The sequence below is a fragment of the Streptococcus infantis genome (assembly GCF_047464415.1).
In the GTDB taxonomy this organism is placed as follows: Bacteria; Bacillota; Bacilli; order Lactobacillales; family Streptococcaceae; genus Streptococcus; species Streptococcus infantis_AE.
Genome location: NZ_JASHBX010000001.1, coordinates 230,685 through 282,768, shown reverse-complemented (window position 1 = coordinate 282,768; position 52,084 = coordinate 230,685). Strand labels below are relative to the sequence as shown.

The 52,084-nt window shown below is 39.4% G+C and carries 39 protein-coding genes, 2 pseudogenes and 1 riboswitch (1 of these 42 running past the window's edge); of the genes and pseudogenes, 2 read left to right on the top strand and 39 right to left on the bottom strand.

Annotated features, from left to right (window positions below):
- The 11 genes and pseudogenes from QM460_RS01375 to eno all read right to left on the bottom strand — a co-directional run.
- A pseudogene (locus tag QM460_RS01375) lies at positions 1–4,438 on the bottom strand (hypothetical protein); the annotation flags it as partial.
- Between the two features lie 709 nt (positions 4,439–5,147).
- Entirely contained in the window at positions 5,148–5,756 is a 609-nt protein-coding gene (locus QM460_RS01370) for a hypothetical protein (RefSeq protein WP_414288937.1), read from the bottom strand.
- A 125-nt stretch (positions 5,757–5,881) separates the two neighbouring features.
- A complete protein-coding gene (lepA, locus tag QM460_RS01365) occupies positions 5,882–7,705 on the bottom strand; it encodes a translation elongation factor 4 (protein WP_049510208.1) in 1,824 nt (607 codons plus the stop codon).
- A 78-nt stretch (positions 7,706–7,783) separates the two neighbouring features.
- The gene (locus QM460_RS01360) at positions 7,784–8,512 is read right to left on the bottom strand and encodes a metallophosphoesterase family protein (protein ID WP_414288935.1); all 729 of its coding nucleotides are present in this window, start codon (positions 8,510–8,512) and stop codon (positions 7,784–7,786) included.
- A complete protein-coding gene (gene recN / locus QM460_RS01355; protein WP_414288933.1) occupies positions 8,513–10,180 on the bottom strand; it encodes a DNA repair protein RecN in 1,668 nt (555 codons plus the stop codon).
- A gap of 6 nt (positions 10,181–10,186) precedes the next feature.
- Positions 10,187–10,618, bottom strand: a complete 432-nt coding sequence (locus QM460_RS01350; RefSeq protein WP_049526273.1) for an arginine repressor — start codon at positions 10,616–10,618, stop codon at positions 10,187–10,189.
- The gene (locus tag QM460_RS01345) at positions 10,611–11,426 is read right to left on the bottom strand and encodes a TlyA family RNA methyltransferase (RefSeq protein WP_311522734.1); all 816 of its coding nucleotides are present in this window, start codon (positions 11,424–11,426) and stop codon (positions 10,611–10,613) included. The genes QM460_RS01350 and QM460_RS01345 overlap by 8 nt, the downstream gene beginning before the upstream one ends.
- Positions 11,419–12,294, bottom strand: a complete 876-nt coding sequence (locus QM460_RS01340) for a polyprenyl synthetase family protein (RefSeq protein WP_414288931.1) — start codon at positions 12,292–12,294, stop codon at positions 11,419–11,421. Before QM460_RS01340 ends, QM460_RS01345 begins: the two co-directional genes overlap by 8 nt.
- Positions 12,291–12,503: an exodeoxyribonuclease VII small subunit gene (locus QM460_RS01335; RefSeq protein WP_000043228.1), complete on the bottom strand. Its 213-nt coding sequence runs from the start codon at positions 12,501–12,503 to the stop codon at positions 12,291–12,293. The genes QM460_RS01340 and QM460_RS01335 overlap by 4 nt, the downstream gene beginning before the upstream one ends.
- Positions 12,481–13,821, bottom strand: coding sequence for an exodeoxyribonuclease VII large subunit (gene xseA, locus QM460_RS01330; protein WP_414288930.1), 1,341 nt, complete (start codon positions 13,819–13,821; stop codon positions 12,481–12,483). Before xseA ends, QM460_RS01335 begins: the two co-directional genes overlap by 23 nt.
- Before the next feature lie 248 nt (positions 13,822–14,069).
- Positions 14,070–15,374 (bottom strand): surface-displayed alpha-enolase, encoded by a 1,305-nt coding sequence (eno, locus tag QM460_RS01325; protein WP_155173017.1) that lies wholly within the window; start codon positions 15,372–15,374, stop codon positions 14,070–14,072.
- A 163-nt stretch (positions 15,375–15,537) separates the two neighbouring features.
- Between eno and QM460_RS01320 the strand changes: the two genes are divergently transcribed.
- Positions 15,538–15,981 carry a DUF1694 domain-containing protein gene (locus tag QM460_RS01320; protein WP_414288928.1) on the top strand — a complete coding sequence of 148 codons (444 nt, stop codon included), beginning with the start codon at positions 15,538–15,540 and terminating at the stop codon, positions 15,979–15,981.
- Here the strand turns inward: QM460_RS01320 and QM460_RS01315 are convergent.
- The 13 genes and pseudogenes from QM460_RS01315 to QM460_RS01255 form a co-directional block, all read right to left on the bottom strand.
- Positions 15,950–17,092, bottom strand: a complete 1,143-nt coding sequence (locus QM460_RS01315; protein WP_414288926.1) for a glycerate kinase — start codon at positions 17,090–17,092, stop codon at positions 15,950–15,952. The genes QM460_RS01320 and QM460_RS01315 overlap by 32 nt on opposite strands.
- A 16-nt stretch (positions 17,093–17,108) precedes the next feature.
- Positions 17,109–17,750, bottom strand: a complete 642-nt coding sequence (gene serB, locus QM460_RS01310; protein WP_045763410.1) for a phosphoserine phosphatase SerB — start codon at positions 17,748–17,750, stop codon at positions 17,109–17,111.
- 62 nt (positions 17,751–17,812) lie between these two features.
- Positions 17,813–19,246 carry a glycogen synthase GlgA gene (gene glgA / locus QM460_RS01305; protein WP_414288924.1) on the bottom strand — a complete coding sequence of 478 codons (1,434 nt, stop codon included), beginning with the start codon at positions 19,244–19,246 and terminating at the stop codon, positions 17,813–17,815.
- Positions 19,243–20,382: a glucose-1-phosphate adenylyltransferase subunit GlgD gene (gene glgD / locus QM460_RS01300; RefSeq protein WP_414288922.1), complete on the bottom strand. Its 1,140-nt coding sequence runs from the start codon at positions 20,380–20,382 to the stop codon at positions 19,243–19,245. Before glgD ends, glgA begins: the two co-directional genes overlap by 4 nt.
- Positions 20,372–21,514, bottom strand: a complete 1,143-nt coding sequence (locus tag QM460_RS01295) for a glucose-1-phosphate adenylyltransferase (protein ID WP_070461087.1) — start codon at positions 21,512–21,514, stop codon at positions 20,372–20,374. Before QM460_RS01295 ends, glgD begins: the two co-directional genes overlap by 11 nt.
- Positions 21,504–23,432, bottom strand: a complete 1,929-nt coding sequence (glgB, locus tag QM460_RS01290) for a 1,4-alpha-glucan branching protein GlgB (RefSeq protein WP_414288921.1) — start codon at positions 23,430–23,432, stop codon at positions 21,504–21,506. Before glgB ends, QM460_RS01295 begins: the two co-directional genes overlap by 11 nt.
- 397 nt (positions 23,433–23,829) lie before the next feature.
- The gene (pulA, locus tag QM460_RS01285) at positions 23,830–26,112 is read right to left on the bottom strand and encodes a type I pullulanase (RefSeq protein WP_414288919.1); all 2,283 of its coding nucleotides are present in this window, start codon (positions 26,110–26,112) and stop codon (positions 23,830–23,832) included.
- 30 nt (positions 26,113–26,142) lie between these two features.
- Complete coding sequence (locus tag QM460_RS01280; protein ID WP_414288917.1) at positions 26,143–27,093, bottom strand: diacylglycerol kinase family lipid kinase; 951 nt, start codon at positions 27,091–27,093, stop codon at positions 26,143–26,145.
- A gap of 3 nt (positions 27,094–27,096) precedes the next feature.
- Positions 27,097–29,055 carry an NAD-dependent DNA ligase LigA gene (gene ligA, locus QM460_RS01275; RefSeq protein ID WP_414288915.1) on the bottom strand — a complete coding sequence of 653 codons (1,959 nt, stop codon included), beginning with the start codon at positions 29,053–29,055 and terminating at the stop codon, positions 27,097–27,099.
- Positions 29,056–29,148: 93 nt separating this feature from the next.
- Positions 29,149–30,408, bottom strand: a complete 1,260-nt coding sequence (locus QM460_RS01270; RefSeq protein ID WP_414288914.1) for a nucleobase:cation symporter-2 family protein — start codon at positions 30,406–30,408, stop codon at positions 29,149–29,151.
- Positions 30,408–30,989 carry a xanthine phosphoribosyltransferase gene (locus QM460_RS01265; protein WP_414288913.1) on the bottom strand — a complete coding sequence of 194 codons (582 nt, stop codon included), beginning with the start codon at positions 30,987–30,989 and terminating at the stop codon, positions 30,408–30,410. Before QM460_RS01265 ends, QM460_RS01270 begins: the two co-directional genes overlap by 1 nt.
- A gap of 76 nt (positions 30,990–31,065) precedes the next feature.
- Positions 31,066–31,162, bottom strand: a riboswitch (purine riboswitch).
- Positions 31,155–32,138: a GMP reductase gene (gene guaC / locus QM460_RS01260; RefSeq protein ID WP_000931194.1), complete on the bottom strand. Its 984-nt coding sequence runs from the start codon at positions 32,136–32,138 to the stop codon at positions 31,155–31,157. (Overlaps the previous riboswitch by 8 nt.)
- Positions 32,139–32,308: 170 nt before the next feature.
- A pseudogene (locus tag QM460_RS01255) lies at positions 32,309–33,091 on the bottom strand (5-methylcytosine restriction system specificity protein McrC); the annotation flags it as partial.
- 193 nt (positions 33,092–33,284) lie between these two features.
- Between QM460_RS01255 and QM460_RS01250 the strand changes: the two are divergent.
- Entirely contained in the window at positions 33,285–34,988 is a 1,704-nt protein-coding gene (locus QM460_RS01250; RefSeq protein WP_414288912.1) for a thiol-activated cytolysin family protein, read from the top strand.
- 868 nt (positions 34,989–35,856) lie between these two features.
- Here the strand turns inward: QM460_RS01250 and QM460_RS01245 are convergent.
- From QM460_RS01245 to gyrA, 15 genes are all read right to left on the bottom strand, one after another.
- On the bottom strand, positions 35,857–36,636 hold the full coding sequence (locus tag QM460_RS01245; protein WP_414288910.1) for an L-threonylcarbamoyladenylate synthase: 780 nt from the start codon (positions 36,634–36,636) through the stop codon (positions 35,857–35,859).
- Between the two features lie 25 nt (positions 36,637–36,661).
- A complete protein-coding gene (leuD, locus tag QM460_RS01240; RefSeq protein WP_414288908.1) occupies positions 36,662–37,255 on the bottom strand; it encodes a 3-isopropylmalate dehydratase small subunit in 594 nt (197 codons plus the stop codon).
- A gap of 9 nt (positions 37,256–37,264) precedes the next feature.
- The gene (leuC, locus tag QM460_RS01235; protein ID WP_414288907.1) at positions 37,265–38,647 is read right to left on the bottom strand and encodes a 3-isopropylmalate dehydratase large subunit; all 1,383 of its coding nucleotides are present in this window, start codon (positions 38,645–38,647) and stop codon (positions 37,265–37,267) included.
- A 3-nt stretch (positions 38,648–38,650) separates the two neighbouring features.
- Positions 38,651–38,920, bottom strand: a complete 270-nt coding sequence (locus QM460_RS01230) for a DUF1294 domain-containing protein (protein ID WP_101784767.1) — start codon at positions 38,918–38,920, stop codon at positions 38,651–38,653.
- A complete protein-coding gene (gene leuB, locus QM460_RS01225) occupies positions 38,917–39,954 on the bottom strand; it encodes a 3-isopropylmalate dehydrogenase (protein ID WP_414288906.1) in 1,038 nt (345 codons plus the stop codon). The genes QM460_RS01230 and leuB overlap by 4 nt, the downstream gene beginning before the upstream one ends.
- Before the next feature lie 11 nt (positions 39,955–39,965).
- Positions 39,966–41,528 carry a 2-isopropylmalate synthase gene (locus QM460_RS01220; protein ID WP_414288905.1) on the bottom strand — a complete coding sequence of 521 codons (1,563 nt, stop codon included), beginning with the start codon at positions 41,526–41,528 and terminating at the stop codon, positions 39,966–39,968.
- A 309-nt stretch (positions 41,529–41,837) separates the two neighbouring features.
- The gene (locus QM460_RS01215; protein ID WP_414288904.1) at positions 41,838–42,494 is read right to left on the bottom strand and encodes an MmcQ/YjbR family DNA-binding protein; all 657 of its coding nucleotides are present in this window, start codon (positions 42,492–42,494) and stop codon (positions 41,838–41,840) included.
- A gap of 43 nt (positions 42,495–42,537) precedes the next feature.
- Entirely contained in the window at positions 42,538–43,170 is a 633-nt protein-coding gene (locus QM460_RS01210) for a copper homeostasis protein CutC (RefSeq protein ID WP_414288903.1), read from the bottom strand.
- A gap of 93 nt (positions 43,171–43,263) precedes the next feature.
- Entirely contained in the window at positions 43,264–43,623 is a 360-nt protein-coding gene (locus tag QM460_RS01205) for a YbaN family protein (RefSeq protein WP_045763427.1), read from the bottom strand.
- Positions 43,624–43,880: 257 nt separating this feature from the next.
- On the bottom strand, positions 43,881–45,968 hold the full coding sequence (topA, locus tag QM460_RS01200) for a type I DNA topoisomerase (protein ID WP_414288902.1): 2,088 nt from the start codon (positions 45,966–45,968) through the stop codon (positions 43,881–43,883).
- 118 nt (positions 45,969–46,086) lie between these two features.
- Positions 46,087–46,944, bottom strand: a complete 858-nt coding sequence (dprA, locus tag QM460_RS01195) for a DNA-processing protein DprA (protein WP_414288945.1) — start codon at positions 46,942–46,944, stop codon at positions 46,087–46,089.
- A 109-nt stretch (positions 46,945–47,053) separates the two neighbouring features.
- Positions 47,054–47,989 (bottom strand): 4-hydroxy-tetrahydrodipicolinate synthase, encoded by a 936-nt coding sequence (gene dapA / locus QM460_RS01190; RefSeq protein ID WP_414288900.1) that lies wholly within the window; start codon positions 47,987–47,989, stop codon positions 47,054–47,056.
- 50 nt (positions 47,990–48,039) lie between these two features.
- Positions 48,040–49,116, bottom strand: coding sequence for an aspartate-semialdehyde dehydrogenase (locus QM460_RS01185; protein WP_000542499.1), 1,077 nt, complete (start codon positions 49,114–49,116; stop codon positions 48,040–48,042).
- A 288-nt stretch (positions 49,117–49,404) separates the two neighbouring features.
- Positions 49,405–50,154, bottom strand: a complete 750-nt coding sequence (locus QM460_RS01180; protein WP_414273975.1) for a class A sortase — start codon at positions 50,152–50,154, stop codon at positions 49,405–49,407.
- A protein-coding gene (gene gyrA / locus QM460_RS01175) for a DNA gyrase subunit A (protein WP_223141089.1) crosses the window boundary here: on the bottom strand, positions 50,154–52,084 show its 3' portion. The gene runs 538 nt beyond the window's last position; only the last 1,931 of its 2,469 coding nucleotides appear in the window; its start codon lies off the right edge, out of view; its stop codon occupies positions 50,154–50,156. Before gyrA ends, QM460_RS01180 begins: the two co-directional genes overlap by 1 nt.

The following is a 52,084-nucleotide window of genomic DNA, read 5'->3' as shown; positions in this document are numbered from 1 at the left end:
CTGTCACATTACCTTCTGGAATATCTACAGTTGGTGTGATTTTAGCTTTACCATTTTCATCAGCTACGCCTTCACCAATCTTGTTACCATCTTTGTCGAACAATTCTACCTTAGTGCCTGGTTCTGCGCTCACTTCAACTGGTGTCTTAGTTCCTGCTTTACCTGTAAGATCTGTATCGACAACTGGTTTGCTTGGTTTCGCTGGAGTTGCTGCTGTGGCTTGAACTGGATCACTTGCGTCTGATGTTTGACCATCTTTCGTTGCTTTAACAGTTACTGGGCCTGCTGGAATATCAACTGTTGGTGTAATAGTTGCTTTACCAGTGTTATCAGCTGTAGCTTCACCAATCTTGTTGCCATCTTTATCGTAGAGGGCTACTGTAGATCCTGGTTCTGCTGTCACTTCAACTGGGGTCTTAGTGCCGGCTTTACCTGTGAGATCTGTATCGACAACTGGTTTAGATGGCGCTGTTGGAGCTTTAGTGACAAATTCTGATAATGGTTTTTTATCTGTAGAACCATCTGTGTATGTTACGACAAGATTTCCATCCGCATCTTTTGTGACTGATTTAATCTTACCATCTTTATCAACTGGAGTATCTTTTGCGATATTCGCATCGTCATTGTTCTTGTTGTACTCAAGTTGTAATTTTTCTTTAATTTTATCTAACTCAGCGTCTGTTACCTTAGTTGGATCTGCTACTTCAACTTTGTCAGTTGGAGCTGGAGTTGCAATATCGTACTTATCTGTTTGAGATTTAACGATGAATTGAACATATCCTGGAGTCTGAGTTGCATTTGGATTTTTATCTAATGCATTAAAATCTGTATTTGATGGTGCATTATCATTGTCATTAGCAACAACAAAGCTTGTCCATCTGTTTGGAGCTTTAAGTGTTGTAACACCTGTCATCTTGATAGTAGCTGTAGAACCTGATACAGTACCATCACCATGAGTGACTGCTGAATTCTCGATTTTTCCAGTTGTAAAGCCGTAATTTGCCGTATTATCTGTTCCAATACCACCAGGACCACGTACATACATATCTTTAACAGCAGTATTGTCTGATGCTTTAAATGTTAGATCAGTGTTTTCACCTGTATAAACATAGATTTGTTTATTAGCTTGATTTGAGTATGGAAGTTCAACTGTTGGTGCTACGTTTACAAATTCTGACAATGGTTTCTTATCTTGAGAACCATCTGCATATGTTACTACAAGATTTCCATTGTCATCTTTTGTGACTGATTGAATCTTATTAGTTTTATCAGCTGGTGTACCTTTTTTGTCTGCTAAGTTCGCATCATCGTTGTTTTGAGAGTACTCAAGTTGTACTTTCTCTTTGATTTTAGCTAGCTCAGCTTCGGTTACGTTAGCTGGATCTGCTACGGTAACTTTTTCGGTTGGAGTAGCAATATCATATTTTTGATTTTGTGGCTTAAGCACGACACGGAATGCACCTGGGTCAGTTGCAGTTGAGCCACCTGTGGCTTTATTTTCAATAAGGGCACCATCAGTATCAGTCGCAGTGGCATAACGCCAGCCTAAAACCAAACCAGCTGGATTTTCTCCCTTAGTTGCTGCAGTTAGTCTATCTTGTGTCAAACCATCTGTCGCTGCTGGTGTACCTCTATAAGTAATGACTGCTGGTGCATCTGCTGTTGCTGGTGTTTCACTAGAGATAACATTTGCTTTAAATCCATATTGAGTGTTGATGGTATCTGCTTCGCCAGCAACAGAACCAAAGTCTTTGTTACCGCCTTGTTTTACAGTAGCACTTGCAATTTTTCCGCTATCATCTTTGAATTTGATATCGAATGAGTTTTCTTCTCCACCGTATACATAAACTTCTTTAGTATCTTTATTAGAGTAAGGAATCTCTACTGTTGGAGCTACATTTACAAATTCTGATAATGGTTTTTTATCTATTGAGCCATCTGTATAAGTTACTACAAGATTTCCATTGTCATCTTTTGTGACTGATTGAATCTTATTAGTTTTATCAGCTGGTGTACCTTTTTTGTCTGCTAAGTTCGCATCATCGTTGTTTTGAGAGTACTCAAGTTGTACTTTCTCTTTGATTTTAGCTAGCTCAGCTTCGGTTACGTTAGCTGGATCTGCTACAGTAACTTTTTCGGTCGGAGTTGCAATATCATATTTTTGATTTTGTGGCTTAAGCACGACACGGAATGCACCTGGGTCAGTTGCAGTTGTGCCACCTGTGGCTTTATTCTCAATCAGTGCACCGTCTGTATCAGTTGCAGTGGCATAACGCCAGCCTAAAACCAAACCAGCTGGATTTTCTCCCTTAGTTGCTGCAGTTAGTCTATCTTGTGTCAAACCATCTGTCGCTGCTGGTGTACCTCTATAAGTAATGACTGCTGGTGCATCTGCTGTTGCTGGTGTTTCAGTGGAGATAACATTTGCTTTAAATCCATATTGAGTATTGATGGTATCTGCTTCGCCAGCAACAGAACCAAAGTCTTTGTTACCGCCTTGTTTTACAGTAGCACTTGCAATCTTTCCGCTATCATCTTTGAATTTGATATCGAATGAGTTTTCTTCTCCACCATATACATAAACTTCTTTAGTATCTTTATCTGAGTAAGGAATCTCTACTGTTGGTGCTACTACTGGAGCTGCTGGAGTTGTAGCTGTAACTGGATCACTTGCTACTGATGTTTGACCATCTTTAGTAGCTTTAGCTGTTACATTACCTGCTGGAATGTCAACTGTTGGTGTGATTGTTGCTTTACCATTGTTATCAGCTGTTGCTTCACCAATCTTGTTGTTGTCTTTATCGAACAACTCAACTGTAGTTCCTGGATCAGCTGTAACTTCAACTGATGTCTTAGTACCTGCTTTACCTGTTAGATCTGTGTTCACAACTGGTTTGGCTGGGGTAACTGGTTTTGGTGTTTCCCCTTCAACTTCAAATGTAATCGTAACTTCTTGTGGAGCTTGTTTGTAGTGAGCTGGATAGGTTACAACTACTGTTTTTGTATAAGTACCTGGAGTTGTAGCAGTTGGTGCTTGACCGTCTTTCCACGCAAATGTTGTTGCACCACGGTAGTTATTTGGGAATTCTGGTGTTCCAGCTTTATTGGTTACATAAGTAGCTGGATCTGCAGCAAAACTTCCACCAACTTTGGCAGTGTACTTTTCTTTAACTGCAACTGCTTGGAATTTTGAACTTGCTTCATCGATATAGTTATCTGTGAAACCAGTCATGATGTTTGTTCTTCCACCAACAAGCCCTGTTCCTTGCATACCTGCAACATAGTCAAGCGGCTTAGACATATCCAAGATTGGTGTGTCATAGGTAATAGTCCACATAACATTACGAATTGCGTTATTATCAGCAGTCATCGTATAGAGTGCTTGTGAACGTGCAGCGGTTTGAGCTGCAACTGCAGCTTCATTGCCCTTAATTGCTGGATTTTTAGTATCTTTATAAAGAGTCGTCAAACGTTTGATCATTTCATCGCCAGTATAGGTATTCATGCGACCTTTCTGACCCATCAAGTAAGATCCATCATTATTTTTCCAGTAATCACGACTATTAACTACTTTTCCGTTTTTATCTGTTTGAACAACTTTCCAGTTTGTTGGTTCACCTACAGAATCTTTCGGAATCGTAAAGTAAACATAACCACTGGCTGCATTTCCTTTACGGCCTGGGTTATCAAGAACTGTCCAATGGATAACATTATTAGCCTTGTCTACTTCGTAGCTAATTTTAACATAACCTTCGACATCTTCTTTATTGGTATAGTCAAGGTTTTCAGCACCTTCTGATGCTCGTGGTGCTGTTGAACGCGTTGCTGTAGCGCGCGCCGCACGTGCATTACGTGGTTTAGCTACTTGAGAACCATCCTTGATAGTTTGAGCCGCTGACAAGTTTGTACTTGATCCATCTGCAAAAGTCACAACTACTGAACCGTCTGCTTGGACTTGAACATCAGTTGCTGTAGGGTTTGCTGCCTTAACAGCTGCTACAACTTTTGCTTTTTCTTCATCAGTAAGTGCTGATGGATCGTATACAACAGTCAATTCTGGAGCTTGGATGCTGTCTGCTTCCTTAGCTTTTTCAGTTTTCTCAGTTGCTGCTACTGCTTCTTCTTTAGAATTTTCAGTAGTTGTTGCTGGTTTTTCAGCTTTTTCCTCAGCCACTACTGTAGCTGAAGCCACTGGTGTTGATGGAGCTACTTCTACAGCTGGCGCTGCATAAGTTGGGTTTTCTTCAGTTATAACTGGCTTAACCCCCTCTGTTGTAGAGCTAGTATCTGGCTTAGCTTCTACCGTATCTGCTTTGACTGATGGAGCCACCAAAGTTGCCCCAACCGCAAAAACAAGCGAACAACCGAAAAGGAAATGTTTTCCTTTTTTGATCATACGCCAATTCTTTTGAGCTGCATTTTTACGATTAAAATACATGACATATCTCCTTTTTATAAATAAAAGCATGTTTTTTACATACAATTATATTATATAATGTCTTTGACAAATAGTCAAATAAAGCTCTTAATTTTTTTTAAGATTTTTTTGGTATATTATTTTCGTATTTCTTCTATATTCTTATTAATCTTTCGATTATTCTTCTTGATATTATACTAAGCTGGCTAATCGTTTCAACTGTATAAAAACGAATTTTGTAAATCTTGAAGCAGGGTCCCACTAGTATGGTCTTCAATCGGCATTGATGTAAAGACGATATTTTTTTATAGTAGTTTTTTAAGATGCAAGGATAATTTGTTCCTAAGCAATAATTTTTATGAATATTTTAAAGGAACATATCACATCAAATCTTAAAAGCAAATCCAAATGCAGTATTGTTTCTCTACATTGATAGTAGATAGTAATCTGTCTATAAATTCTTAGATCAAAATATCATAGTGCTTAGTCTATGTTACAAGACTTACATACCGCTAATCATATTGCAACTTAGGAACTCTTTCGAGTACTTTAAAACTACCTACTACGATTTTCAGAAGTTTAAAATTTAGGAGAAAGTTTTCATTGATAATATGGCAAATAGTTACAATAGCAAAATTATAGCCCTGCCCCTTTTGAAAATAAGGAACAAGGCCGTGGCTTAATCTTTTATGATCTACTTTTTAAAGGAAGGACTCCTGTTTTCACGATGTTAACTCTTTTTATTGGTCCAACTTTCTTCCACCATTGGAAGGAGATTTTTTAATACCTCTGGAACACCTTCCAGAGAAACATATCTAAACTTACCATCATCGGATTTAAATACCCAGATAATTAAATATTTGCCATTCTTAGCAATACAGTTTACTACATAGGCCTCATAGCCACCGATAGTTGATTTTGACCCCCATACCTTAGAAAAGTCTTGACTTTTCTGTTTAGATTCATAAATGCTAGTTGAAATTTGAACAGTTTCAAGCGCGGCATATTCACTTTCACTAATACCAAACTGCTCAGGTTTAAAGGTATTGAGAGTTACAATATTGACATCCGTTCCATCACAGTACTGAATGTCATCTCCACCTTCAATTTCTTTGAAATGAACCCATGATTTAGGAACTTTCACATAGCCATAATCATCTGAACCCACTACTTGCGTCTCTTCTGTCTGTTTTTGCGATGAACTAGACTCTTGACTTGAAGCTTCCTGAACACTTGAAGAGGCTTCTGTCTTTACCTCATTTATCTTCTCTGATTTGCTACAAGCAATTAGACTAAGACTACAAAGTAAAAGTGTAGATAAAGTTATTAGTTTTTTCATGATAACTCTCCTTTCACTTCTATTTTAAAGTATGAAGGGAAAAGTGTCAAAAAAATACTGTATTTTGAAAGTTTACAAAATACAGTAATTGATTTCTTATACTAGATGCCATTCTAACCTAGCAACTATTCTTCATCCATACTCAAGACGCTGAGGAAAGCTTCTTGTGGTACTTCTACGGATCCGATGGCTTTCATGCGTTTCTTACCAGCTTTTTGTTTTTCGAGAAGTTTACGTTTACGAGAAACGTCACCACCATAACACTTGGCAAGAACGTTCTTACGAAGGGCTTTAATATCTGTACGCGCGACAATCTTATGTCCAATAGCTGCCTGGATCGGCACTTCAAACTGTTGACGAGGAATGATTTTCTTAAGCTTATCAACGATGAGTTTCCCACGTTCGTAGGCAAAGTCCTTGTGAACGATAAAGCTGAGAGCATCCACCTTATCACCATTAAGAAGGATATCCATTTTCACCAGCTTAGATGGACGATACTCTGACAACTCGTAGTCAAAACTTGCATAACCGCGTGTCGAAGATTTTAGTTTATCGAAGAAGTCAAAGACAATCTCAGCTAGTGGGATTTGATAGATAACATTAACACGATTGTCATCGATATAATCCATGGTCACAAAGTCACCACGTTTGCGCTGAGCGAGTTCCATCACTGCTCCGACGAATTCTTGCGGTACCATGATTTGTGCCTTAACATAAGGTTCTTCGATAGTTGCAATCTTTGTAGGATCAGGAAACTCGGATGGATTAGACACATCCATAGACTCACCATCAGTTTGATTGACTTTGTAAATAACAGACGGAGCTGTCATGATGAGGTCGATGTTAAACTCACGTTCCAAACGTTCCTGAATAACATCCATATGAAGAAGTCCAAGGAAACCACAACGGAAACCAAATCCGAGTGCTTGAGAAGTTTCAGGTTCAAACTGAAGACTAGCATCATTCAATTGCAATTTTTCAAGAGCTTCACGAAGGTCATTGTATTTATTTGACTCGATTGGATAGAGACCTGCGAAAACCATCGGATTCATCTGCTTGTATCCTGAAAGTGGTTCGGTCGCTGGATTTGTCGCCAAGGTTACTGTATCACCGACACGTGTGTCCTGAACAGTCTTGATAGAAGCCGCGATATAACCAACGTCACCCGTTGCTAGGAAATCACGCCCAACTGCTTTAGGTGTGAAAATTCCGACTTCAGTTACATCGAAGGTTTTACCATTGCTCATGAGCTGAATCTTATCACCAGGTTTGACTACTCCATCCATGACACGAACTTGGAGGATAACTCCACGATAGGCATCATAAACTGAGTCGAAAATCAAGGCTTTCAATGGTGCTGACACGTCACCAGTTGGGGCTGGTACTTTTTCGACAATTTGTTCGAGAATTTCTTCGATACCGATACCCGCCTTGGCTGAAGCCAATACTGCTTCGCTAGCATCTAGACCAATGACATCTTCGATTTCTGTACGCACGCGCTCTGGATCTGCTGCTGGTAGGTCAATCTTATTGATAACTGGAAGGATTTCCAAATCATTATCCAAAGCAAGATAAACGTTTGCTAGAGTTTGAGCCTCAATCCCTTGGGCAGCATCAACGACCAAAATAGCACCTTCACAGGCAGCTAGGGAACGTGAAACCTCATAGGTAAAGTCCACGTGTCCAGGTGTGTCAATCAAGTGGAAGATATAAGTCTCACCATCTTTAGCCGTATAATTAAGCTCGATAGCATTAAGCTTGATAGTAATTCCACGCTCACGCTCTAAATCCATACTATCAAGAAGTTGGGCCTGCATTTCACGACTGGAAACTGTCTCTGTCTTTTCCAAAATACGGTCTGCTAGTGTTGACTTTCCATGGTCAATATGGGCGATAATAGAGAAGTTACGAATCTTCTCCTGTCGTTTTTTCAATTCTTCTAAGTTCATCATTCTCTTCCTTTCAGGGTATCTATTAATTATAAATTGTTTTTAACATTTTGACAAGACCATACCCTGCTAGGAGTACTAATCTTCAGCAACAAAGCCGTCATTTTCAATGAAGTAATGTTCTGTCATACCTTGGTTGGTAAAGACAATACCGTGAAGGACACCACCGTAAACAGCTCCTCCATCCATTCCAATCTTACCGTCTTCTGTAATCCAAAGTTCAGATGTACCAGGTTTTTGATCCAACAAACCATAGACTGGTGTATGTCCAAAGACAATGGTTTTTCCAGTATGATTAGCTGCTTCGTGGAATGGTTTTCTGAGCCATACCTTCTTATAATCGGTAGTATCATGCCAATCATCCAAAGTCAAATCAATACCGGCATGAACAAAGATATACTTATCTGTTTCAATGACAAAAGGCATCTGACGAATAAATTCCACTAAGTCTGCTGCTTCTGTTTCAACACGCTTTGCATCTGCTACTCCATCTACTGGTGCATCTAGTGGACGGCCTAAAATGGAATTAATGGTTGTATCCCCACCATTACGACGATAGTGGTCATAGCTTTCTTCAGGATTATCCAACCAAGTTAAAAACATATACTCGTGGTTCCCTGATAAGCAGATAGCTCCTTGGTTATCTACTAAATCCTTGACCATTTCAAGAACACGGCGGCTATCTTCTCCTCTATCAATCAAATCTCCAAGAAAAAGTAATTGAGTCTTGCCATCCCATGTTTTAAGTAAATCTTCTAACATTCCAGCTTTTCCGTGGACATCACCAATTACATAATAGTCTGTCATTTATTTCTCCTTACTTTGTAATAATTCTCTCGCTTGAGTCAATGCTGCTTCTGTCACATTCTCCCCAGCCAACATCTTAGCGACTTCTTCAATCCTTTCCTCAACTGTCAACAAGCGAACTGTTGAAACGGTCGAATGTTCATTGCTAATCTTTTCGATGAAGAACTGATAATCTGCAATCGCAATAACTTGAGGAAGGTGAGAAATAGCTAATACTTGACCGTGTTGCCCAATTTTATGAATTTTTTGCGCAATAGCTTGAGCTACACGACCTGAAACTCCCGTGTCCACCTCATCAAAGACGATACTGGTCTTACCTTCCTTACGGGAAAAGGCAGACTTGATAGCTAACATCAAACGAGACAACTCTCCACCAGAAGCTACTTTTACCAATGGTTTAAAATCTTCTCCAGGGTTGGTTGAAATGTAAAATTCAACACTCTCATTACCTTCGCGACTGAATTTTCCTTGACTAAAACGAACTTGAAATTGTGCTTTCTCCATGTATAGGTCTTGCAATTCTTGCTTGATTTCAGCTTCTAAGTCCTGCGCTATTTTATGGCGAGCTTGAGCAACTTGACCTGCTAGATCCACAAGATTTTTTTCAAGTTTCTTGAGTTCGATTTCCATATCTTCAGAAGATAGATTATTTCCGGTTAGAAGATTGTATTCGTCTGTAATCTTGGCAAAGTATTCAAGGACATTATCTACACTACCACCATACTTACGGGTAATGGTGTGAATCAAATCTAGTCGGCTTTCAACCTGCATCAGACGATTACCATCAAAATCTAAATCATCAATAATGGATTCCAAGCGCTTGGTGATATCTTCTAGAACATAATAGGATTCAGAAAGGGAGTTTGAAATCTCACGATACTCTGGATCGAACTCTTCAAGACTTTCCATATCATTCATGGCCGAACGAACATTTGCAAGGCTTGAAAATTCTTCATTATCAAGCATACTATAAGCATTTGTTAAAGTATCGGCGATATGTTTATGGTTAAGAAGTTTGTCTCTTTCTTGATTAAGGGCAATATCTTCACCCGCTTTCAAATTAGCTGCTTCAATCTCAGCCATCTGAAATTCCAACATTTCAATTCGAGCCTTGTGTTCCTGCTGATTTTTTTTGATGTCAAGTACTTGCTTGCGCATACGGCGGTAGTTATCGAAGCTCGTCTGATAGGCTTCTTTTAATTCAAAGAAAGAAGCATCCCCAAACTCATCCAACATCTGGATATGTCGATGTGGGCGCATTAACTCCTCTTGGTCATGTTGACCATGGATATCAACTAGCTGTTGACCAATCGTCCTTAATACTGAAAGATTAACCATCTGTCCATTGACACGACTGATGCTCCGACCGTTTTGTAAAATTTCGCGACGAATAATGATTTCATCACTCAATTCTAATCCTTGTTCATCAAAAATTTCTTCTAGCGCGCGGTTACTTTCAATTGAAAAAAGACCTTCAATTTCCGCTTTTGGAGCCCCATGACGAATAACTTCTGTTGTAGCTCGAGCTCCTAACATCATATTCATAGCGTCAATAATGATTGATTTACCCGCACCTGTTTCACCAGTTAAAACTGTCATCCCTTGTTCAAAGTTCAAAGAAATTGATTCGATGATAGCAAAATTTTTAATCGAAATTTCCAGTAACATATAATCCTACCAATTTTTAACTTGCTCAAAAATATCCTTGGCTGTTTCTTCACTTCTCAATACCATCAAGATGGAATTATCATCAGCAATACAGCTAAAAATTTGGTCAGAAAAAACAGTCATCAACTGACTCTTGACGAAAATAGTATTTCCTGGAATGACTTGCAAATTGATCATATGCCCCATGCGTTCAGCATGAATAATATTGTTTTCTGCCAACTGCAAGCTTCTAACGATTGATTTTGGTAATTCATAGATGTAAGTATTGTCCTTCAATGGAATTTTTACAATACCTAATTCTTTAATATCTCGGGAGACTGTTGCTTGAGTAGCAGAGATACCCGCTTCTCTCAAGTGTTCAACGATTTCTTCCTGGGTACCGATTTGATAATCTGTAACAAATCTTCTAATCTTCTCAAGTCTCTCTTTTTTATTCATCTTTAAATTCTCTATGTGCTTTCTCCACTATTTTTTCTATTTCAGAAGTAACCTGATTGATTGCGTGATCTTCTTTTCGCAAATAGGCTAAAAACTCGATATTCCCATGACCACCTTGAATAGGAGAATAGTCCAATCCTAAGACTGAAAATCCTTCATCAACTGCCATTTTAGTAACTGATTCTAAAACATTTTGGTGAACTTTGGCATCTCTGATAATTCCATTTTTACCAATCTGTTCTCGACCAGCCTCAAATTGAGGCTTAACTAGAGCAACAACCTGCCCTTGATCAGCTAAAACTCGGTGCAAAGCTGGCAGAATAAGGCCTAAGGAAATAAAACTGACATCGATACTGGCAAAACTTGGTTCCTGATTAAAGTCGGTCTTTTCAGCATAACGGAAATTAAACTGCTCCATACTGACAACACGAGGGTCTTGACGTAATTTCCATGCCAGTTGATTAGTACCAACATCAACTGCAAAAACTTGTTTAGCGCCATTTTGCAACATGACATCCGTAAAACCCCCAGTTGAAGCCCCGATATCAATGGTCGTTTGTCCCTCAACTGATAGATCAAAAATATCTAGTGCCTTCTCAAGTTTCAAGCCACCACGACTAACATACTTTAGTTTCTCGCCCTTGAGTTTCAACTCTGTATCGTCAGGAATTTTTTCTCCTGGTTTATCAAATCGTTCGCCATTTAAAACAGCGACTACCAAACCTGCCATAACACCTCGTTTGGCTTGTTCTCTCGTTTCAAATAAACCTTGTTTGTAAGCTAATACATCTACTCTTTCCTTAGCCATTGATTCTCAAACTTTCTACTATTTTCACAATTGGTTCCTTATCAAAGCTCACGACTTGGCTAATCTCTTCAAGTTTCGCATTAGCTTGATCCAAGGTTTGATTGCAAAATGCTATCGCCTGATCTAATCCCAACAAAGCAGGATAGGTTGACTTCTCGGCCTGCAAGTCTTTCTGGGGTGTCTTGCCAATTTCCTCAAAACTTGCTGTAACATCAAGCACATCATCTCTCACTTGGAAAGCAAGACCAATCAACTCGCCAACTGTTTTAAGCTGTTTTTGAAGATTTTCATCCAATCCAGCAATGATAGCAGCAGCTTGGAAAGGAAAGGCTAAAAGTTTACCGGTTTTATTAGCATGAATGGTCTGAAGTTCTTCTAGACTTAACTGTTGACCTTCACCTTCCATATCTAAAACTTGTCCAGCTACCATCCCCATGCTTCCAGAAGCAAGGGATAAATTAGCTATTAAATCAACCTTTGTTTGACTGGGTAAATCAGCTTGAGCAATTAAAGCATAGGGATCCAAAAAAAGCGCATCCCCTGCTAAAATAGCTAGAGCTTCACCATACACCTTATGGTTGGTCAAACGCCCTCGACGAAAATCATCATTATCCATAGCAGGAAGATCATCATGGATCAAACTTCCTGTATGAATCATTTCTAGTGCCGCTGCAACTTGAGCATGTTCCTGAGTGATAGGCACTTGCAAGGAGTCCAAAACTTCTAAAAGTAAATATGGACGAATCCGTTTACCACCAGCATGGACGGAATAGAGAACAGCCTCTCTTAAACTGGATGCAAATTGTTGGTCGCCATAAAAGCCTTCAAGAGCTGATTCGACCAAAGCTAGTTTTTCCTGCTTGTTCATACCAGTTCACTTTCTGTTCCATCTTCTTGCATCACCTTGACCAAGGTCTTTTCAGCCTTATCAAGTGTTGCCTGCAATTCTTTGGATAAGAGCATTCCTTTTTGAAATGCAGAAATAGCATCTTCCAAAGCAATTTCACCATTTTCTAAGCTTTGAACAATCGTTTCAAGTTCTGCTAGATTTTCCTCAAATTTCTTTTGTTTTGACATCTCTTACCTCTAATTCTACTTGACCGTCTCGCATCAACAGTGATACTTGGTCATTTTCTTTCAAATCTTTCGCAGAAGCGACTACGACTTCTCCTTTTTTGACAATTGCATAACCTCTGGCTACAATTCGACAAGTATCTAGCATAAGGAGAGCTTCTGATAGGCGTTTTACTTCTGCTACTTTTGCATCATAGGTCACAGCCATCTGGCTTCGCAGCAGTTTCTTTAATTGCTGGATATGATCCTGATAACGCTGGATTTTGATGATTGGTGATAATTGTTCCAAACGGTGGACTTGTTCTTGCACCTTTTGTTGATTACGAACCAATTCAGCATTCAATCCTTGCTTCAGTCGTAGCTGTAATTGATCTAAGCGTTGTAGATAACCGTCATATAAACGCTCTGGTTGTCTGAAGATGACTGATTGACTGAGGATTCTCAAAGCTTCTTTTTTCTTTGACAAGGTATGCTTAACCGCTGTAGTCATGCGTTTTTCTTGATTCTGAAGATAGGTCAAAAGATCTAACTTAGTTACTGGTGTAGCGAGTTCAGCAGCAGCTGTCGGCGTTGCCGCTCTCTTATCAGCAACAAAATCAGCCAAGGTGACATCTGTTTCATGACCTACACTCGAAATAATCGGTAAACGAGATTCAAAAATTGCTCGAACTACAATTTCTTCGTTAAAGGCCCAAAGATCTTCAATGGAACCTCCCCCACGGCCAATAATCAGTACATCTAAGTCATCTCGTTCATTGGCTCGAGTTATATTACGAGCAATTTCCTCTGCAGCACCCTCACCTTGAACTTTAGTAGGATATAAGACAATTTCTACACCAGGGAATCGTCTACTGACTGTAGTAATGATATCTTGAATCACAGCACCACTTCGACTGGTCACCACACCTATTTTTTTTGAAAATTGTGGTAAAGATTGTTTAAATCGCTCTTGAAACAAACCTTCTTCTGCCAGTTTCTTCTTAAGTTGTTCAAATTGGATAGCCAAGGCACCAACACCATCTGGTTCAGCTTTTTCAATGATAATCGAATAACTTCCGCTTGGCTCATAGACCTGGACACGACCAACCACATTGATCTTCATACCTTCTTCCAAATCAAAACCTAGTTTCTGATAAATACCTGACCAAATGGTTGCCTGAATAACTGCACGATCATCCTTAAGAGAAAAATACTGATGCGTTGGACGCTTGCGGAAGTTAGAGACTTGACCAGTTAAATAGACCCGTTCCAAGTAGGGGTCTTTATCGAATTTCATTTTTAAATACTTGGTCAAAGTTGTAACCGATAAATACTTTTCCATCTCTACCTCCTTCTTTTCTCTAGTTTTTCCTGGGTATTATTATACCAAAAATATGCTTAAAAATCTTTAATTTCCACCTAGAATAGTGAAAATACAGGGAATTTATGTGCGAAATTATTTCTTACTATTTTTGCCCCTTGAACAGAAAAAAGCCCTTCGGATAAAATCCGAGGGGCTTAAAACTTGTTTAATTAAGAGCCGAACTTTTGAGTTTCAAGGTTCGGGATAAAATAGTTCACTGAACTATTTTATTTCTTAAGGTTGTAGAATGATTTCAATCCACGGTATTCAGCTACTTCACCAAGTTGATCTTCGATACGAAGCAATTGGTTGTATTTAGCGATACGGTCTGTACGTGAAAGTGAACCAGTCTTGATTTGTCCTGCGTTTGTTGCAACTGCGATATCAGCGATTGTTGAATCTTCAGTTTCACCTGAACGGTGTGATACAACGGCAGTGTAACCAGCTTCTTTCGCCATTTCGATAGCGTCGAATGTTTCAGTAAGAGTACCGATTTGGTTAACTTTGATAAGGATTGAGTTAGCAGCACCTTCTTCGATACCACGTGAAAGGTAATCAGTGTTTGTTACGAAGAGGTCGTCACCAATCAATTGAACTTTACCACCAAGACGTTCAGTAAGAGCTTTCCAACCTTCCCAGTCGTTTTCATCCATACCATCTTCGATAAGTATGATAGGGTATTTGTCAACCAATCCTTCAAGGTAAGCGATTTGTTCTTCAGCAGTACGAACAGCAGCGCCTTCACCTTCGAATTTAGTGTAATCGTAAACTTTGCGTTCTTTATCGTAGAATTCTGATGATGCACAGTCAAATCCGATAAATACGTCTTTACCTGGAACATAACCAGCAGCTTCGATAGCAGCGATGATAGTTTCTACACCATCTTCAGTTCCGTCGAAACGAGGAGCAAATCCACCTTCGTCACCAACGGCTGTTTCAAGACCACGACCTTTAAGGATTTTCTTAAGAGCGTGGAAGATTTCAGCACCCCAACGAAGAGCTTCTTTGAATGTAGGTGCACCAGCAGGTACGATCATGAATTCTTGGAAAGCGATTGGAGCATCTGAGTGAGATCCACCATTGATGATGTTCATCATTGGAGTTGGAAGAACTTTAGTGTTGAATCCACCAAGGTAGCTGTAAAGTGGGATTTCAAGGTAGTCAGCAGCAGCACGAGCTACAGCGATAGACACACCAAGGATTGCGTTTGCTCCCAATTTACCTTTGTTAGGAGTACCGTCAAGAGCGATCATAGCACGGTCGATAGCTTGTTGATCACGTACATCATAGCCGATGATTGCTTCAGCAATAATGTTGTTTACGTTGTCAACAGCTTTTTGAGTACCAAGACCACCGTAACGAGATTTGTCACCGTCACGAAGTTCAACTGCTTCGTGTTCACCAGTAGAAGCTCCTGATGGAACCATACCACGTCCATGAGCACCTGATTCAGTATATACTTCTACTTCAAGTGTTGGGTTACCGCGTGAGTCTAGGACTTCGCGAGCGTAAACATCAGTAATAATTGACATTTTTTACTCTCCTTTGAGTTAAATTATTTTACACCTCTATGATACATCAAAAAGATACCTTTTTCAAGAAAAAACGTTATTTTTGTGCAAATTTTCCTTAACTTTGTTAAGTAATCGCTTTCTTTTCCGCCTTATCTATAGACTTTTATGATATACTATATTTATGACTGATATATCTAAACAAATATTAGAAAAAGCCAATGGTGGACTTAAGTTAAATCCAGACGAACAAAGACGTTTTCTTGGTACCTTTGAAGAACGTGTTCTTGGCTACGCTGAACTCGCTACTGCGAATGATGTCAAATTTCAAAAGGCATTTTTAACAATTTTAGAGACTTTTAAAAAAGAAACCGAACCTCTTTTTGTCAAAATTTCTCCTCAAGTAGTATTTGACAAACAGGTCTATTATTTAAAACAAGCCAAAGATGCTGACTGCCAAGCAACCATCGTTTCTGAAGAACATAACTCTTCTCCTTTTGGTCTAGTTATCCATAGCGATGCTCCTGTTCAAACAAATGAAAAAGACCTCAGAAAGGCCTTTTCAGACTTATGGTTGGAAAAAGAGAGTAAAGCTCCTACTTCTCTCTGGAAAAAATGGTTTGGTTAATTTTTTTCAAAGCTAAGACTTGACCGATGTTTGCAGCTGTATTTTCTAAGTAGACAGCTGCTTTTTTTAAACTCTCTTCCAATGGTTCGCTTTTTTCTAGTATGGAAAAAGCAGCGACGATATTCTCAAATGGTAAGGGAGGTAAATCATCTGCCAAACTACCACAAATAGCAAGAACTGGAACACCCCTAGGTGTTCTTTTTGCTACACCGATGGGAGCTTTACCGGCTAAACTTTGTGAATCCAGTCTACCTTCGCCGACAATCACTAGGTCTGCATTAGTCACTTTTTGATCGAAGTTTATCAAATTTAAACAAGTTTGAATACCAGATACAATCTCTGCTCCAGCAAAGGCACACAAGCCAGCTGCAATCCCACCGCCTGCTCCTGCACCATCCAATTGTAAAATTTCAGGTGCAACTTTACCATAAAAGTTTTTAATTGCAACATCAACTTCTTGAAATTTAGATGGATCCAATCCCTTTTGTTTCCCAAATGTAAAGGTAGCACCATGAGGTCCACAGAGAGGATTGGTCACATCGGCCAGTATTTTTATATTTACATCAGAGGGAATTTGAAGTACTCTTTCCTTCGAAATCTTTCTGATTTCAAACAAAGATTGGCCACAAGCCTTAAGTTCCATTCCATTTTTATCATAAAACTGATAACCAAGACCTGATGCAATCCCAAGTCCGCCATCGTTACTAGCTGTACCACCAACACCAACGTAGATATCTTTAATCCCTTGGTCTATTAAATGCAGAATCAGTTGAGCAATTCCCTCTGTTTGAATTGCTATAGGATTTCGTTTTTCAATAGGAATTTTAGCAAGACCTACTAAATCTGCAACTTCAAAAAGAGCTAGTTTTCCTTTTTGAAAGTAAGGCATTTGAACCTCATCACCAAAAGGACCAGTAACCTGTACTGTTTTCTCTTCCAAACCTAGAGAACTTTTAATGGCGTCTACTGTTCCTTCACCTCCATCACCAACGGGTAAAAGTAAACACTCCACGTTAGGTATGGCCCTTTCGAATCCTCTTTTTATAGCTTCTGCTACTTGTTTTGCAGGTAGACTCTCCTTAAAAGAGTCAGGTGCTATAACAATTTTCATACACTCATCTTTCTAATCAAAGGAAATCTATCAGATTCAATACTTTTGTTAAATCTCTATCTTCAATTTGAAGGGGAATTTCCTCTTTCACGATTTCTTTGGCACAGAAGCCAATGCCGATTCCAGCTCTCTTCAACATCGCTAAATCATTAGCACCATCTCCAATAGCAATTGTTCTATCAATTGGTACCTCTAATTCATCAGCCCATCTTACTAGGGTTTCTTTTTTAACTTCTCTGCTGATAATAGGACCAACAAGATTTCCAGTTAAATGGCCATCTCTGATTTCCAGTTGATTAGCAGCAAATAATGAAATCCCTAAATCTTTTGCTATTCTTTCAACAACAGGTGTAAATCCACCCGAAACTAAACCCACTTCTATCTGATTTTTTTTTAGAGTGTTAATAAATATCATAGCATTTTTACTAAGATGTAGTTCATGATAAATCTTATCAAAAGTATCTACAGATAATCCTTTTAATAAAGAAGCTCGTTTTCTCAAGCTTTCTTCAAAATCTAGTTCTCCCCTCATAGCTTGAGCTGTTAGAAGGGCTACTTCTTCTTCACAATCTGCCTCTTTCCCTAATAAATCAATAACCTCTTCTTCTATCAGTGTCCCATCTACATCCAGTACACAGAGTCCTTTAATTTTTTTCATATAATTGCCTTACTTTCAGAATCTCAAAAAATCGTATGAAGGTATCATACGATTTTAACTATTTAGTTTGCTAAACTGTGATACAAATCAAGATATGACTTGCAGGCTGTATCCCAAGAGAAATCACATTCCATAGCTTGAACTTGCATATTTTTCCAAACATCAGGATGGTTGTGATAAACATCCAAAGCTGTTTGCAATGCCCAGTTGAGCCAGTATGGAGTTAGGTTGTTAAAGCTAAAGCCTGTACCTGTTCCTTCAATTGGATTAAAGGCTTGAACAGTATCTCTAAGTCCACCCACCTCGTTTACTAAAGGAAGTGTACCATATCTCATGGCCATCATTTGTGAAAGTCCACACGGTTCAAAACGACTTGGCATGAGGAAAATATCACATGCTGCATAAATCTCTTGAGCTAATTTCACATCGAAAGTAATATTGGCAGAAAGTTTTTCTGGGAATACTTGACTAAACCAAGAGAAAGCTTGTTCAAATCCTGGATCTCCAGTTCCCAAGAGAACAATTTGAATATCCTCTTGAAGCATACGATGCAGGCTTTCAACTACCACATCAAAACCTTTTTGACGAGTTAAGCGAGATACAATACCAATCATTGGTACATCAGAACGTACTGGAAGACCAACTTTTTCTTGAAGTTTTGCTTTATTTTGAGCCTTTCCTGACAGATCATTTTTATTAAAATGATAGTCAAGTAAAGCATCCGTCTCTGGGTTGTACAAATCTGTATCTATACCATTAACAATACCTGAAACCTTACCAGATTCCATACGAAGAATTTGATCAATACCGCAACCAAACTCTGTAGTCATGATCTCATAAGCATAACTCGGTGACACGGTTGATACACGGTCTGCATAGAGAATCCCTGCCTTCATCCAGTTAAGGCAATCATTCCAACGAACTGTTCCATCAGCATAACGTTCGAAACCAACTCTAAACAAGTCCCAAAGCATGCTTTCAGAGAATTGACCTTGAAATTCCAAGTTATGAATGGTCAAAACAGTCTTGATTCCTTGGTAGGCTTGAATCCATCTGTATTTTTCTTTTAACAAGAACGGAATCATTGCTGTATGATAATCATGGGCATGAAGAACATCAGGGATAAATCCAATACGCTCCATAGCTTCTAGGGCTGCAAGTTGGAAGAAGGCAAAGCGTTCACCATCATCAAAATCTCCATACACATGTCCGCGGAAGAAATAATATTGATTGTCAATAAAGTAGAAAGTAACACCGTTTAAAACAGTTTTCTTAATTCCACAAAATTGTCTGCGCCAACCAACATAGACTTCGAATTGAAGGACATCTTCGATCTGATCACCAAACTTGGCTTCAACCATGTCATAGTATGGCAGGATAACAGCAACTTCATGCCCAGCTTTTACTAATGATTTTGGAAGTGCTCCGATAACGTCTCCCAATCCACCTGTTTTTGAAAAGGGAGCACCCTCTGCTGCTACAAATAAAATTTTCATGAAAGGACATCCTCTGTTACTTTTTCGCCTTTTTTGATGATAACAGGATTTTCTGCTGTACCTCGAATAACAACTCCCTCAGCTATTTCAGCACCCTTATCTACAATTGCATACTCAACTTGTGCACCTTTACCAACGATAACGCGAGGGAAAATAAGAGACTCTTTAACCAAGCTATCTTTATTGATTCGAACATTACGCGAAATAATAGATTTATCCACTTCACCTTCAATGATACTACCAGAAGCAAATTGAGATGTGTTCACTTTTGAACCTGATGCATAGTAGGTAGGTTCTTCGTTTTTAACTTTAGTATGAATTTTTTGATTTGGTGAGAACAAAGAGTAGAATTTATGCTGATCAAGCATATCTAGATTCGCTTGATAGTATGTTTCTACTGAATGAATATTTGCTAGGTAACCTGTATATTCATATGCAAAAGCACCTTCTTTTGCTGCCAAATCACGAAGAACATAGCGTAATTTTTCTGGATATTCTTTTTGAGCTTCTTCTTCTAAACGTTTAATCAACCATTGAGTGTCTACTACAAAGATATCTGTCGACATGTTGTAGTATTCTTGGTCTGATTTTTTATCAAAGAGTTTGTGAGAAAGCACATGGTCAGTTTCATCAATATCAAGGATTGCATTTACTTCAGAAATGTCCTTCTTAGGTAGTTTCTTATAAACTACTGTAATCGGTGATTTTGTTGTATTATGCAAATGGAAAACTTGATTGAGATCGATATTCACTAAAACATCACAGTTCAAGGAAACGGTTTGGTCTGAACCTGAACGTTTTAGGTAAGTTAAAAGTTGTTGATAGTACTCTTTACCAACAGTGCTACTTTCTACACGAGTATTGTAGATTCCAAGATAGTAGTGGCTAAGAAGGGTATTTAAGCCCCACTCACGACCTGAACGAATATGGTCAAATACAGAGCTGATGTTATCTTGTTGGAAGATTCCAAAGATACTACGAACCCCAGCATTTGCTAAACTTGAAAGTGGGAAGTCAATCAAACGATACTTTCCTCCAAATGGCAAACTTGCCACTGGACGGTTACTTGTCAAGGTTGACATATCATGGAAACCAACGGTATTTCCTAAAATCGCTGAATATTTATCAATCTTCATCTGTTGCTACCCCCACTACTTCGTTATATCCGACTACTTGTACTTCTTCTGTACCATCAATTTCAACACCATCGGCAATAATTGCACCTTCACCGATGATTGCACGTGTAATTTTAGCACCTCTACCGATAACTGCTCCACTCATGATGACAGAATCAACAACTTCTGCTCCCTTACGAACTTGAGCAGTTGTAGAAAGAATAGAGTGTTTCACTGTACCATTTACGTAACAGCCGTCCACTACAAGAGAGTCTTCTACTTGAGCGAATTCTCCAAGGAAGTTTGGTGGAGCGATAAGGTTACGAGAATAAATTTTCCATTGACGGTTACGGCTATCTAGAGCATTTTCTGGAGAGATGTACTCCATATTTGCTTCCCAGAGTGATTCGATAGTACCAACGTCCTTCCAGTATCCATTGAACTCATAAGCATAGACACTTTCACCAGTTTCAAGATAATTTGGAATAACATTCTTTCCGAAATCAGACATATCTAGGTTAGCCTTTTCAGCAGCAACTAGCATGTTGCGAAGTCGTTTCCAGTCAAAGATATAAATCCCCATTGATGCCTTGGTTGATTTTGGTTGGGCAGGTTTTTCTTCGAATTCAACAATGCGATTATTAGCATCTGTATTCATGATACCGAAACGGCTAGCTTCTTTTAGTGGTACATCCAAAACAGCAACTGTCAAGCTGGCATTGTTATCCTTGTGTGATTGGAGCATATCATCATAGTCCATCTTGTAGATATGGTCTCCTGAAAGAATCAAAACATACTCAGGATTGATGCTGTCGATATAGTCGATGTTTTGGTAAATGGCATGACTTGTACCTTCAAACCAACGATTTCCTTCACTTGCAGAGTAAGGTTGAAGGATAGAAACACCTGAATCAATTACATCAAGACCCCAACTAGAACCATTACCAATGTGGCTATTGAGAGCTAGTGGTTGATACTGTGTGATAACCCCAACATTATGGATACCAGAGTTGGCACAGTTTGAAAGAGCGAAGTCAATGATACGGTAGCGCCCACCAAATTGTACGGCAGGTTTAGCAATGCTTTGAGTGAGTTTACCGAGACGAGTTCCTTGCCCACCGGCAAGGATTAAAGCTAGCATTTCATTCTTCATTTTCTACTCCTTTTTGAGTTTTATTAGCGACTTTCTTAGTAGGTTTTATGCGACGTTTGATTTTCCAAATACTTGCTCCCATAGCTGGCAAGGTAAAGGTCAAAGTCTGCTCATAATCCTTCCACAATCCTTCTTGAGTTTGAACAGTTTGGTTATGCTCTTTCCACACACCACCCCATTGTTCCAACTCTGTATTCCAAATTTCTTCATACACACCTGCAACTGGCAATCCAATTGTGAAATCAGGACGTTCGACTGGTGCCATATTAAAGACACAGACTAACATTTCACCCTTCTTGCCTTTTCGGATAAAGGAAAGAACACTCTGATCTCTGTTATCCGCATCAATAATTTCAATACCGTCATAGCTTGTATCAATTTCCCAAAGACAACGGTGGTCTTTATAAAGCTGATTCAACTGTGATGTAAAGTACTTCATCTTGGCATTCATCGGATCTTCTAGGTTAGACCACTCTAATTGCTCTTCGGATTTCCACTCTAGGAATTGACCAAACTCACTACCCATGAAGAGTAATTTCTTACCAGGGTGACAAATTTGATAAGTGTAGAGGTTTCTCAAACCAGCAAACTGATTGTAACGATCACCCCACATCTTATGCATCATACTCTTCTTACCATGTACAACCTCATCATGTGAGAATGGTAGGAGATAATTTTCATTAAAGACATACATGAAGCTGAAAGTTACAAGATTAAAGTCATACTTGCGGTAAATTGGATCTTCTTCGTAGAAACGTAGGATATCATTCATCCAACCCATGTTCCACTTGTAGTCAAATCCAAGTCCACCCATTTCCTTCATGCCAGTAATCTTGGTACCTGAAGAAGACTCCTCTGCAATCATCATAACATCCGGATGAGCTAGTTTAATAACGTCGTTCAAACGTTGTAGGAAATAATAGCCTTCATAGTTGAGATTTCCACCGTCTTTATTTGGTGTCCATGGAGCATTGTCATAATCTAGATAGAGAATATTACTTACGGCATCTACACGAATACCATCTAGGTGATAGAAATCAATCCAGAACTTAATGCTTGAAATCAAGAAAGATTGGACTTCATTTTTACCGAGGTCGAAGTTGAGTGCTCCCCAACCGTAGTTGTTAGCCTTATTATGATCTTGGTATTCAAAAGTTGGTGTACCGTCGTAGTATGCCAAAGCATCATCATTGATTGTAAAGTGTCCAGGTACCCAGTCCACAATTACACCGATATTGTTGAAATGACATTCCTCAACAAAATCTTGGAACTCTTCAGGACGACCATAGGCATGCTCCAAAGCGAAGTAACCCATGAGCTGATACCCCCAACTCAAACCGAGAGGGTGAGCCATCAGAGGCATAAACTCGATATGAGTATAGTTCATCTCAACGAGATAGGGAATGAGCTCTTCTTTGAGTTGAGCAAAGCTATAAGGTGTTCCATCAGGATTTCTCTTCCAAGATCCTGCATGCACCTCATAAATGTTGACCGGTCTCTCAAAAAATCCCCAACGTTTTCTGCGAGCTAACCACAGACCGTCCTTCCATTTTTTCTCAGGAATTTCTGTTAAAACTGCTCCTGTTCCAGGACGAGCTTCATAGCGTACTGCCAAGGGATCAATCTTCATAAGCTGATGGCCATTAGCACGAGTAATATGATATTTATAAATATGTCCCTCTTGAGCTAAAGTTGTAAAAACTTCCCAAACTCCAGATTCATTACGAACCATGGGGATTTGATTTTCAACCCAGTTAGTAAAATCACCAACTAGATGGACAGCCTGCGCATTTGGCGCCCAGACACGGAATGTATAGCCATACTCACCGTCTCTTTCTTCACGATGCGCACCTAAATAGTGTTGAAGATGGAAATTTTCGCCACTAGTAAAAGTTCTTAAAGCCTCAAATTTATCCATTGAATCCCCCTTTTATTGTAAGCGTTTTCTATGTTCCTATTATACTATCTTTTAAGAAAACTTTCAACTAATTTCCGAATTCTACAAAAATTTTTTTCGAAAATCTTCATATATTTATCTTAACATTTCTAAAATTTTCATAAATGATGATAAGCAGTGGAATTTTCTATCAGCTACTGTTACAAGAATAACTTTCATTATCTATATATAAAATAACTCGCTTAAAAACTGAACGTTTTTATTTTTTGATAATATAATATTCGTAGATAACTCTTTTGATATAATTTTACCAAATTTTCTGAAATTTTCAATCATTTTTAGTAATAGTTCCATTTTTATTTTTATGTCTAGGAATATAAAAAAACTCAAGCATAAATCTTGAGTCTTTGGTTAATTTTTAAGATAAGATATTCATAACTGCCACACTGACATCGTCAATGGCATTTTCTTGGTTAGAACGGCTATTAGTTACTAACATTTCTAGGTTTCCTGCATTTTCATAGTAATAGGAAGCCCCTTTAGCATTGAATACAACCAAGAAGTGCTCTTCAATTCCCTGAATCTCGTAGACAATCCAACCACTATTTTCAATGGCTGTATGAACAAATACATGACGGTAGACTTCTTCATAAGTAGGGTATGAAAAGGCATTGGTTTGTGTTTTAAGTCGGATAATCTGACGAACAAACTCGATACTATCTTGACGCTCATTGATCAAATCCCAGTTGACTTGGTTGACGCTATCAGGAGCATTGTAACTATTCATAGCTCGCTCACGATCTGCGTGAGTCAACTCGCCATTTTCTCCTGTAGCTACAAGCTTGGTACGGCCAAACTCTTGCCCCAACTCCATGAAGGCCATCCCTTGCATGAGAAGGTTCATGGCTGTCGCTGTTTCTACTTTCTTCATGATACGTTTTCCACTCTCCGTTGGATGAAGGGTTTTAAGCAAATCATGCAAATTGTAGTTATCGTGGGCTTCTACATAGTTAAGAACCTGATTGGGGCTGAGGTAAGAACCCAGCTCTCGGCTTCCAAGGATAGCCTTTGCGACGATCGGCTCAGTTCCAGCACCACTGACGAAACCAGATTTGATAGAGCCATAGACTTCACAACCTTTGACCGCATCACGTTGATTATCATTAAAGAATCCAATGTTTGGCAACTGGTAGGCGTTATCTTTCTTAGCCTTATCATAAGGAGCAAGACCAGTTCCCATATCCCATCCTTCTCCATAAAGGATGATTTTAGGATCGACTTCGTCCATAGCCCAACGAATCATCTGCATAGTTTTGACATCATGGATTCCCATCAAGTCAAAGCGGAAACCGTCAATATTGAATTCTTTTACCCAGTAGAGAAGAGAATCAATCATATATTTACGGAACATTTCATGCTCACTGGCAGTTTCGTTACCGACTCCTGTTCCATTTTGATAGGTTCCGTCATGGTTCATTCGATAATAATAATCAGGAACCGTTGTTTGAAATGGCGCATCCACCGTTGAGAAGGTGTGATTGTAAACAACATCCATAATAACACCGATACCAGCATCGTGATAAGCTTGGACCATTGCTTTCAAATCACGGATAGCTTGACCTGGATCATTTGGATTTGTAGACATACTAGTTTCTGGAGCATTGTAGTTTTGTGGATCATATCCCCAGTTATAAGTTACATTTCCATCAGCGTCGTATTCTTTATGACGGTCAGCAATTGGTTGCAACTGAACATAGTTGACACCAAGTTCTTTGATGTAATCAAACGCAGTCGATTGACCATATTGGTTAACTGTTCCAGTTTGCGCTGCACCTAAGAAGGTGCCTCTTAATTCTGGCGCAACACCAGATGTTTCAGACTTAGTCAAATCACGGATATGCATTTCATACACAACTGCCTGGCAAGGATTTTCCAAACGCCAAGTTGCTTCTGTACCATGCTTAACCTCAAAACCTTCGACCTGACGATCTTGGTTTGAGACAATGGCTGAACGTTTTCCATCAGGACTTGTCGCTATTGTATATGGATCACGAGTTAATGACTGGTGATGAGGAAAGTCAATTTGGTAGTGGTAAGCACGACCTGCTAAGCTTTCTGGGACTGTTAAGCTCCAAACTCCAATTGTATTATACTTGTGGCTATAGGAATAACTATTTCCTCGCTCCATTTCAAAGGTTTTAAGGATAGGTGCGTCGTTACTTGCAGATTCATAGACTACTACTTGGACAGATGTAGCTGTTGGGGCCCATAGGCTAAATCTTGTTTCAGTTTCAGAAGCTTGACATCCCAACTCTCCTTGATAACCCCAGTGGTGGTCAAAACTAGCGCTATTGATTGCCTTGTCGAAGGCAAAAGGATTTTGGTCTTTATAATGAGTACTTGCAATAGCTGGATTTTCAGAATAATAAACTGTATCATCTCCATCCAAAATCCAAACCTCTGTCAAAAGTGGATAGTAATTGAAGCGAATAGGATATTCTTTGCTGACACCGTCTTTTTCAGCGCTAAAAGTCATGGTCTCAAGTGCTACTTCACTCGATTGAGTCAGTGAAAATTTGGCTCCAAAATATTCTTCTTCTTTGATAAGCTCTACTGAATCTAGAGGCTTTTTGCTGAAACTGCAAGCCTCGTAGGCTTCATCCTTGCGATGGTAATGAATAAGTACAGGATAATTGTACATAGTTCTCCCTAATTTCTAATTAATTTAATTTTATATGTTACTAATAATTTCTTGATCAAGTGCCTCAGGATTCACAAAAAACTCAATGTGATTATGGCATACTTCCAAATCTACTGGTGTGTCGCCACCGTATTCTCCATCAAGGTTGAGCATAAATGGCTCTTCCTGATCCAAAGTTTCAACTCGGAGTTTACTAGTTTTCAGATATTCAACATTGACATCTGATACGTGTTGGCCTCCGTTCATGGCCTGAACTAGCAAACTCAACATATCTAGTATTTTATCCGTCTTTACCAGAATAAGCGTGAAATTGCCATCATCCAGTTTGGTATCAGGTGCGAATTGCTCAAATCCACCAATAGAATTGGTCAAGGCAACAAAGACAAGAGAAACTTCTCCTGTAAAAATGCCCCAATCATGGTAAATACGAACAGGACGAGCTTTGGATTTTGGGAACATCTCGATGCCTTTAGCAACGTAGGCCAGATACCCCAGACGCGTCTTCAGTTCACTCGGAACACTAAAGGTTAACTCTGTAAGAGCTCCTGCCGCAGCAATATTGATGAAATACTTATCGCCAAAGGCACGACCAATATCAATTTGCTTGGTTTCATTTTTGGCAATGATCTTCGCTGCAGCAACTGGATCCCCCATAGGGATTTTCAATGCTCTAGCATAGTCATTGGTAGTTCCGGTAGGAATGATGGCTATCTTTGGACGATGTACCAGAGGTGCAATTCCATTAACCACTTCATTGATGGTGCCATCACCACCAGCTACTAAAACCAAATCAAAGCCAGCTTTTGCAGCTCTTTCTGCTTCTTTCTGGGCTGACAGGGGTTCAGGTTTGGTTTGGAAAGCACTGGTTTCATAGCCTATGCTCTCTAACACTTCTAGGACTTCTGCTATATTTTGCTTGATTATTTCCTGGCCTGAGGTCGGATTATAAATGAGACGTGCGCGTTTTTTTTCTTCTTTCATAGCTTACAAACTCTCAAGCCAAGCTTCATCACGAATCTCTATTCCCAGTTCTTGTGCTTTTTGGAGCTTGCTTCCTGCATCTGCTCCTGCTACAACAAGGTCTGTTTTTTTCGACACACTACCAGTAACCTTGGCTCCTAGACTTTCTAATTTATTTTTAGCTTCTGAGCGATTAAGACGTTCTAGCTTTCCTGTCAATACGACAGTTAGACCAGACAAGGCTGCATTTGCTGCAACTGTCTGTCCTTTGTAGTCTAGATTAACACCTGATTCTTTCAATTCCCTTAAAAGGATTTCAGAACCCTCTGTAGCAAAATAGGTCTGTAGGCTTTGAGCAATGACTCTCCCCAAACTTTCAATATTTGCAATTTCTTCAGGATTGGCTTGTGCTAGCGATTCGATTGAGTGAAAGTTTTGTAAAAGCAACTGACTTGCCTTACTTCCTACATGACGAATCCCCAAACCAAACAAGAGTTTTTCAGCAGAATTTTCTTTGGATGCTTGAATAGCCTGGTAGAGTTTTTGAGCTGATTTTTCCTTGATACCATCTAATAAAAGGAAATCTTCCACAGTCAAACGATAAATATCTGCAACATCCTTAACCAAATCGGCAGCAAATAGTTTCTCAACGATAGATGGACCAAGGCCAGAAATATTCATAGCATCACGCGATGCGAAGTGCGTCAAGCCTTCCTTGATTTGAGCAGGGCATCGCGGATTGATACAACGAAGGGCAACCTCATCTTCAAAATGTAAAAGCTTACTGTCACAACTTGGACAGTTTGTTGGAATGTCGAGTTTTTCTTCAGATATACGTTTTGATTCCACCACGCGTAAAACAGCAGGAATAATATCCCCTGCCTTATAGACAATGACTGTGTCATCCTTACGGATATCCTTTTCAGCGATATAGTCAACATTATGAAGGGTTGCACGACTTACAGTTGTACCTGCAAGTTGCACTGGAGTAAGATTAGCAGTCGGAGTCACAACTCCTGTACGGCCAACAGTCCAGTCAACAGAAAGAAGTTTTGCTTCTTTTTCTTCTGCTGGGAATTTATAAGCGACTGCCCACTTAGGCGCTTTAACTGTAAATCCTAGTTGCTCCTGACCAGCTAGATCATTGACCTTAATCACAACTCCATCGATATCATAAGGCAACTGTTCTCTTTCTTGACCAATTTCTTGAATAAACGCCCAAACCTCATCCATACTATGAGCTAATAGACGTCTTTGATTAACCACAAAGCCTAATTGTTCCAAATGTTTCAAAACCTTCTCTTGACTATCCCGAGTTGAAGGACTAGCTTCCTGATAAAGGAAGGTTGCAAGATTACGTTTGGCTACTACTGCTGTATCTAACTGACGAAGGGTTCCTGCAGCAGCATTTCTTGGATTGGCAAATTCTGGCTCCCCATTTTCTTGACGAGATTGATTGACCTGGTCAAAAGAAGCTCTCGGCATATAACATTCACCACGAACAGTAATATCTAATTTTTCTGGTAATGATAACGGAATGTCTTTCACTCGTTTAAGATTTTCAGTGATGTTTTCACCGATGGAGCCATCACCTCGAGTTGCCCCAGCAACAAAAATTCCCTGCTCATAAGTCAAGGAAATCGATAAACCATCAATCTTCAACTCACAAATATAAGTGACATCATCCAATTCTTTACGAACACGCGCATCAAAGGCGTCGAGTTCTTCACGTGAAAAAGCATCCTGCAAACTATAAAGAGGATACTGATGACTATATTTCTCAAACCCATCAAGAATCTTTCCACCAACACGATGTGTCGGACTTTCTGGCAAGACTTGGTCAGGATGAGCTTTTTCTAACTCTACCAATTCACGATAAAGACGGTCATACTCACTATCAGATACAGATGGATTATCACTTGTATAATACTCTGTCGCATAGCGATTGAGCAGTTCAACGAGCTCTTTCATTCTTTCATTCATAGAACCATTTTACCATAAAAAGGACTCTATAAACAATACTCAAGCTCTAAAAAAGAAAATGAGAAGGGCTTTTCTATCCCTTCTCACTAATTTTTATTTTTTACGGTTCAAAATAGCGTTCAAGATAATAGCTACTGTACTTGCAATAACGATACCATTTGAGAAGAACATTTGTAATTCAGTCGGTAAAGTATTGAAGAGATTACTTCCATTCAATCCAACCCCAGCAGAGATAGAAACTGCTGCAATGAGGAAGTTGTGTTCATTGTGTTCGAAGTCTACACGTGCCAAGATTTGCATCCCTTGGAGAGACACGAAACCAAACATGACAAGCATAGCTCCACCAAGAACAGGGCTAGGAATAATCTGAGCCAAGGCACCGAACTTAGGCAAAAGACCGAGCAAGATAAGGAAACCAGCTGCGTAGTAGATTGGTAAACGAGTACGAATACCTGAAAGTTTCACCAAACCTACGTTTTGTGAAAATCCTGTATAAGGGAAGGTATTGAAAAGTCCACCAAGTAAGACAGCAAGACCTTCTGCGCGATAACCATTACGAAGACGAGTGCTATCGATTGGATCTTTAGTAATATCAGAAAGGGCAAGATACACACCAGTTGATTCTACCATAGATACAGTAGCGATGATACACATCATTACAATAGAAGAAATCTCAAATTGTGGAGCACCGAAGTAGAATGGAGTTGGGATATGAACTAGTGGAGCTTCTGCTACAGGAGAGAAGTCAACCAAGCCCATAGTTGCAGCGATAATCGTACCTGCAATCAAACCAATCAAAATCGAAATAGATTTGATAAATCCTTTTGTAAGAATATTAACTAAAAGAATAATGAGAACAGTAATCATTGCCAAAGCTAAACTTTGTCCAGTAGGTTTTTCAACGTTATTTCCCATATTTCCGATGGCAACTGGAATCAAGGTCAATCCGATTGTTGTAATGACAGAACCAGTTACGATTGCAGGGAAAAGATTGGCAACCTTAGAGAAGATACCTGAAATCAGGATAACATAAATCCCTGAAGCAATCAAAGCTCCAAACATAGCACCACTACCATGACTCTGACCGATCATGATAAGAGGAGCAACAGACTGGAAGGCTACCCCAAGAACAATAGGCAAACCAACACCAAAATGTTTATTGAGTTGCAATTGTAAAAGAGTTGCAACCCCACACATAAAGATATCTGTTGAAATAAGGTAGGTCAACTGTTGAGCTGAATACCCTAAAGCACTTGCAATCATGATTGGTACCAGGATTGAACCTGAGTACATGGCTAGCAAGTGTTGCAAACCAAGAACGGCTGCCTGTGAGTGGTTTTCCTGTTGTTTCATTAGATATCTGCCTCCTTAAAGATAACTTTTCCATTTTCAAAACGCTCTAATCGCGCAAGTGATACTACTTGATGACCTGATTTTTCTAGCAGTTCACGACCATCTTGGAAGGATTTTTCAATCACAATTCCGATAGCTTCAACTGTAGCACCAGCCTGTTCAATAATCTGAATCAAACCTTTAGCTGCTTGACCATTAGCCAAGAAATCATCAATAATCAATACTTTATCTTGAGGAGATAAGAACTTCCCTGCAATGGATACGGTACTTGTTACTTGTTTAGTGAAAGAATAAACTTCAGCAGTTAAAATCCCTTCATTCATCGTAATATTTTTTGCCTTCTTAGCAAAAATCATAGGTACATCTAACTGTTCTGCAACATATAAGGCTGGGGCAATCCCAGATGCTTCAATGGTTACAACTTTTGTAATACCAGCATTTTTAAAATGCTCTGCAAAGGTGCGACCAATTTCGCGCATCAACTTGTAATCAACTTGGTGAGTCAAGAAAGAATCCACCTTAAGAATATTCTCACCTAAAATATTCCCATCTTTTAAAATACGTTCCTCTAGTAATTTCACAATAACCTCCGAAATAAAAAGGGACTCACAAAGCAAGTCCCTCGGAAACATAGAAACAAATAGTACTGCTTCTTTTATCTCTCTTCGACTTACTCATTGTTAGGTATTTACGGTACCTTGTAGAAACGCCACGCCAATTCGCGGCATAAATAAGTAATCATATTTTTAGTGAGCATCTCCATTCCAGATAGAGTTCTTCACAATCACATAATCTACATGTCTAAGATCAGCTACTTTACGACCTCCAGCATAAGAAATCGAACTTTGCAAATCCTGTTCCATCTCAGTCAAGGTATCTTGTAAATGTCCTTTGGCAGGAAGAAGAATTTTCTTACCTTCGACATTCTTATAAGCACCTTTTTGATATTCTGAAGCTGAACCATAGTATTCTTTGAATTGTTTACCGTCCACTTCAACTGTTTTACCAGGACTTTCGATATGCCCTGCAAACAGTGAACCAATCATGACCATACTTGCACCAAAGCGGATTGACTTGGCAATATCACCATGTGTACGGATACCACCATCAGCAATAATCGGTTTACGAGCAGCTTTCGCACACCAGCGGAGGGCGGCTAACTGCCAACCACCAGTACCAAAACCAGTTTTAACCTTAGTAATACATACTTTACCTGGACCGATTCCGACCTTAGTAGCATCTGCTCCAGCATTTTCAAGTTCACGAACGGCTTCTGGAGTACCAACATTACCAGCGATGACAAAAGTATCAGGTAATTCTTTCTTGATGTGCTGAATCATTGAAATCACGCTATCAGCATGACCATGAGCAATATCAATGGTGATATACTCTGGTGCATCAGCCTTTAATTGACTCACAAAATCATACTCGTAGTCTTTAACACCAACTGAAATAGAAGCAATCAAGCCCTGATCGTGCATACGTTTGACAAAAGGAATGCGTCCTTCTTCATCAAAACGATGCATAATATAGAAATATCCACCCTTAGCAAGTTGTTCAGCAACATTTTCATCTAAGATTGTTTGCATATTGGAAGGAACAACTGGTAATTTAAAGGTATGCTTCCCTAAAGTTACCTGCGTGTCAGCCTCTGCACGACTTTTAAGAACACACTTGTTAGGGATTAGCTGAATATCTTCATAGTCAAAGATCGGAAATTCGTTTAACATATTTCTCTCATTTCTCTTGTTTAGACCTTCCTAAAGTTAGGAATAGCCTCGTCTTTTCCAGACAATTACTCTAACAAGTTTACAATAATGTCCGTTTTTTGTCAATTGTAATGACCGAAAACAAATAATGTTCGTGTTTATAATTCTTGATTTAGATAATAAGTAGACATTCACCCTGTATTTGTCTTACCTTTCAAACACTTACCTAGATTTTCGATAAAGACTTTTTCAGAGGACTCAATCCTCCTGACAAAATCTTCAAAACTTTCGACTTGTCCAGGTATTTGGATAGACCATTTCTTCAACAGGGCTCCATAACCTGCTAGCTTTCCTATCTCATTATCAACTACCATTTCCTTGCTTGGAAAAATAAGCCCAGCCTGCTTAGCTTTTAAAATATAAGAATAAGAAATCAGCTGGAACAAGTCCTCACGGTTAATTCCTTTTTCAGTAAATTCTAGTCTTTTATATTTAGCATCTAAAACTGTCCTTAGTTCTCTGTTATAAAAATCTGGGAACACTTTTCGTTTACTATCAGAAAATACCGAAATACCGTCCGTCTTATCCTTATTTCTTGGATGGATGAAATCTTTTGGCAACACGGTATTTACATACTCTTCCCAAAGCCAGGCAACATCAAAAAGAATACCATGGATTTTTTGCTCTTGGTATCCTAAACCGTGCTTTTCTCTGTTTAATATCATCAGACACAGCTCTTGCAACTTTCTGTATTCCCGAAAGTAGGCATGACGAAGCGGTTTGGTTTGATTTAGTCGGATAATCTTGGCTCGATCAGCTAGTTTATAAGATGGGGTTACTCGAATAATTTCAGAGACATTTTCACGACTTGTTAATAAATTATCAAGAACTCCTCCCCCTATGCTTCTCTGATTCTTCATGTACTCAATCGTATGACGAATCAGCTGCATGAGGGAATTATCATAAGTGAACTCTCAAGTAAAGAAAAATTACACTAAAAAGCTAAAATCTTCAAAGCTAAAATCTTCGAAATTAAACATATATAAAGATATGTCTAATTTTTACAGAAAACGATTGCATAAGATTTTTATTTCTGCTAGAATATCTTTATCCCTAGAAAGCGCATTCAAGAGATGATAAAATGAAATAATAAACTAGGAGCTTTATATGATTCAAAATAATCTTGACAAAGGTTTTCGTTATTCTATCCGAAAACGTAGCATTGGTGTCTGTGGTGTAGTTATTGCAACTTTTTTATTAAGTACAGCTTCGATTATTCAAAATAATACTGTAAAAGCTACTGAAACCCCAATTTCAAGTAGTTCTAACTCAAAAACAGAACCTACAGTAAACGAACAAGAAAATACTCCAAACCTCAATTCAAAACCTGAAGAAAAAGACGCCACTACTGTAACTGAAGCGCCAAAAGCAGATGTTATGGAAAACCTCATGAGATCTACTAATCAGGCAGATAAGGACTTGAATAAATATCTTTTCGGATTAAACTACAATAAAATTGATATTTTAACTCGTAGAGGTGAAGCAATCGAAAATTATTCAAATACATCTTCAAAACAACAAGGGAATGAGTTTGTTGTAATTGAAAAAGTGAAAAAGAGTATTTCTAATAATTCAGCTGATGTTTCAATTAACGGTAATAGCGACATCTTCTTAGGCGCTTTGTTCCGAGCAGATCAAGGGTTATTAGAAAATAAACCTCAACTTGTTAGTATTGATAGAAAACAGGGTAGAATCAGCGTGGACCTTCCAGGAATGGCTGGAGCAGATAGCTATACTGATGCAAACACAACAGTCAGTGGTATGCAGGAAGGAATTAACACTCTGGTAAATAGATGGAATGCAAATTATGCATCAAGTAATCCTGCACCTGCTCGTATGCAATACGATTCTACTTCAGCATATAGTATGAATCAACTAAAAGCAAAATTTGGTAGCAACTTTGAAAAAATTGGGGTTGATTTAAAAATTGACTTTGAAGCTGCACAAAAAGGTGAAAAACAAATTGAAGTTGTCGACTTTAAACAAATTTACTTTACCGCTAACTTTGATGCACCAAAAAATCCTGGAGATGTCTTTGGTGATAATGTAACAGTCAACGATTTACAAGATCGTGGCTTGGATGAACAAACACCTCCTGTTTATGTTTCTAGTATGTCTTATGGCCGTCAAATGTATGTTAAATTTGAAACAACAAGTACAAGTACAGAACTTAAAGCAGCTATAAATGCTGTCATTAAAGGTGTGCCTATTAACCCTGAATCTGAATGGGCTCGTGTTTTGAAAAATACTTCTGTAACAGCTGTTATTGTTGGCGGCAACGCTGATGGCGCTGCTCGAGTAGTTACTGGAACACCTGAAGATCTCAAGAAATTAATTCAAGAAGGAGCTAATTTTAGTACACAAAATCCTGCAGTCCCTATTTCTTATAAAACTGCCTTTTTAAGAGATAATCAAGTTGCAACAATCCAAAACAGTACTGATTATATTGAAACTAAAATTACCTCTTACAAGAATGGCTATCTCAATTTGCAACATAAGGGTGGATATGTCGCTCGTTACTACGTTTACTGGGACGAAGTCACATATGACGAAAATGGAATTGAAAGCATCCGCTCTCGTGAATGGGAAGATAATGGAAAAAATAGAACTGCTGGTTTCCAAACTGAACTACAATTTAGAGGAAATGTTCGCAATCTTCGCGTAAAAATTCAAGAAAAAACAGGTCTTGCTTGGGAACCTTGGAGAACAGTTTATAATCGTACAGAATTACCTTTAGTTCAAAAACGCACTATTATCAATTCAGGAACCACACTAAGACCAAAATATAGTGAACAAGTTGAAAATAACTAATAAAATAGTTAAAATATAGAGTATCATTATTCATCAAATATCATTTTGAACCTTTCTGAATTTAGGATAACTCTATTCGATAACTTATACAATAAAAGGAAAACATCTTTTCATGAGATGCTTTCCTTTTTGTTTTTTTGAGGTTCTTAATCCAATTAACTCAACTTATCACAATTTAATACTCATTTAAAATCAAAAAGGGGAGAAATGTTACTGTATAAACAAACATATTAAAGTTATAGTAGATTGAAATAGGGTATGAACAAATCAATTAGCAAAGTTAAACTAATTTCTAGAAATATTTTTAGCAGTCAGAATGTGCTGTTCTAGATTCAGTCTATTATATTGTTAGAAACTCATTACTTGCTTTCCCTGAATAGAGTATGGTTCATTGATTGGCTGGTAAATTTCAAAGTTTATACTTGTATTACGATATTTCTTAAGCCACCTATCAACAAAAAATGAACTTTGATTTTAATTGTGTATGAATACTTTTAAAAAATCTGTTTTTATCGATTCAGAAGTTCTCTGTTATTTTTAGTTACGATTGATAAAAGAAATAAATTTAGAAACTTTATCGCCTTAGTCAGATTAACCAAAGTCATTCTCTAAAATTGAGACTTAAACTAAAACGTCTTTCTTACTAACTTATTCAGTAATTTAAAGATGTCACACTCTTATTACAATAATGACTAATACTCAATGAAAATCAAAGAGCAAACTAGGAAGCTAGCCGCAGGCTGCTCAAAGCACTGCTTTGAGGTTGTAGATAAGACTGACGAAGTCAGTTACATATATCTACGGTAAGGCGACGCTGACGTGGTTTGAAGAGATTTTCGAAGAGTATAAACCTCACTTCTTCTACATCCTAATAATACTCACCTTGACGATAATCCCATGAGTTAAAGGTATCTGATAGATGCATCATGATTTTATCAATGTCGAGACCTTTACGGATCACAACTGGTGCCGGAGAAGTTGAACGTGCTCCACCTTGTTCTGGAATGAGTTTGCCGTCTTTATCTACCATAGACACCATCACACCTTGTTCGTAGCGTGTTTCAACTGTTTTATCTGGCTGGATAGATGCAACATAGTCGTCTGCTTCAATAACAAGGTCCACTGCTCCTTCGATACGCTCTCCGATTCCTTCAACCTTACCACGATTTCCTTTACCAGACGGGTTTGCTGATGAGGCATAAACCATCTTGCCTTCTTCCCAAAGTTTGGCAGCTAGTTGTTCACCAGCTTTCCCAAATTTGATAACAAAACAGCTTGTACCACGCACGTCTGTCATGAGTTCTTCACGGCCATCACCATATGCTTTAAGTTTTTCAAAAGCTTCTGGTTTCCATGGAAGGATACAACCAAGTAGAATGTCTTCGTCCCAATGTTTTTGGTAGAAGGCTTCAATTTCTGGGTTGAGTTGTGCTAAAGCGCGAAGCTCGTCCATGCTACCGCAGAGAACAACACCTGGTTTGTTACGGTTGCGTTCCTTGGCTTCAAACTTGCGTTCAAGACCTGCCTTATCGCTAGTCATGATGATGTAACCAACTTTTGTAGGGCAAACGATACATCCGCCCTCACCTTTTAAAATGTCATAACCTTCTTGTGAAAGTGTTCCCTTCCATTGAATGTGTTTTGTCATAGTTCTATTTCCTTTTCTATTTTTTCTAATCCTGCCAGTAGGCTGGTCGTTGTTTTTCATAAGCAGCAATCAAGTCTTCATACTGCAAAGTAATACCGATATCATCCAAACCATTTAAGAGCTTGTGTTTCCATTCGCTATCGATTTCAAAGGAGAATTCTCCAACTGGTGAGATGATTTTTTGTTGTTCCAAGTCCACAGTTACCTGGTCACTTGGTTGTAGCTGGGCTAGTTTCTCTCTAACCTCTCTAGGCTGTACAATAGGCAACATGCCATTATTGAGTTCATTATTGTAATGAATGTCACCGAAAGATCCTGCAATCACGACCTTAAAACCATAGTCTGCTAAGGCCCAAGCTGCATGTTCCCTCGAAGACCCTGCGCCGAAGTTATCCCCTGAAATGAGAATACTGGCTTTGCGATATTCAGGTCGATTAAAGACAAAGTCTGGATCCTCAGTATACTTGTCATCTAGATAACGCCAAGCATACATAAGGTACTTACCAAAGCCTTTTTTATCAATTAACTTGAGAAACTGCTTGGGTAGGATTTGGTCAGTGTCGATGTTATCATTCATGAGAGGAACAGTCGTTCCCGTATAAACTGTGAATTTTTCCATATCCTCTCCTTACTGGGCTTCTGGCATTTGCCGAACATCTACGAAACGCCCTGCGATAGCTGCTGCTGCTGCCATGGCTGGACTGCAAAGATGGGTCTTAGCGCCAAAGCCCTGTCTGTCTTCAAAGTTACGATTGCTGGTTGAGGCACAGTGAACACCATCAGGTACCTTGTCAGGATTCATCCCTAGGCACATGGAACAACCTGGGTCTCTCCACTCAAAGCCAGCATCTAAGAAAACTTTATCCAAGCCCAATTTCTCCGCAGCTCGTTTGACAGGACGAGAGCCTGGAACCACGATAGCAGTTAGATTGGGGGCTATTTTCTTTCCTTTAACAAATCGCGCAGCCAGTTGCAAGTCGCTGAGACGAGCATTAGTACATGAACCGATAAAGATATAGCCTAGTTCAATATCAGCCGGCTTTTGACCTGGCTCTAAGTCCATGTAGTTGTAAGCTTGCTCATCATTCATATCTTTAATTTCTGGGAAGCTACTGTCAAAGTCAACCCCCATAGCAGGGTTGGTTCCCCAGGTCACCATAGGAGCCAAGTCTGAAACATCCATCTGGATAATCTTATCATAAACAGCATCCTCATCACTGACAATTGTTTTCCAATCCGCCACAGCCTCTTCAAAGTCCTCTGGAACACATTCCCGTCCCTTGAGATAATCATAGGTGGTTTGATCCGGATTCATGATTCCCATCTTGGATCCAAACTCGATGGACATATTGCAGATGGTCATTCGCTCTTCCATGCTCAGTGCATCAATAGCCTGCCCTCGATATTCCACCACATAGCCAACTCCACAGGCAACTCCGTACTTGGCAATCAGGGCGAGAATGTAATCCTTAGAATAAACTCCTTTTTGAGGAACACCAGTGAATTCCACCAGCATTTTCTTGGGTTTGACCTGCCAGAGGGTCTGTGTCGCAAAGACATGTTCGACCTCACTGGTCCCAATCCCAAAGGCGATAGCTCCGAAAGCCCCGTGGGTTGCTGTGTGACTGTCTCCACAGACGATGAATTTTCCTGGTTGAGTTCTTCCTGTTTCTGGACCTACCATGTGAACGATTCCCTGCTTTTCAGAACCGTGGGCCGCATGTTCAATTCCAAACTCCTCAACATTTTCAGCCAGCTTATCAATTTGAGCCTTGGAAATGACATCTCGAATATCATAGATATTGACCGTCGGGACATTGTGGTCAAAGGTTCCAAATGTCAAGTCTGGTCGTCTCAATCTGCGCCCTGCATCTCGTAATCCTTGAAAAGCCTGAGGACTTGTCACTTCATGAATATAGTGCTGGTCCACATACATGAGTTGGGGCTGCCCCTCTTCTCCTGTGATGACATGACGGTCCCATAATTTATCAAAAATCGATTTTCCTGCCATCCATTACCTCCAAATAAAATATAAGGCTACTAGTGTGGACACCATCCCGAGAAACCAAACTGTTTTAAAATACCATTTTCGAGTCTTGTGGTGAAAGATGATTCCTGCTAGCCAGGCACCAAAACCACCACAAGTAAAGGCTAAAATAAGTAAGATTTTCTCAGGGATACGCCAAGCTCTTCTCCTTGCCTTGGATTTGTCAATACCATAAATCAAGAAAACCATGACATTCCAAATCAAAAGGACTAGAGTAATTTTTTCGTCTAACTTCATAACCTTGCGATAATAGCTTCCGTCATTTCCTTTGTCGAAGCCTGTCCTCCTATATCTCTCGTTAAAATTCCAGCTGCCAAACTTGCCTCAACAGCACGTTCAATGCGCTCTGCATCCTCATAACGTCCAAAACTGTCTCTCAACATCATGGCCACTGATAAAATCATGGAAATAGGATTGGCAATTCCTTGACCTGCAATATCAGGAGCTGAACCGTGAATGGGCTCATAGAGACTTGGGCCATTTTCGGAGTGACTGGCTGATGGCATGACTCCAAGTGTACCAGATAGAACGCTCGATTCATCAGAGAGAATATCTCCGAAAAGATTTTCTGTCACGATGACATCAAACTTAGCAGGATTGGTAATCATGAGCATGGCAGCTGAGTCGACTAGCTGGTGCTCCAAGGTTACATCTGGGAAATCCTGTGCGACCTTCTCAGCTACTTTCCGCCAGAGTTTTGAAGTTGCCAACACATTTTGCTTATCGATACTAGTAACGATTTTTCTGCGATTTCTTGCGATTTCAAAGGCCTTGCGAATAATACGTTCTACTTCCTCATAGCTATAGTCGTTGATATCACGCGCTTTGCGCTCTTCAAGGATATGATTCCCAAAGTAAATCCCGCCTGTCAACTCACGCACCACGACAAAGTCTACACCAGCAATTCGTTCTGGTTTGAGAGGTGACAAATGCTTGAGACTCTCAAAGATTTTTACAGGGCGAATATTAGCATAAAGATTGAGTTCCTTACGGAGAGCCAGCAAGCCTTGTTCAGGCCGAATCGCTACCCCATCATACTGGGGACTACCGATAGCCGCTAGGAGAATGGCATCTGCTTCACGACATACCTTGAGAGTTTCATCAGGTAAGGGATGCCCTGCAGCATCGATACCTGCACCACCAAAAGGTCGTCTATCAATCTCATAGTCAAAACCTGTTTTTTCAGCTAGAGCCTTCAAAACTTCTAAACCAGCTTCCATGATTTCAGGTCCGATACCATCACCTGCTAGGGCAACTATTTTTCTTGTCATAGTATTCTCCTTTAAACACTAGGCATATCGCGATAGGAAACTGTTGTTCCCATCTCACCAGCATTCTCTTTTTGAACAAAGGTATTGGCATTAATGTAGGCAATAGCCGAAGCCTTCAACACATCGAAATCAAGTCCAGCTGCGTTAAAGATAGTTTCTGTATCTCTGTTTTCAACAGTAACTAGGACACGTGCCTGAGCATCAATCCCGTCTGTTACCGCATCAATGGTGTAGGATACCAAGCGAACAGATTGATTAAAGAATTTGTCGATAGCGTTAAAAATAGCCTCAACCGAACCTTGTCCTGTTGCATTAAATTCAACCTTTTCACCATCTAAATTAGTCAAGCTCACAGTCGCTTCAATATCATTTTCCGCATGAGTTTGAAGTTGCAAGTCATCAAAGTGGAAGCCTTCTGGATTTTCAACTATGGTGCCAGCTACTAGAGCTCGAATATCAGCATCTGTGATTTCTTGCTTCTTATCTGCCAAGGCCTTGAACTTAGTAAAGAGTGGCTTGATATCTTCGTCTGTAAAGTCTAGAGCCAAATCTCTTAGTTTCTCAACAAAAGCATGGCGACCAGACAATTTACCGAGTGGAAGACTATTACTCTTGGCACCAACCAATTCAGGTGTAATGATTTCATAAGTGAGAGGATTTTTAAGAACACCGTCTTGGTGAATGCCTGATTCATGAGAGAAGGCATTCCCACCGACAACTGCCTTATTTTTAGGAACTGGAATTCCTGAGAAACGAGAAACCATTTCAGACGTATTAATCGTTTCGTTTAGTACAATACTTGTCTCTGCTTGGTAATAATCTTGGCGAATATTGAGGGCTACTGCAATTTCTTCCAAAGCAGCATTTCCAGCTCGCTCCCCAATACCGTTGATAGTCCCTTCAACACGTCCTGCACCATTCTTAACAGCAGCAAGGCTATTGGCAACTGCCATTCCAAGGTCATCGTGACAGTGAGGTGAATAGATAATCTGACGGTCGGTTTTAACATTATCAATCAGATACTTGAAGATATTCCCATATTCCTCTGGTGTGGTAAAACCAACCGTGTCAGGAATATTGATATAAGTCGCACCTGCGTCTACCGCTGTTTGAACGACTTGTAAGAGGAAATCCAGCTCAGTTCTAGTTGCATCCTCAGGAGAGAATTCTACTACTTCAAACTTAGTCCTTGCATAGGAAACATGCTCTTTAATAGCATCCAATATTTCCTCTTTACTCTTATTCAACTTAAATTCACGATGAATAGGACTCGTTGCAATAAAGACATGGATTTGTGGATACTTGGCATCCTTGAGAGCTTCATAACAGGCATCAATATCAGATTTAACAGAACGAGCTAAGCCTGTCACTGCTGTTGTTTTCATGGCTTTAGCAATCTCTTGAACAGCTGTGAATGAATCTGGACTAGCTGCTGGAAAACCAGCTTCGATGGCTGAAATCCCCCATTTCTCCAGTTGCCTAGCTATAGCAACCTTTTCTTTAATTGAAAAATTGACACCCGGCGTCTGCTCACCATCTCGGAGACTGGTATCTAGAAATTCAACTATTCTCATAAGATTTCCCCTTTTCTAAATTTGGTTTAAAAAAACATCTCGCTCGGAGTTCCAAGCGAGATGTTGATTTACTCCCGCTTGGTAAGCCAAACAGGACTAATGCTTCTGCACTAGCCCGAGTACCTCAACAACAAAGCAAATTGATTAAACTTAGCTGTTTTCATGTTTGACTTTCTCCTTCGTTTGATATCTTGTTTAGTATTTTAGCATAGGAAAAAACACATGTCAAGAAAAAATCCAATATTTTCTGAAAATTTCTTCAATAAAGAATATTTTGCGAATTGAAAGTATTTGAAAACTCAAATATATTTATTTCTTAGAAGTCAAAAACCAACTTCTCTCAAATAATTCAAGGACCTTTTCGTCAGTTAGAGTGTCATCGAGTGGAAGACTAATCCAATAGCGTTTATTCATATGAAAGGCTGGATAAATCCCGTTTTGTGAAAGCAAGTCAGCTACTTGGTCGTGTTTGAGGTTGACTGCTTCCACTAATCCTTCTCTGCCCTTTTCAAGCTTATCCCAAGAAATCTTCATAAGAACCGCATACCACTTCTGATTATTTTCATGGCGTAAAATCGCAGTATCAGGAGATTTCTCCCATAAGTATTCTAATTGATTTTCATACTTTTCTTGAACACGACTCATGATTCTCTTGGTCTGAGGATAGATAAAATCCTGCACATCAAAACAAGACTTTCGGATTTCATAAAGAACTTCTAAGCAGGCCTCTCTAACCTTTCCTACAAAAGTTCCTCTCATACTTCCCATATGAACTTGAGGATAAAGATCCCCAGTTTCTTGGTCATAAACTTGAAAACCTAAGACTCCATCCTCAACTGTAACCATCATGAGAAAGTCTCCCTGCAAGATAGTCGAACTATGAGTCCATACGCCTTGATTTTCTACAAATCCATACTCTTTAGCCTTTTTACTGTTAAATTGGTAGGCCTTAAAAATTTCAAACATAAGCGAAAACTGCTACCAAAAGCTAGCAGTTCCTTTCTATTTTTTAAAAGACAACCTTAGTTCCATGTAATTGTGTTACACCCAGTTGGTCGATAAAGGTTTGACGGTTGTCCATGTCAATCCCTCCACCAGGTAAAATTTCAATTTTTTCTGCAGCGTGTTCCAGAATTCTGTGATAGTTCGCAAAACGTTTCTCTAGAGAATCGCCAGATACACCAGCACGAGTCAGAATGCGTGTCACTCCAGCTTGGCTGAGCCAATCAATGGCTTCTAACTGATCCTGTTCGCTCAATTCATCAAATGCCATATGGAAAACAATTTCCATACCTTTAGATGCAGCAATCAATTTTTCAAGATTGGCCTTGTCCAACTTCTTATCAGCAGTCAATGCACCAAAGACAACGCCTTGGCTTCCTGCTTGAGCAGTTAGAGCAATATCCTCAAGCATGATAGCAACTTCTAAATCATTGTAGACAAAATCACCACCACGTGGACGAATCATGGTCATGATGGTCGTATCGTAGTCGGCCGCCAGTTCCACAGCTGCCTTTGTCACTCCGTAGCTTGGAGTTGTTCCACCAACTGCTAGATTATCACAGAGCTCGATGCGGCGAGCTCCTGCCTGCATAGCTTTTTCAAGCAAAGTTATATTTTCAGCACAAAATTCGTAAATCATTTGATTCTCCTTGAAGATTAGTTTAAATTTATTATATCATATTATTTTGAATATATTTTTATTTTTATCAAGGGAAATCGTTACTTATTAAAGCTATTCTTTATCAGGAATCACCTTAAAAAGATAGTAGGTAATAAAGATGGTTAAACATCCCAAACCGATTTTAACTGGTAAAAGAGGCGCAAAATAAATGGAAATTCCCATCAAGATATAAATTGATACAATAATTTTTTTCTTACGTTCACGCGCAATAGACTTGGTCTCACGAAAGTCCGCTACGTAAGTCTGATAAAGTTTGGTATGATAAAGCCAATCTTCAAAACGCTTGGAACTTCTGGAAAAACAAGCAATAGATAACAGAAGAAAAGGTGTCGTAGGCAACAAGGGCAAGACAACTCCAACAATAGCCAGAGCTAATGACAGAAATCCAATAATCAGATAGATAATACGCATAACTTCTCCTAGTTAATACTCTTCGAAAATCTCTTCAAACCACGTCAGCGTCACCTTACCGTATATATATTACTGACTTCGTCAGTTCTATCTACAACCTCAAAGCAGTGCTTTGAGCAGCCTGCGGCTAGCTTCCTAGTTTGCTCTTTGATTTTCATTGAGTATAAAATAATCTTCTTCTAGTTTCGCATACAATGATGAATTTTGTCAAGCCTTTACTAAAAAGAGCCTGAAATTTACTTTCAGGACTCATTTTTTTATTTGATTTTTTCTTCTTCGTAATCACCATTGCTACAAACGATCTGCTTACCGCCACCACGGACTTTTTTCTCCATGAGGAAGTTTCCACATTTTGGACAATCTCGGCCAACAGGCTTGTCCCAAGAAGTAAATTCACATTCTGGATAGCGATTGCAACCATAGAAGATACGATTACGCTTAGTTTTTCGTTCAATAATTTGACCTTGATGACAGCTTGGACACTCCACACCAATTTCTTTCACGATTGCTTGTGTATGACGGCAATCTGGGAAATTGCTACAAGCATAAAACTTACCAAAACGACCAAGTTTAATGACCATCGGACTGCCACACTCTTCACAATCAAATCCTGCTGGCTCATCCTTGATTTGGATTTTTTCCATTTCCTCTTCGGCTTTGGCAACCTCTTTAGAGAAGGGTTTGTAAAATTCATCAATGACTCGTTGCCACTGCTCTTTTCCAACTTCGACATCATCCAGTTTACCTTCCATTTCAGCTGTAAAGGTTACATTGACGATATCAGGGAAATATTCAACGATGAGCTTGTTAACAATTTCTCCCAACTCTGTCGGTTCAAAACGCTTGGCTACCAAACGCACATAATAGCGCTTTTGAATAGTTTCAATGGTAGGTGCATAAGTTGATGGACGTCCGACACCATTTTCTTCCAAGGTCTTAATCAGTGTTGCTTCCGAATATCGGGCTGGTGGTTGAGTGAAGTGCTGCTCAGGTTTACTATTGACCTGCTTGACGACATCACCAACTACCATATCCGGCAACATCTTATTCTTATCTGAATCATTGTAAATGGCCAAGTAACCATCAAATTTGACCTGACTACCATTCGCTGCAAATTGAACTCCATTTTGAGAGAGCTTCACAGCCATGGTATCAAAGATAGCACCCGTCATCTGACTCGCTACAAAGCGATTCCAGATAAGTGTATAAAGCTTAAGTTGGTCTTTGTCTAAGTATTTAGCGATCTTTTCAGGTGTATTAAAGACACTTGATGGGCGAATAGCCTCATGGGCATCCTGAGCACCAGTCGCATTCTTTACCTTGCTGCCATGCTTAGAATACTTACTGCCAAAACGTTCGTTAATGTAGTTTGCAGCTTCATTTTGAGCAACTGGACTGATACGAGTCGAGTCTGTACGCATATAGGTGATCAAACCTTGGACGCCCGTACCAATATTAATCCCTTCATAGAGTTGCTGGGCAACCATCATAGTCTTTCGAGTACGGAAATTGATTTTATTAGCTGCATCCATCTGCATAGTTGAGGTAGTATAAGGGAGTGGAGCGTTACGCTTGCGTTCTTTTTTATCTACCTGATCAACTGTAAAGTCTTTGCTGGATAGATGAGACAAGACTTCTTTGACCTCTTCATTGCTTGTCAATTTCATCTTCTTGCCATTCATTCCATAGAAGGATGCTTGGAATTGCTTAGTCCCCTTTTTGAAGACTCCATCAATAGTCCAATATTCTTCTGGTTGAAATGCATTGATTTCATTTTCACGGTCAATGATTAACTTAAGCGCAACAGACTGAACACGGCCAGCTGACAAGCCCTTCTTGACCTTTTTCCATAAAATTGGTGAAATAGAATAACCTACCAAGCGGTCCAAAACACGACGGGCTTGTTGGGCATCCACCAAATTCATATCAATCTTACGAGGTTCTTTAAAGGCATTTTTTACCGCATCTTTAGTAATCTCGTTGAAAACAACACGGTTAGCATCATTTTCATCTAGATTAAGAATATGAGCTAAATGCCAAGAAATTGCTTCTCCTTCGCGGTCCGGGTCACTTGCGAGAAAGACTTTATTGGCTTTTTTAGCTTCTTTTTTCAAGTCATTGATCAGAGGACCTTTCCCACGAATATTGATATATTGGGGTTCATAATTATTTTCTACATCGACTGACATACTGGATTTTTTCAAATCACGAATATGACCAACACTGGCTAAAACCTTATAATTTCTACCCAGGTATTTTTCAATCGTTTTAGCCTTTGCAGGCGACTCCACGATTACTAGATTTTTTTTAACTGTTGATTTTTTCTTCTTTGTTGCCGTAGCCACAGTATCACACCTTTTCAAAGTAATAAACTTTATAAAGTGTAAACCATTTTTAAAAACCTGTCAAGACTTAACTCCTATATATAGAAGAAAATTTTAAACAATAAAGCCTTACTAGTTCTTAAAATTCAAATTCTGCTAGCACATCCTGACCACTTGAAACAAGTTTTGCACCTTCTTGAACCAAGTGATGACAACCATCTGAACGACCATCTAAAATGCTACCTGGAATAGCAAAGACATCTCTTCCTTCTTCCATAGCTCGCTCACAAGTAATCAAACTACCAGATCTCATCTTTGCCTCAGCAACGATGACACCCATACATAGGCCAGCAATAATCCGATTTCTTGCTGGAAAGTGATATTTCAAAGGTTCTTCACCCGGTCCATATTCACTCAGTATCAAATGATATTCACCGATGTAGTCCTGCAGTCGTTTATTAGAACGTGGATAGTAGACATCCAAGCCAGTTCCAATGACTGCAATGGTTTTTCCACCACCTTGAAGAATTGACATATGCGCTGCAGTATCAATCCCTCTAGCAAGCCCACTCACAATTACCAGCTCATTCTCCAGTTCTTCAATAACCTTACGGACTGATTTTGTCCCTGTTTGACTACAAGAGCGACTGCCTACAACTGCAATCTTAGGTAACTTTAAGAGATTTAAATCGCCCTTATAAAATAACAATACTGGAGCATCATAGATTTCACTGAGAGCAAAGGGATAGATATCGTCTAGGATGGAAAAAGAGGGAAATTTTTCAAAGTCACTTCTTAATCGCTCCATACTTTCAAAGGTGAGTTTATGGTAACGTTCCATAAAAACCACTGGATTTCTACACTCAGATGCTTCTGCTATCGTTTCTAGGGTTAATTCTTGATCATAGATTTCTCCATATTGAAGTACCTTTAAAACCTGTTGATTACTTAAACCTGCTTGTTTCAACTTATAAATCTCAAAATTATCAATCTTAATCTTCATGATAGACTCCTTGTTTTTCTCTCTATCTATTTATTCGGAGAAAAAGAAAAAAACTTCCCAACAATTTTACTTGTTTAGGAAGTTTCTATTTTTATTTGTTATGTTAGTAATCAGGACGAAGGACTCCAGTGACAGTTGCCTTAGTTGCTTCGTAATCCCCATCAATAACAACCTTGATAATGCGTTTAGCATCCTCTTCAGGCGTAGAAACCAAAGGTAGACGAGTTGGTCCTGCTTCGAATCCCATATAGTTGAGTACCGCCTTAACAGGCGCCGGACTTGGGTAAGAGAAGAGAGCATTGACTTTAGGAATAAATTTACGTTGAATAGCTGCCGCTTTCTTCATATCACTTTCTTCGATTGCAGTAAACATTTCATGCATCTCATCTCCATTTGTATGGGAAGCAACAGAGATAACTCCGTCTGCACCAAGGTTCATAGCATGGAAGGCATCTCCATCTTCACCAGTATAAACCAAAAATTCTTCTGGTTTATGCTCAATCAAGTAAGCCATATTGGCAAGACTGGTACATTCTTTGACACCGATAATATTTGGATGTTCCGCCAAACGAAGTAAGGTATCTGGAGTCATTTCTACAACTACACGACCTGGAATGTTATAAATAATAATTGGCAAATCAGAGGCATCTGCAATTGCTTTAAAGTGCTGATACATACCTTCTTGGGATGGTTTGTTATAGTAAGGAACAATCCCAAGACCAGCTGCAAAACCACCAAACTCTGCTACTTCTTTGACGAATTCGATAGAGTCACGTGTGTCATTGGTACCAACACCGGCAATTAAAGGAACACGGCCATTGACAACCTTTTGAACAGCCGCAAACAACTGCAACTCCTCATCGTGAGTTAGAGTCGGACTCTCAGCAGTTGTCCCTGCTAGGAGAATTCCATCTGTATGATGAGCCAATAAATGTTCAATCAACTTTGGAATGGCATCGAAATTGATAGAGCCATCTTCATGAAAAGGAGTAATAAAGGCTGTGATAATTTTACAATCTTTTAAATCTTGATAAGACATACAAAACACCTTTCTATTTTAAAGAAGGAGTTCAAAAGAACTCCTACACATTATTTCAATTCAAATTTTAATTCAGCTGTTGGGCGAACCAATCCACGTTCGTGAAGTGTTTCTGCGATTTGGACTGAGTTCCAAGCGGCACCTTTAAGAAGGTTATCAGAAACCACCCACATATGAATACCTTTTTCTGCATCCAAATCTTTACGGATACGTCCAACGAAAGTATCACGTGAACCAACAGCATTTACTGCTTGAGGATAGATTTGGTGAGCAACATCATCTTCAAGAACTGCACCTGGGAAGGCAGCAATAGCAGCTTTCACTTCTTCGATTGGTGCTACTTCTTTTGTTTCAATATAGACTGACTCAGAGTGAGCTGACAAAACTGGAATACGTACACATGTTGCTGATACTGCAATGCTATCGTCTTCCATGATTTTCTTAGTTTCATTGGTCATCTTCATCTCTTCGTAAGTGTAGTCATTGTCAGTGAAGACGTCAATTTGCGGAAGAGCGTTGAAGGCGATTGGATAGTGTTTCTTATCGCCACCTGAAGGCAGGATTTCCGCATGCAAATCACGTGGATTTACGCCATCATTCAAGACTTCACGCAACTCACGTTGAGTTTCAAGAATTGCTCCCATACCAGCACCTGAAACTGCTTGATAAGTTGATACGATGATACGGTCCAAGCCCCATTTTTGACGAACGGGCTCAAGAGCCACCATCATTTGAATTGTTGAACAGTTAGGACAAGAGATGATTCCGTTGTGAGCATCTAGGGCGTGGGCATTCACTTCAGGAACAACCAATGGTACATCTGGATTTTGACGGAAGTAAGAAGTGTTATCTACGACAACTGCGCCTGCTTTAACAGCATAAGGTGCATATTTTGCAGAAGTTGATCCACCAGCTGAGAAGAGAGCAATATCAACCCCTTCAAAAGCGTCTTCTGTTGTTTCTTCGATGGTCACATCTTGACCTTTGAATTGCAAGACCTTACCTGCAGAACGTGCAGACGCAAGGTAACGAATCTTATCGATCGGAAGAGTTGATTCTTCCAACATTTTGATCATTTGAGCACCAACGGCACCTGTAGCGCCGACAACAGCAACTGTGTATCCCATAACAAACCTCTTTCGGAATTTTCTAAAAATTTCTATAATAGAAACATTATACTACTTTTTACCAAAATTGAAAAGTCTTTTTCCTATCTATTTTCTGAAATTGACAAGAAAAAGGCGGTGGGACAGAAATCGATAGACAAAGTCTCGATTTCGTAGTCCCAGCCCCGCGAGGATGATTAGGAGCTTTTTGGAGTCTAAAAGACGAACAAAAAGTCCAATCAGCTACCGCGTCAAAGTTTGATTGCTAATAAAAAATGAGGTCGGGCTCTTTTGTCCCAACCTCTTCTACTATTCATAAAATTGTTTATAGGGTTTATTAAAGGCTTCTAAGATATCTGATGGAGTTTCTGCATAAGATTTTACCTCTGTCAAATTCCCTTTAACGATAATTCTCTCAACTGCATTAGCATCTTCACAGGTTACCAAGGTAATCTCTTTAATCCCATCACGTTCGTCAATTACATCTACGCGATCAGGAGTTACAATTTTAACCTCTTCAATCTCGTATGTATAGACTTTTTCTTTATCAGTGAGATAAATTTTCATCCCTTTTTCAGCACGAGCAAGAGGAGAGAATAATTTCTTATCAGCATTTTCACCTGCAAATATTCGGTGACTTGCTAGAGAATAATTTCCTTCCCCCATTACCTGATTGGCTTTCATTGTCCCAGCACCATAAAAGAGGTTAACATTATCGAGTCCCTTAAATATTGGTAGATTCATTTCAAGCTCCGGAATGGCAATCCCTCCGATTACCGGAAGTTGCTGGGAATTCCACTGAGCTGATAGGACTGCCTCCGAGGAAAGTGATTTTACAGAGTCAAAATCGAAATTTCCTTCTGTTTCTTTGTTCTCTTCAATCTCTTCCTTGGTCACTTGACTGACCTGATACTTATTAGTGTTCCAAATCATGAACATATCACGAATATTAGCATTGAAGATTAAAGCGATAGATAGCAAGATTAGGAATCCTGCCAGTATGTTAATCAGTAGATTTTTACGTTTATTTTTTTTACTTTGATTCTTTTTTTGAGACATTATGCTTCACTTTCTGTTTCCTGTTCTGCCCCAACTTCTTCTTTTTCTGCTGCTGCAACACTTGTAAAAGTCACAATCTTAGCATCTTGATCTAGACGCATCACTTTTACTCCCATAGTTGAACGTCCCGTTTGTGAAATATTGGCAACATTGGTTCGAATCATGACACCTGTGTCAGTGATAATCATCAGATCTTCGTCCCCTTTTACTGTTAAGAGACCAGCCAGAGGACCATTTTTTTCAGTAACATTGGCTGTTTTCATTCCCTTACCGGCACGCCCTTTTGTTGGATATTCAGTCGCAACTGTGCGCTTACCATATCCTTTTTCAGTAATGATAAGGACTTCATCTTGATCAGTAATCACTCTCGCTCCCACTACAGCATCACCTTCACGAAGATTTACCCCTTTAACACCAGTGGCGATACGACTCATACTACGAACTGAAGACTGATTGAAACGAACTGCATAACCTAATCTGGTTCCGATGATGATATCTGTGTCTTTTTCAGTTAGTAAGACATTAATCAACTCATCCTCATCTTTCAGATTTAAGGCTTTGAGACCATTTTGACGAATGTTGGCAAATTCTTTGACACTGGTTCTTTTGACAATACCTGCTCGAGTTGTAAAGAAGAGGTAAGCATCATCACTACGTTCTGATTCAACATTGATAATGGTTTGAATGCTTTCACCTTCATCCAGTTTCAAAAGATTGACAACTGGCAAACCTTTGGCTGTACGACCGTATTCTGGAATTTCATATCCCTTAAGACGATAAACACGTCCTTTATTAGTAAAGAATAGTAAATGATCATGGGTGCTGGTAGAAACCAACTCACGCACAAAGTCATCGTCCTTAACTCCAGTTCCTTGAACGCCACGTCCACCACGTTTTTGAGCTGTAAATTCGTCTTGGTCCAAACGTTTGATATAACCTTTATTTGATAGAGTGATGAGGACATCAGACTCTTCAATCAAGTCTTCATCTTCAAGAGTCAAGACTTCACCAACCATCAACTCAGTACGACGTGGATCGCCAAACTTACGTTTGACCTCATCCAATTCTTCCTTGATGATTTGCGCTACGCGTTCTGGTTTTGCAAGAATGTCTGCCAAGTCAGCAATCAAAGCAATAAGCTCGTCATATTCTGACTGAATCTTGTCACGTTCCAAACCAGTCAAACGACGAAGACGCATATCGAGAATTGCTTGACTTTGACGTTCAGATAACTTGAACTTGCTCATCAATTCAGCTTGGGCTTCTGCATCCGTTTCACTGGCACGGATGATACGAATGACTTCGTCGATGTGGTCCAGAGCAATCAACAAACCTTCTAAGATGTGTGCACGCGCTTCAGCTTTCTCTTTGTCAAATTGAGTACGACGAGTCACCACTTCTTTTTGGTGCTCAATATAGGCATCCAAGATTTGACGAAGAGAAAGAATCTTTGGTACACCATTCTGGATAGCCAGCATGTTAAATCCAAAGCTAGTTTGCATTTGAGTCATCTTGAACAAGTTGTTCAAAATAACATTAGCAGATGCATCACGCTTCACCTCAATTACGAAGCGAACTCCCTCACGGTTTGATTCGTCACGAACAGCTGTAATACCTTCGATACGTTTTTCCTGAACCAAACGCACAATATGTTCATGGACTTTGGTCTTGTTGACCATATATGGAAATTCTGTTACAACGATACGTTCGCGGCCAGTTTTTGTTTCCTCGATTTCAGTACGGGAACGAAGAACAATAGAGCCTTTACCAGTTTCGTAGGCCTTATGAATACCTGATTTCCCCATAACAAGGGCACCAGTTGGGAAATCTGGACCAGGAAGAACTTCCATTAATTCCTTGGTTGTAACTTCTGGATTATCCATGACCAACTTCACTGCATCAATGGTTTCTCCCAAGTTATGAGGCGGAA

Bases quoted from the DNA above. Each gene is read 5' to 3' on its own strand.
- QM460_RS01215 (WP_414288904.1), bottom strand. From the start codon at position 42,494: ATGTTTGAAATTTTTAAGGCCTACCAATTTAACAGTAAAAAGGCTAAA.
- glgA (WP_414288924.1), bottom strand. From the start codon at position 19,246: ATGAAAATTTTATTTGTAGCAGCAGAGGGTGCTCCCTTTTCAAAAACA.
- QM460_RS01245 (WP_414288910.1), bottom strand. From the start codon at position 36,636: ATGACAAAACACATTCAATGGAAGGGAACACTTTCACAAGAAGGTTAT.
- QM460_RS01185 (WP_000542499.1), bottom strand. From the start codon at position 49,116: ATGGGATACACAGTTGCTGTTGTCGGCGCTACAGGTGCCGTTGGTGCT.
- ligA (WP_414288915.1), bottom strand. From the start codon at position 29,055: ATGAATGAAAGAATGAAAGAGCTCGTTGAACTGCTCAATCGCTATGCG.
- pulA (WP_414288919.1), bottom strand. From the start codon at position 26,112: ATGTACAATTATCCTGTACTTATTCATTACCATCGCAAGGATGAAGCC.
- QM460_RS01205 (WP_045763427.1), bottom strand. From the start codon at position 43,623: ATGCGTATTATCTATCTGATTATTGGATTTCTGTCATTAGCTCTGGCT.
- serB (WP_045763410.1), bottom strand. From the start codon at position 17,750: ATGAAAAAAATTAAAGGACTCTGTGTACTGGATGTAGATGGGACACTG.
- xseA (WP_414288930.1), bottom strand. From the start codon at position 13,821: ATGGAAAAGTATTTATCGGTTACAACTTTGACCAAGTATTTAAAAATG.
- QM460_RS01340 (WP_414288931.1), bottom strand. From the start codon at position 12,294: ATGAACAAGCAGGAAAAACTAGCTTTGGTCGAATCAGCTCTTGAAGGC.
- leuB (WP_414288906.1), bottom strand. From the start codon at position 39,954: ATGACAAGAAAAATAGTTGCCCTAGCAGGTGATGGTATCGGACCTGAA.
- QM460_RS01315 (WP_414288926.1), bottom strand. From the start codon at position 17,092: ATGAAAATTGTTATAGCACCTGACTCTTTTAAGGAGAGTCTACCTGCA.
- QM460_RS01345 (WP_311522734.1), bottom strand. From the start codon at position 11,426: ATGGCTAAGGAAAGAGTAGATGTATTAGCTTACAAACAAGGTTTATTT.
- QM460_RS01295 (WP_070461087.1), bottom strand. From the start codon at position 21,514: ATGAAGAATGAAATGCTAGCTTTAATCCTTGCCGGTGGGCAAGGAACT.
- glgB (WP_414288921.1), bottom strand. From the start codon at position 23,432: ATGGATAAATTTGAGGCTTTAAGAACTTTTACTAGTGGCGAAAATTTC.
- QM460_RS01350 (WP_049526273.1), bottom strand. From the start codon at position 10,618: ATGAATAAAAAAGAGAGACTTGAGAAGATTAGAAGATTTGTTACAGAT.
- QM460_RS01320 (WP_414288928.1), top strand. From the start codon at position 15,538: ATGACTGATATATCTAAACAAATATTAGAAAAAGCCAATGGTGGACTT.
- leuD (WP_414288908.1), bottom strand. From the start codon at position 37,255: ATGGAAAAATTCACAGTTTATACGGGAACGACTGTTCCTCTCATGAAT.
- QM460_RS01280 (WP_414288917.1), bottom strand. From the start codon at position 27,093: ATGAAAGAAGAAAAAAAACGCGCACGTCTCATTTATAATCCGACCTCA.
- recN (WP_414288933.1), bottom strand. From the start codon at position 10,180: ATGTTACTGGAAATTTCGATTAAAAATTTTGCTATCATCGAATCAATT.
- glgD (WP_414288922.1), bottom strand. From the start codon at position 20,382: ATGAAGATTGATAAATATTCAGCGATTTTAGGAAATACCGTTGGTTTC.
- QM460_RS01360 (WP_414288935.1), bottom strand. From the start codon at position 8,512: ATGACAGACTATTATGTAATTGGTGATGTCCACGGAAAAGCTGGAATG.
- QM460_RS01210 (WP_414288903.1), bottom strand. From the start codon at position 43,170: ATGATTTACGAATTTTGTGCTGAAAATATAACTTTGCTTGAAAAAGCT.
- QM460_RS01220 (WP_414288905.1), bottom strand. From the start codon at position 41,528: ATGAGAATAGTTGAATTTCTAGATACCAGTCTCCGAGATGGTGAGCAG.
- leuC (WP_414288907.1), bottom strand. From the start codon at position 38,647: ATGGCAGGAAAATCGATTTTTGATAAATTATGGGACCGTCATGTCATC.
- lepA (WP_049510208.1), bottom strand. From the start codon at position 7,705: ATGAACTTAGAAGAATTGAAAAAACGACAGGAGAAGATTCGTAACTTC.
- guaC (WP_000931194.1), bottom strand. From the start codon at position 32,138: ATGTTAAACGAATTTCCGATCTTTGACTATGAAGATATTCAGCTAATC.
- dapA (WP_414288900.1), bottom strand. From the start codon at position 47,989: ATGTCTTATCAAGATTTAAAAGATTGTAAAATTATCACAGCCTTTATT.
- QM460_RS01270 (WP_414288914.1), bottom strand. From the start codon at position 30,408: ATGAAACAACAGGAAAACCACTCACAGGCAGCCGTTCTTGGTTTGCAA.
- QM460_RS01370 (WP_414288937.1), bottom strand. From the start codon at position 5,756: ATGAAAAAACTAATAACTTTATCTACACTTTTACTTTGTAGTCTTAGT.
- QM460_RS01335 (WP_000043228.1), bottom strand. From the start codon at position 12,503: ATGTCAAAACAAAAGAAATTTGAGGAAAATCTAGCAGAACTTGAAACG.
- QM460_RS01230 (WP_101784767.1), bottom strand. From the start codon at position 38,920: ATGAAGTTAGACGAAAAAATTACTCTAGTCCTTTTGATTTGGAATGTC.
- eno (WP_155173017.1), bottom strand. From the start codon at position 15,374: ATGTCAATTATTACTGATGTTTACGCTCGCGAAGTCCTAGACTCACGC.
- QM460_RS01250 (WP_414288912.1), top strand. From the start codon at position 33,285: ATGATTCAAAATAATCTTGACAAAGGTTTTCGTTATTCTATCCGAAAA.
- QM460_RS01180 (WP_414273975.1), bottom strand. From the start codon at position 50,154: ATGTCTCAAAAAAAGAATCAAAGTAAAAAAAATAAACGTAAAAATCTA.